Consider the following 57,671-nt stretch of genomic DNA (forward strand, 5'->3'; position numbering starts at 1 on the left):
CCCTGGTGTCTCGCGTCCCGGCGTTGGTGACTCGCGCTGCGCGCATGCGCTTCGATCGCCGGGACGCGAGACGGCCGCGAACGGTCGCTCGTAAGACTCGCTCCGTGCGGGGCCTGTCGAAGTGGTTCGTCACGTTCGGCTTTCCGGTCCACTTGGCCGATCGTTATCGAGACTTCCGCGCCGATTCCTCAGCCGCGCAGCGACGAATGCAGTTCCTGCAGGGACCGCACGCCGATGCCGCCGTTGATGCTGGCCTCGATGCCCTGCACGGCCGCGGCCGCGCCCTGCACCGTGGTGATGCACGGGATGTTCACGCCCACCGCGGCGGTGCGGATCTCGTACCCGTCCACGCGCGGACCCGAGTTGCCGTAGGGGGTGTTGAACACCATGTCGACTTCGCCGTCGCGGATCTGCTCCACGATGGTCGGCTCGTCGGCCTTGCCCTCCTCGGAGTGCTTGCGCACCTGCTCGCACGGAATACCGTTGCGGCGCAACATTTCCGCGGTGCCCTCGGTGGCCAGGATGCGGAAGCCCAGGTCGTGCAGCCGCTTCACCGGGAACACCATGGCGCGCTTGTCGCGGTTGGCGATCGAGACGAAGACCGTGCCCTCGGTGGGCAGCGAGCCGTATGCCGCGGACTGGCTCTTGGCGAAGGCCGTGCCGAAGTCGGCGTCGATGCCCATCACCTCGCCGGTCGACTTCATCTCCGGGGAGAGCAGCGAATCCACACCGCTGCCGTCGGCGCGCCGGAACCGGTGGAACGGCAGCACCGCTTCCTTCACCGCGACCGGAGCGTCCAGCGCGACGTGGCCGCCGTCGCCCTCGCTCGGCAGCATGCCCTCCTTGCGGAGTTCGGCGATGGTGGCGCCCAGCATGATTCGCGCGCAGGCCTTGGCCAGCGGCACCGCGGTGGCCTTGGAGACGAACGGAACCGTGCGGCTGGCCCTCGGGTTGGCTTCGAGCACGTAGAGCACGTCGTCCTTGAGCGCGTACTGCACGTTGAGCAGGCCCTTGACGCCGATGCCCTTGGCCAGCGCGATCGTCGAGCGGCGCACCGCCTCGATGTCGCTGCGGCCCAAGGTGATCGGGGGCAGCGCGCAGGCCGAGTCGCCGGAGTGGATACCGGCTTCCTCGATGTGCTCCATCACGCCGCCGAGGTAGACCTCCTCGCCGTCGCAGAGCGCGTCGACGTCGATCTCGATGGCGTCCTCGAGGAAACGGTCGACCAGCACCGGGTGCTCGGGGTTCAGCTCGGTGGCGCGGGAGATGTAGCCCTCGAGAGACTTCTCGTCGTAGACGATCTCCATGCCGCGCCCGCCGAGCACGTAGGAAGGCCGCACCAGCACCGGGTAGCCGATGCCCGCGGCGATCTTCTTCGCCTGCTCGACCGTGGTGGCGGTGCCGTACTTCGGCGCGGGCAACCCGGCCGCGACCAGCACCTCACCGAACTCGCCGCGGTCCTCGGCCAGGTCGATGGCGGCCGCGCTGGTGCCGACGACCGGAACGCCCGCGTCGGTCAGCCGCTGCGCGAGACCGAGCGGGGTCTGTCCGCCCAGCTGCACGATGACGCCCGCGACGGTGCCGGACTCGCTTTCCGCGTGATAGACCTCGAGCACGTCCTCGAAGGTGAGCGGCTCGAAGTAGAGCCGGTCGGCGGTGTCGTAGTCGGTGGAGACGGTCTCCGGGTTGCAGTTGACCATCACCGTCTCGTACCCGGCCTGCGACAGCGTCTGCGCCGCGTGCACGCACGAGTAGTCGAACTCGATGCCCTGACCGATGCGGTTCGGGCCGGAGCCGAGGATGATCACCTTCTCGCGCTCGCGCTGCGGCGCCACCTCGGACTCCGCGGCGGGATCGAGCTCGTAGGCCGAGTAGTGGTACGGGGTCTTGGCCTCGAACTCGGCGGCGCAGGTGTCGACGGTCTTGAACACCGGACGCACGCCGAGCCGGTGGCGCAGCGCGCGCACGCCGGTCTCCCCCGCCAGCTCCGGCCGCAGCGCGGCGAGCTGACAGTCGGACAAGCCGTAGTGCTTGGCGCGGCGCAGCAGCGGCTCGTCCAGCACGGGCGCGTCGAGGATCTCCTGGCGCAGCTCGACAAGCCCGGCGACCTCGGCGACGAACCACGGGTCGATGCCGGAGGCCGCGGCCACGTCCTCGATGCTCGCGCCGTAGCGCAGCGCCCGCTCGACCTGGTAGATGCGGCCCTCGGTGGGCGTGCGCAGATCCTCCAGGATCTGGTCGACAGCGGCCTGCACATCACCGTCGGCCGGGGCCCACTGGCCGTCGTCGATGGTCCAGAAGCCGGTCGCCTTGGTCTCCAGCGAGCGCAGCACCTTGCCGAGCGCCTCGGAGAAGTTGCGGCCGAGCGACATGGCCTCGCCCACCGACTTCATGGTGGTGGTCAGGGTCGGGTCGGCGCCGGGGAACTTCTCGAACGCGAACCGCGGCGCCTTGACCACGACGTAGTCCAGGGTCGGCTCGAAACAGGCCGGGGTTTCCTTGGTGATGTCGTTGACGATCTCGTCCAGCGTGTAGCCGATGGCCAGCTTGGCCGCGATCTTCGCGATCGGGAAGCCGGTGGCCTTGGAAGCCAGCGCCGAGGACCGCGAGACGCGCGGGTTCATCTCGATGACGATCAGGCGGCCGTCGCGCGGGTTCACCGCGAACTGGATGTTGCAGCCGCCGGTGTCGACGCCGACCTCGCGCAGGATGGCGATGCCGAGGTCGCGCAGCTTCTGGTACTCGCGGTCGGTGAGCGTCATGGCGGGCGCGACGGTGACCGAGTCGCCGGTGTGCACGCCCATCGGGTCCACGTTCTCGATCGAACAGACCACCACGACGTTGTCGCGGCCGTCGCGCATCAGCTCGAGCTCGTATTCCTTCCAGCCGAGGATGGACTCCTCGATCAGGACGTTGGCGGTCGGCGAGGCGGCCAGACCGCCGCCCGCGATGCGGTCGAGGTCGTCGTGGTTGTAGGCCATGCCGGAGCCGAGGCCGCCCATCGTGAACGAGGGCCGCACGACGACGGGGAAGCCGAGCTCGGCGACCGTCTCGCGCACCTCGTCCATGGTGAAGCAGACCCGCGAGCGGGCGCTCTCGCCGCCGACCTTGGCGACGATGTCCTTGAACTTCTGCCGGTCCTCGCCGCGCTGGATGGCGTCGAAGTCGGCGCCGATCAGCTCGACGTTGTACTTCTCCAGCACGCCGCGCTCGTGCAGCGCGACGGCGGTGTTCAGCGCGGTCTGCCCGCCGAGGGTGGCGAGGATGGCGTCGGGACGCTCCTTCGCGATGACCTTCTCGACGAACTCCGGCGTGATCGGCTCGACGTAGGTGGAGTCGGCGAACTCGGGGTCGGTCATGATCGTCGCCGGGTTGGAGTTCACCAGCGATACGCGCAGGCCCTCGGACCTGAGCACCCGGCACGCCTGGGTGCCGGAATAGTCGAACTCACAGGCCTGGCCGATGACGATCGGGCCCGAGCCGATCACCAGGATGTGGTGTAGATCCTCGCGGCGAGGCATCAGGCTCCTTCCATGAGACCGGCGAAACGGTCGAACAGGTATGCGGCGTCGTGGGGGCCTGCGGCGGCCTCCGGGTGGTACTGCACGGAGAACGCGCGACCGTCGAGCAGGCGCACGCCCTCGACGGTGCCGTCGTTCGCGCAGACGTGGCTGACCTCGGCCTTACCGAACGGGGTGTCGAACTGCTCACCCTGCTCGCCCTCCAGGGCGAAGCCGTGGTTCTGCGCGGTGATCGAGATCCGCCCGGTCTCGTGCTCGACGACCGGGATGTTGATGCCTCGGTGGCCGAACTTCATCTTGTAGGTCTTGCGGCCGAGCGCCCGGCCGAGGATCTGGTTGCCGAAGCAGATGCCGAACAGCGGCAGTCCCTGCTCCAGCACGCCCTGGGTGATCGCGACCGCGCCGTCCTGGGTGGCCGGGTCGCCCGGGCCGTTGGACAGGAAGACGCCGTCGGGCTTCAGCTCGCGGATCTGGTCCAGCGTGACGGTCGATGGCACCACGTGCACGCGCATGCCGCGCTCGGCGAACATGCGCGGGGTGTTGGTCTTGATGCCGAGGTCGACGGCGACGACGGTGAAGCGGCGCTCGCCGGTCGGCTCGATGGTGTAGACCGAGTCGGTGCTGACCTCCTCGGCCAGGTCGGCGCCGAGCATGGACGGCTGGCCGTTGACCCTGGCCAGCAGCGTGTCGGCGTCGGCGAGGGCGGGGCCGGAGAAGATGCCCGCCTTCATCGAGCCGCGGGTGCGCAGGTGGCGCACCAGCGCGCGGGTGTCGACGCCCGCGATGCCGACGATGTCCTGACGCTGCATCGCGTCGGGCAGCGTGGTGGTCGCGCGCCAGTTCGACGCCCGCCGCGCGGGGTCACGCACTACGTAGCCGGCCACCCAGATCTTCGCGGACTCGTCGTCCTCGTCGTTCCATCCGGTGTTGCCGATCTGGGGTGCCGCCGCAACCACGATCTGGCGGTGGTAGCTGGGGTCGGTCAGGGTCTCCTGGTATCCGGTCATCGCGGTGCAGAACACCGCCTCGCCGAGCGTCTCGCCCACCGCGCCGTAGGCGGTGCCGCGGAACACCCGGCCGTCCTCGAGCACCAGCGCAGCCGCTTCGTTCACGTTCTGTCATCTCCCGTCATCGTCCTGGCCCACGCCGGGTACACCGTCTTGTCGTCTCCTCGGAAACCGGTGTCTATCTCGGTTCCGGTCGGCAGCTTCCAGCGAATTACCAGCACACCATCTTCCGTCATCACTTTGCCCGCGTGGCCGCGTTCGGTGCGCACCGCCGTGATGGATTCCTGCGGAATCCAGATCACCGTCGCCCCGTCGCGCTCCAGCAGAATCCCCCGCTCGAACCGCGTGAGCTCCGCCGTGGCGCGGAAACCCAGATCGCCCACCGCGATCCGGTCCTGCCAGCTGGGCGCGACGGTGCTGCCGAGGTACAGCCCGGTGGTCGGTTCCAGCACCTGCGCGCCGAGCTCCGCGGGCACCGGCGGCAGTTCACCGATTCGCGCCTGCTGACGCGCCGCGCGGTTGCGCCAGCCCAGGTACATCAGCCAGATGCCGAGCGCGAACAGCGCGAACAGCCCGACCACCCACAGCATTCTCTCCACTAGGGACCTCCTGTGCCGAAGCCGACCGCCTTGCCGTCGCGGGCGGTCACCCGGCCGCGCAGCAACGTCGTCGTCACCTTGGCCGGGAAGGTCATCGCCTCGAACGGCGTGTTGTTCGAGATACTGGCCAGCTCTGCGGCGCGCACCGTCCAGGTGGCGTCGGGATCGACCAGGGTGAGGTTCGCGGGCTCGCCCACCTCCAGAGGACGGCCGTGGTCGTCGAGTCCGACGATCTGCGCGGGACGCTCGCTCATCACACGGGCCACGCCGCGCCAGTCCAGCAGCCCCGGACGCACCATCGTCTGCACGATGATCGACAGCGCGGTCTCCAGCCCGAGCATACCGGGACGGGCCGCGGCGAATTCGCAGCATTTGTCCTGTTCGGCGTGCGGGGCGTGGTCGGTGGCCACGCAGTCGATCACGCCATCGGCGAGCGCCTGCCGCAGCGCCGCGGCGTCGGAGGCCTCGCGCAGCGGCGGGTTGACCTTGTTGACCGCGTCGTAGGTCTCCAGCCGCGAGTCGTCCAGCAGCAGGTGGTGCGGCGTAACCTCGGCGGTGATCGAAATGCCCTGGGATTTCGCCCATTTCACCAGTTCGACGGTGCCTGCCGTGGACGCGTGGCAGATGTGCACGCGCGCGCCCGCGTCCCTGGCGAGCAGCGCGTCACGGGCCACGATCGATTCCTCGGCGGCGCGCGGCCAGCCCGCAAGCCCGAGACGGGCCGCGGTGGGGCCCTCGTGCGCGACCGCGCCCTTGGTCAGCCGCGGCTCCTCCGCGTGCTGGGCGATGAGCACGCCGAGCGAGTTCGAGTACTCCAGCGCGCGGCGCATGATCAGCGGGTCGTAGACGCAGTGTCCGTCGTCGGAGAACACGCGCACCGCGCCGACTCCGGCGGCCATGGTGCCCATCTCCGCGAGCTGCTTGCCCTCCAGGCCGACCGTCACCGCGCCCACCGGGAACACGTCGACGAGGCCGACCTCCTGACCGCGCCGCCAGACGTGGTCGGTGACGACCACCGAGTCGGCGACCGGGTTGGTGTTGGCCATGGCGAACACGGCGGTGTAGCCGCCGAGCGCGGCGGCGGCCGAGCCGGTTTCGATGGTCTCGGTGTCCTCGCGGCCCGGTTCGCGCAGGTGGGTGTGCAGGTCGACGAAGCCGGGCAGCAGGATCTGACCGTGCGCCTCGATGATCTCGGCGTCCACGATGCCGAGATCGGTGCTGATCTGCCGGATCTCGCCGTCGGCGACGAAAACGTCGACCGGCTCGCCCTCGCCGTAGATCAAGGCCCCCTTGATCAACAGCCCAGTCATCGCGTCACCTTCCGCTCGTCGTTGCCGTTCATGCCACCGCCTCCTGCGCGCCGACCAGCAGCCGGAAGAGCACTGCCATGCGCAGGTGCACGCCGTTGGTGACCTGCTGCAGGATCGCGGCCTTCGGCGAGTCCGCGACGGCGGAGGCGATTTCCATGCCGCGCAGCATCGGGCCGGGGTGCATGACCACCGCATGCTCGGGGAGCAGTGCGAGCCTGCGCTCGGACAGCCCGTAGCGCACCGAGTACTCGCGCGCCGAAGGGAAGAAACCGCCGTTCATGCGCTCGGCCTGCACGCGCAGCATGAGCACGGCGTCGGCGCCGGGCAGTTCGGCGTCCAGGTGGTGCGAGACCCGGGCGGGCCAGGCTTCGACGCCGATCGGCAGCAGCGTGCGCGGCGCGACCAGCACCACCTCGGCGCCAAGAGTGTTCAGCAGGAAGACGTTCGAGCGCGCCACCCGGCTGTGCAGGATGTCGCCGACGATCACGACCCGCTTGCCTTCGATGTCGCCGAGCCGCTGGCGCAGCGTCAGCGCGTCGAGCAGCGCTTGGGTCGGGTGTTCGTGCATGCCGTCGCCCGCGTTGACGATCGCGGGACCGTAGGCCCGGCCCTCGGCGCGGGCCCATCCGTCCATCCAGTGCGCGATCTGGTGCGCGGCGCCGGAGGCGGGGTGGCGCACGATGAGCGCGTCCGCGCCCGCGGCGTGCAGGGTCAGTGCCGTGTCGCGCAGCGATTCGCCCTTCGACACCGACGAGCTGCTCGCGCTGACGTTGATCACGTCGGCGCTCATCCACTTCCCGGCGACCTCGAAGGACACCCGGGTGCGGGTGGAGTTCTCGTAGAACACCGTCATGATGGTGCGGCCGCGCAGGGTAGGCAGCTTGTGCACCTCGCGACCGAGCAGCGCCTGCTCGAAGCGCTCGGCTTCGTCGAGCAACTCGGTCGCGGCGACGCGGTCCAGATCGGTGACGCTCAGCAGGTGTCTCACGCCTCGGCCTCCTGGTGCAGATAGACCCCGTCCCGGCCGTCGTGTTCGGTGAGCAGCACCGAGATGTCCTCCGCCCGCGAGGTGGGCACGTTCTTGCCGACGAAGTCGGCGCGGATCGGTAGTTCGCGGTGGCCCCGGTCGATCAGCACGGCCAGCTGCACCGCGCGCGGGCGGCCGAGGTCGCGCAGCCCGTCCAGCGCCGAGCGCACGGTGCGGCCGGAGAACAGCACGTCGTCGACGAGCACCACGAGCGCGTCCTCGATACCGCCGTCGGGCACCGAGGTCCGCTCCAGCGGGCGGTGCGGGCGACTGCGCAGGTCGTCGCGATAGAGGGTGATGTCGAGCGAGCCGAGAGCCGGGCGGACGCCGGAGAATTCCTCGATCTTGTCGGTCAGCCGCGCGGCCAGGGTGGTGCCGCGGGTCGGGATGCCGATCAGCACCACGCGCGGCGAGCCGGCCTCGTCGGAGTCCAGCGCGGTCTTCTCGATGATCTGGTGCGCGATGCGCGCGATGGTCCGGCCGACGTCGGAAGCCGACAACAGCTCCCGCCCCGCCGCCACCCATTCGGGTGTGTGCCGCTGAGATTGCGTCGTCTCGGCAGCGCCGGACTTGGCGGCCCGATCTCCGGGCACGGCCATGCCGACCTCCTTCCCCGCCTCACCGGACGGTCCGTTAAAGGATGTCTTTACGGCTAGCAGCGTAACAGCGCCTTCGACACCGCTTTCACCAGGCATATCGGCCTGTGAGCTGTCCCACGAACGAGCTGTGAGCGGTGCCACGCATCACCCGTTGTGATGCGGCGACGGGCCCCTTTGATCCCCCGCGGTTTCGAGGGCAGGGTACTGCGCACGCCGGTGTTTCATCGATCGAATACGGAGGCGGTGATCGAGAGCTCGCCGAAGAAGCCTGCTGCCCGGGGGTATCGAACGTCCGCTCGGCGTGGACTCGCTGGCGATTCCGCGGCCGTGATCGCGCGCGACATTTTCGGCCGCAGGTGTGTGCACATATGTTCGAATGGAGGTAGTGTCGGCCGGGTGACCGCTTGGCTGCAGGGTTCGCTGTTCGACGGGTTCGGGGATATGCGCCTCGGCTCGCTCGATGGCACGCAGCGCATGTCGCTGTCGGACGGCGCGTGGGTCGACGTCCGGCCCGGATGGCTCAGCGGAGCCGACGCACTGTTCGACCGGTTGGCGCGGGAGGTCCCGTGGCAGGCCGAGCGCAGGCCGATGTACGACCGCGTGGTCGACGTCCCCAGGCTTTTGCATTTCTACGACGAACAGGCGGAGCTGCCGGATCCCATCCTGGACGAGGCGCGCGACGCGCTGAGCCGCCATTACGCTGCCGAACTCGGCGAACCGTTCCGCACGGCGGGCCTGTGCTACTACCGCGACGGGCGCGACAGCGTCGCCTGGCACGGCGACACCTTCGGCCGCGGGGCGACGCACGACACCATGGTCGCGATCCTGTCTCTCGGCGCACCGCGCGCCCTGCTGCTGCGTCCGCGCCGGGGCGGGGCGAGCATCCGCCACCAGGCCGGTCACGGCGATCTGCTGGTCATGGGCGGCTCCTGCCAGCGCACCTGGGAGCACGCGGTGCCCAAGACGCGCAAGCCGGTCGGCCCTCGGATCAGCGTCCAGTTCCGGCCACGCAACGTGCGCTGAGCCCAGCCCGGCAACACGACGTGGCGTCCGATTCGAAAACGATTGGCGGCGAAGCGCATTCGTCATCCGCAGAAAACAACTGAGACCGATTCGCGCGCGAGAATCACTCCGGTCCATCAGATGAACAAGTGTCACAGGGCACTGCGCGCGGCCGATCGGCCCGATAGATTGGCGGTATGAGCAATCCTGGGGCGGGAGTCTTGGCCGTGATGCCGCTGCACACGATCAGCGAGGTCTACGGCGAGGCGGGACTGCGCGATCGACTGCTGCTCGAGATCGCGGAACTGCCGGACGGCGATCGCCTGACCGAGGCGCTGGATCTGGCCTCCGAATTGCACCGCGACGACCGCTACGGCCGCGAGCCCTATCTGAATCATCTACTGCGCGTGGCGATCCGGATCGTCAGCCACTACGAGGTGCGCGACACCGACGTGGTGGCGGCCGGCTTGCTGCACGATTCCGTGGAAGACCACCCGGCCGAGCTGGCCGGAACGCGCACGGGCTCCCGCACCGACGCCGCGCTCACCGAACTGTCCGAGCGCTTCGGCGGCCGGGTCGCCGAGCTCGTCGCCGCCGTCACCGTCCCCGAGCCCGACCCCGAGCGCGACAGCCACGAGCAGTACCGCGATCACGTCGCGACGACCCTGGATCGCGCACCGTGGGCGCGGGTCGTCAAGCTCTCCGATTTCACCGACAACGGCGTGGGCATCCTCTACGCCGACGGGCCGATCATGCGCAAGCTGGCCGTGAAGTACAGCCCCCTCACCGACGTGTACCGCGATTTGGTGAGCAGGCCGGACACGCCCCTCGCCGACCACGTCAAGCAGCACATCCTCGGCCAGCTCGATCGCGCCGACGAACGCTTCGAGGCCATCCTCGCGCGCGACTGACGAGCCGCCGCGTTACCCGGGCCCAGGCGCTCGCAGCACCGACGCGACCAGATCGCGCATCGCGGCGCGCAAGCGATCCGACTCCCCGGCGCGCACCATCCGGGACGCCAGCTCACCGCCCAACGGAGCGAGCAGCAGCGCGCCGACCGCTTCGGCGTCCAGGTCCGGACGCGCCTCCGCGAGCATCGCGGTGATGTGCGCGGCCCAGAACCTGTGGAACTCTTCGCGTCTCGGGTGCGGCGGCACCGCGTTGTAGGCCACGACCAGTTCGACGTTGTCGATCACCAGGTCCGTCATCGCCGCGAAGTAGGCCGACAGACGCTCGGCGGCGGGCGCGCCCGGCCCCAGTGGCGGCGGACCGCTGGAGACGGCCTCCATCAGGGCGACCGCGGGTTCGGCGACCAACTCGTGCAGCAGCCCGGCCCGGCTGCCGAAGCGATGGAAGATGGTGCCTTTGCCCACCCCTGCCGCGGCCGCAACGCGATCCATGGTGACGCCCTCGGCCCCGTACTCGGCGAGCAGTGTCCTGGTCGCGTCCAGGATCGCGCGCCGGTTGCGGGCGGCGTCGGCCCGTTCTCGCGTGCGCCCCTCGGACATGTCACCGCCTTCGGTCATTGACAAAGTTGACCGACGGTCCATATCGTCGTGGCGAGATATCTGGACCATCAGTCAACTTATGGAGTTCTCGATGCGGGCAATCGTAATGACAGGTGTAGGCGGGCCCGAGGTGCTGGTTGCGCGGGAGATGGCGCAGCCGAGTCCGGGGGCGGGCGAACTGGTCGTCCGGGCGGAGGCGATCCCGGTGCTCTATCCGGAGGTCGCGATCCGCGCGGGCAGTTTTCCGACGCCCGCCGAGCCGCCGCTTGTGTTCGGTTTTCAGGCCGCCGGTGTCGTCGCCGAGACCGGGGCCGGCGTCGATCCCGGTCTGGTCGGACGTCGAGTCGTGGTGGCCACCAACGGTTCCGGCGCCTACGCCGACTTCGCGGTCGCGGATGTCACGCAGGCGACGCCCATCCCGGACGGTGTGGACACCGCCGTCGCCGCCGCGGTCCTGATGGGAGGTTCGGTCGCCGCCGCCCTGATCGACACGGCAGCGCCCACCTCGGACGAGACCGTGCTGATCGAAGCGGCCGCGACCGGTGTCGGCGCTTACCTCACCCAGTACGCGACCCGTCGCGGTGCGCGCGTCGTCGCGACGGCGGGCGGTCCGGCCAAGGCCGCACGAGCTCGTGAGCTCGGGGCCACCGAGGTGATCGACCACAACGATCCGGAGTGGACCGACCGCCTCCGCGCCGTGCTCGACGGCGCCACGCTGGACGTCGTGTTCGACGCGATCGGCGGAGCCGCGACACCGAAGCTGCTCGACCTCATGACTCCGCTGCGCGGGCGCATGCTCGGTTATGGCTTCCTCTCCGGCGCTCCCGCGCCGATCACCGCGATCGACGTCATCACCCGCGGACTGACCTTGATCGGTTGCGCGGGCCCCGCGTGGCTCGGCAAGGTGGCGGGCTACCGCGCGGCGGTCCTCGCCGAAGTCGCAGCCGGAACGCTCGAACCTCTCCTCGATGTGACGCTGCCCCTCGACCAGGCAGCCCGTGCCCACGAACTGCTGGAGCAGCGCGCCGCGTTCGGCACGATCATCCTGCGTCCGGACCACGCCTGACTCGGCCTGCCCATACACCGGGAAACACACCGCCGGGAACGAACCGGATTCCCCTCCGCCCGTGGGCCGTTCGTCGACGCACTCAACCAGATCTTGCCGCGCAGCTCGAGGTACCACGCGGGTGGTACCCGGCGGGTAGGATCGGGTGGTGGCCTACGAGTGGTGGTACGGCATCTCGGCGGTCCTGGCGTTGGCCGGGATCGAGCGTCACGAGGTGATCGAGGTGCTCTACGCCGACCGTCGCTGGCCGCGCCGTGGCGTCGACCCGATCACCGGGGTATCGGCGCTGACGATCTGGGGCCGCACCGATGACGGGCGACCGTTGATCGTCACCCTGCGAGCGCTGGACGGCTCCGATCATCAGATCGTCGCGGCCCAGCCGATGACACCGGATCGACTCCAGGAATTCAGCAAGTGGGAGAAGACGCGATGAGCAGCACCGAATGGCCAGACACCCCCGAAGAGATGGCCGCTCTCGCCGCGCGTCTGGAATACAGCGACGCTGCGGTCGAACTGCCGCCGACCCCCGGCCCCGAGGGCATCATGGTGTCGCGGTCGCTCAAGATGCCGACCGAGCTGGACGCGCGGATCAAGGCCGCGGCCACCGATCGCGGTATCACCCAGTCCATGTTGATGCGCCAGCTGCTGGAGACCGGGCTCGCCGCGATCGAGCACGATCACCCGATCTCGCTGACCGACGCCATCCGCGTGCTGTCCGGTCTGGCCAAGCCCGCCTGACCCCTGCCGGTCGCGGCTATCGTGGCGACGTGGGGAGCACAGTCGACACGCGAACAGCTGCCGTCAACGATCTGACCGCGCGGTGGGTGGCCGCGGCGGGCGAGGACGATTTCGTCGTCTCCGGCGCCGGGCTCTGGCCGCTGCTCGCCTTGCTCGCCGGAGCCGCATCGGGACCAGCCCGGGACGAGCTGGAAGCCGCCATCGGACTGCCCGCCGAGGCGGCGCACGGTGCCGCGCTGGAGCTGACGCGGATCATGGCCGAGTCAAACGACGTGTCCGCGGTGCTCGGCACGTGGTTCGCCGAGACGCTTCCGCTGCGCCGCGAATGGACCGACACCATGCCGCCGGAGATGATCGGCCGGCTGACCGGGCAGGACGCGCTCGACGCCTGGGCCGCCCGCGGGACCGGCGGGCTGATCGAACGATTCCCCTTGCGCCTCACGCCCGACACCCTCGTGGTGCTGGCGACCGCACTGGTCGCCAAGACTCGGTGGCGCGAACCATTCGATGAAACCGTGCTGTGCCCCGAATCCGGGCCGTGGCAGGGCATCAAGGGGCGCGGCCTGGCACGATCGACCGGTGACCTCACCGCGGTCGCCCTCCTGGATGGCCCGGACCCCGTGACGCGGGTGGTGGTCACCGGAACCGCCGACCTGGACGTGCACCTTCTCCTCGGATCCTCCGAACCGGACGCGGTGCTCGCCACCGGCCTCGCGGCCCTCACCGGAAAGACGCCTGTCCGCAGCGTCCTGGACGCGCAAACCAGCGGACCCGGGCTGCGAGTCTCGCAATACCGCTCGCCGCGGCCCGGCGACCGGCTCGACATCCGCCTGCCGCCCTTCGAGATCCGCTCGTCGCACGACCTGTGCGCCACGCCCGAACTGTTCGGCCTCAGCACGGCCATGACCAGCGACCACGGCCACTTCCCGGCGATCTCGCCGGAGGAGCTGGCGATCGCCCAGGGCGCACAGGACGTGCTGGCGCGCTTCACCAGCGAGGGTTTCGAAGCCGCGGCCGTCACCGCCATATCCGCCAGGGCGGTGAGCATGCCGTTGCCGGGCGACCACCTGGTCACCGAGGTCGACGTCGTCTTCGATCGGCCGTTCGGCTTCCTGGCCGTGCATAGAGAGACCGGACTCGCCGTGGTCGCGGGCTGGGTCGCGCGGCTACCGATCCACCGCGACGACCCGGATTCGTTGCTCGTCTAGGCCCCGTCTCGAAGTCCGGCCGGATGCATCCGTGGCTCGGATCGTCGCCTGGCAAGGCGGAGGAGGAGCCTTCAGCGCGTCCGCCGCGCGAAATCCGGTGCGTGCTCGGGCAATACCCCGCGAGCGATCAGGAAGGCCGGAACGCCGCGCAACACCGGGACGCGCCGCAGCACCCGCAGTGGCCACGGCGCGTTCCCGGCGTGCGAGAGGTCCACCCGACCCGAGAGCGCGGGCCCGATGGCCCAGGCGTGCAGCGACCGCTGCATGCCCTGCGTGACGACGGTCGGTAACCAGCGGCGGCGCTGCACCCTGGCCAGGTCCCTGACCCGCACCCGTCCGGAAAGGAGCGGTGCGGCCAGGATTCTCGCGGCCGCCACGGCGTCCTGTACGGCGAGGTTGATGCCGACTCCACCGGCCGGGGACATGGCGTGCGCGGCGTCGCCGAGGCACAGCAGCCCGTCGATGTACCAGCGTTCCAGTCGGTCCAGCTGCACGTCGAGGAGCTTGACCTCGTCCCAGCCGCGCAGCGCGTCGACGCGGTCGGCCAGCCACGGTGCGGCCTCGGCCATGTCGCGCAGGATCGCCCCAACAGGTCCGCGCCTGGCCTCGGCGTCACTGCCTTTGGCGATGAGGGTTGCGCACTGCCAGTAGTCGCCGCGATCGAGCATGACGGCAGCGCGGCGGGGGGTGACGAGCGGAATCGCGCCCGCGGGATCGATCCCGGTGCGCGGCAGGCGAAACCACCACACGTCCATCGGCGTCGGCCAGCGGCGCGTGCGCAGCCCGGCGGCGGTCCTGAGCACCGAATCGCGTCCATCGCAGGCGACGGTGAGCGCGGCCTCGATCGCACCGGCGCCACCCTCGGTGGTCCGGTACCGCACACCCGCCACCCGGCCATCGGTGTGGACCAGGCCGGTGGCCTCGGTGTTCCTCCGCAGCCGGAAGCCCGGTTCGCGATCGGCGGCGCGGGCGAGCAGATCGAGCAGGTCCCACTGCGGCACCATCGCGATGTATTTGTGTTTGCCGGGAAGGGTGTTCAGCGTCGCCAGGGTCTGCAACGAGCCGCCGACCGGCAACTGCACCGATTCCAGCCGCCGCGCGGGCAGTTTCGCGAACTCCTCGCCGAGGCCGAGTTCGTCGAGCAGGTCCAGGGTGGTGGGGTGCACGGTGTCACCGCGGAAATCGCGCAGGAAGTCGCCGTGTTTCTCCAGCACGGTGACCTCGACACCGGCGCGGGCGAGCAGCAGGCCGAGCACCATGCCCGCGGGCCCACCACCGACCACCAGACAGGTCGTTCGTTCCATCGACGGTCTCCCCTCGCACGGCGATCGACCTCTCGGGCGACGAGTCCGATGGTATGCCGTGCGCGCGGCCTATCGGCGCAGGACGAAGAAGTACGGCTCGGTCATGCCGCGCAGATCCATCACCCCGAACAACGTGTGCGCGTCGACGCGGCGGAAGTGGTCGATGATCGGCAGGTGGTCGTAGGCCATCGCCGCGCTCACCTCGCCGCGGAATTCGACGTCGCGCAGCCGGGCGGTGTGGTCGCGGGCGCGCAGCACGGGACCGAGCACCGGCAGCATCGAGCGCAACATCCGCACACCGGACAGCGGCACCTTGCCCGCCAGACTCAGCGGCACCCGGCGCGGGTCGACGGGGAACACCACCCCGCCTGCGTCCGCGAACAGCAGCGGGTGCACGGTGTCGGGCCCGTCGAATTGCTTGCCATACCAGCCGGACGCGGCGAGCATGCCGTCGAACGGGTGACCGGTGTCCAGTTCCTCGCCGCGCCAGCGTCCGGTCGTCACCTCGGCGACCCGAATGCCCGGCAGACGGTCGAACAGCGCCCACGCCTGCTCGGTGGTGCACCCGCCGGTCTGCAGCGCGGCCAGTTCGGCGGTTCCTGTCATGGGCGTTTCGGCGGCCATCCATACTCCTCGTTGCGACGTTGCGAGAGGAACTCTAATGGTCTCTCATTTCGCGATTCGGCGACCCCAACAGCGGCGCGTCCACCGGGATCTGCTCGACCTCGGGCAGGTAGGGGTCCAGCTCGCCGGACTCGAAGCGGGTCATGCCGATGACGTGCCAGAACTGTCCGGCGATATTGCCCTCGAACTTGTAGCGCCCGTCCGGGGTGAGCGCGGCCCAGCCCTCGGGCAGGCCGAGCAGCATCGCGCGCACGGTGGGCGCGGTGTCGCGTCCGTTCGGGAGGGTCCACAGGATCGCGTTGCCGTCGTCACCGCCACTGGCCAGCCGCCTGCCCGCCGGGTCGAAGGCCAGCGACCATACTCGCCGCTTGTGCCCCTCCATGGTGTGCAGGTGTCGCCCGGTCGCCATGTCCCACAGGCGAATCACCAGGTCGTCGCCCGCCGTGGCCAGCGTGCCGGTGTGCGGGTCGATGGCCGAGGTCCACAGCCTGCCGGTGTGCCTGGTCAGCTCGTGCAGGCAGTCTCCTGATTCGACGTCCCAGATGCGCGCCGTGGCGTCCCAGGACGCGCTGGCCAGCCGGTCGCCGTGGAAGGCCACCGAGTAGACCCGGTCGCCGTGGCCGCGCAGCGCCCGCACGAATCGCCCGGACGACACCTCCCAGAGCCGCACCACCGAGTCGTCGCAGCCCGTCGCCATCAGGGTGCCGTCGGCATCGAACGCGATGGAGCGCACCCGCCCGCGGTGTTCGGCGCAGACCGCGTGGAGCGCGCCGGTGGATCGAACCCAGACGATCACGGTGTCGTCGTCGTTGGCGGTGGCCAGGAAATCACCGGTCGGATCGAAGGCGATCGCCCAGATCGGCGCAGCTTCCACGGTGATGTGCCGTTCGAAGCTGTCGGCGTCGAGATTGAACAGGCTCAGCCGCCCGTCGTTGCCGACGGTGGCGAGCTGGCGCGGGTGCGCCGAGCTGAACACCGCCGACTCGAAGGTGAGCAGCCGGTCGTCGCTGCCGACCAGACGGCGAACCATCCTGCCGGACAACGGGTCCCACAGTCGCACCAGGCCGTCGTTGCCGCAGGCAGCGAGCAGGTCGCCACCGCAGCTGAAGCTCACCGAGGTGACCTGGCGGCCGTGCCCGGTGAGGGTATGGCGGCACACGCCGGTCGCCGGATCCCACAGCCGAGTGGTGAACTGGTCGTCGGTGATGGCCAGCTGTGCACCGTCGGGCCGGAACGCGAACGGCCAGATCGAGCCGGTGTGCGCCGTGAGCCGGTGCCGCAACTGCGCCGACTCGCTCTCGCGCAGGCAGACCAGCCCCGCGCTGTCCCCGGAGGCGAGCACCGCGCCGCTCGGATCGAAGGCGAGCCAGTAGATGGCGGCGTTGTGCTCGGCGGGCGCGTGCCGTGCCTCTCCGGTCGCGACGTCCCAGGTGCGCAGTCCCCCGTCGGTGTCGCCGCTGGCCAGCAGCGGCAGGGTTGGATGAAAGGCCAGGGTGTAGACGCGGCCGGTGTGGCCTGCCAGCGTGCGGACCGGGCGGCAAGTGGCCAGGTCCCACAGCGTCAGCGCGCCGTCCACGCCGCCGACCGCGAGCAACGTCCCGGACGGATCGAACGCGATGCGGAACACCGAGCCGCCCGCACCCTCGAATTCGCCGCGCTGCCTACCGGTTTCGATATCCCAGAGCCGGACGACGCCGTCACGGTAGGCCGCGGCCAGCACCGTGTCGTGCATGGCCAGGCTGTAGATCAGCTCCCGCCCGCCCGACGCGGGCACGCATTCGTGGCGCAGCTCGCCGCCGGGCAGCGACCACAATCGCAGCACGCCCTCGGCGTCGCCGGTCACCAGCAGCTCCCCCGCCGGGCTCAGCAGCACCGGCCACGGCCAGTTCTGGTGGCCGGGCAGAATGCGGCGCAGCTCGCCGGTCATCGCGTCCCAGATGCCGACGGTGCGGTCGTGCGAGCCGGTGATGAGCACCGAGTCGGTGAACGCCACCGCGAAGGTGCGGGCGCGGTGGGTCTGCAGCGTGCGCAGCGGCCGACCGGTCTCGGTGTCGCAGATCAAGACGCCGCCGTCGTCGCTGCCGATCGCCAGGGTGCCGCCGTCGGGACTGTAGGCAACCGGCTGCGGCAGCCTGCCGTGCCTGGCGTGGAAACCGTGCCGTACGCCGATGGCCGCCGGGGCGAATTCGGTCTGCGCGGCGGTACCTGGCACCCACGCGGCGCCGCGCAGGTCGGTGCCGCTCGGTGCGCCGATCACCTCCAGCAGGGCGGCCCGCGCCCAGCGGCTGCCCGCTCCCCGCGCGCCGGTCAGGTCGGTGCGGGCCAGCCGCGCCCTGGTCAGATCGGCGTCGGTGAGATCGGCGCCGACCAGCACGGCCTCGTCGAGACGGGCACCGACCAGGCGCGCGCCGCGCAAGACCGCGCGCGTGAGATTCGCGCCCACCAGCCGGGCGCCGGTCAGGTCCGCGCCGCTGAGATCCACGCCTTGCAGGTCGCGGTAGGACAGGTCCTCGCCCGCCAGCGCCGCGCCGCGCAGATCGGCGGTCGGCGCGGTGCGCAGCCGGGTGGTGACCCGCAGCGCGTTGGTGCGCGAGTTGTCGTCGCAGGCCGCGTCGGCCAGCACCGCCTCAGCCCAGCCGCGCAGCGCTTGGGTGTCGGCAAGATCGCACAGGAAGTCGATGGACAGCTGCGACAGCTGCGCCTGTGCGAGCTGCGGCGGCGCGACCGCGCCGGACGCGAACTGCTCGGCGACGTGGTTGGCCACCAGCCATTCGGTCACCGAGGCGTGGATGAAGCCGAAGAGATTCTCCTCGGTACGCACCAGCAGGCTGCCCGAGCCGATGGCGTGCGTCGACTGCTGCACCGACATCCGGTGCGGGCCGCTCAGCTCGACGAGATCCCTTGCCACCTCGGTCAACTCGGCCAACCGCAGGTAGGGCTCGCCCTTGTCCCAGATGCGCAGCGCGAAGGCGGTGACCGCCAGCCACAGTTCGTCCAGGCGCAGCCCGGGAAGCGATCCGGCGACGGTGGCGGTGCGGTCGGCCTCGTAGGTCAGCCAGGAATCGAGGATCTCCCGGTACAGCCCGGCCGGACCGACCGCCTGCTTCGCGCCCGCGGCGGCGCGCAGGCGGCGCTCGTTCAGATCGGCGATGAAGCTGAGCATGCGCGGATTCTGGGCCAGGCCGAGCAGGTCTTCGATGCCGGTGATCAAGCGCATCCTGGCGTCGGCGCGGCGCGCGTCGCCGCCGTACCGGTTGGTGAGAAAGGCCCTGATCTGCGCGGGGGCGAAGTCCTCGATGCTCACGATGCGCCGGTCGTGCAGCAGACCCACCCGCTCGCCGAGTGCGGTCAGCACCTGGGCGCGCGACTCGAAATGCTGGGTGCGGCTGGCCACGATGATCTTCGCCTTGCCGACCGCCGCCTGCAGCAGCGTCTCCAGGTGGTCGGCGGCGAATTCGTAGCTGATGCGGGTGACGAGCTCGTCGAAGCCGTCGAACAGCAGCACCACCCGGCCCTCGCGCAGCATGTAGCGCAGCGCCTTCAGGTCGATGCGGTCCTCGCCGTGGTTCGCCAGGTGGGCCGCGACCAGCCCGTCCACCGAGTGGGTCTTGTCGAGGGTGCGCAGTTCGATGAGGATCGGCACCAGCGCGGGCTTGGTCTCGGTGATGCGGCGGGCCAGTTCCCGCAGCGCGAACGTCTTGCCGCGCCCGAAATCGCCGAGCAGCAGCACGAATCGGCCGTGATCGGCGCTCGCCATGCGGAGCAGTTCGCCGACCAGGTCGTCGCGGATCAGCTGATCGCCGTGCTCGAGCACCCGAAAACGTTGCGGCACATAGAGTTCGGGCGGATACCTGCGGTCCGAACGGAGCGCGGCGGCCTGTGCGGTGAGGTAGCCGTCCAGGTCGAGCAGGCCCTGGAACTCGGTGAAACTGCGCACCCGAAGACCGTGGCTCGCGGCTTCCTCGCGCAGCGAGCGCGGCGGCGCGACACCCCGGTAGACCAGCTCCGAACCGTATTCCGGATCATGGCCGAGGAAGTCCTCGATCACCTGCCTCGTCATATCGCCGACGTGCACGCCGACCCGCCACTGCGCCACCACCTCGTCGCGCTGGTGGGTGATGAACAGGTGCGGCGGATCCACCTCGACACGGCGGATCCGCGCGCCCGGATACCGCGTGTCGCACACCTCGGCGACGCGGTCGAGCAGCCTGCGGTGCGGGTCGACGATCGCGGGCGCGTCGGCGGCGGGCGCCAGCGCCTCCTGTTCCTCGACGGCCAGTTCCGCCGCCGCGGAGGTGGACAGCGCCGCGGCCGAGTGAATCCACGTGTGTTCCAGCCGCGCTCCCGGCTCGCCGGGCGTCGCGTCCTGAGCGCTGTAGCGCGCCAGGCCCTCGGCGGTGATGTGCACGATCTCGTCGCGGCCCGGCGCGGCGGCGGGCAGTACCGGAAGCACACCGCCGAGCCGATCCAGGTGCCGCCCGCCGGGGCCAGGGCCGTGCAGCAGCAGATGCAACCGGTTGCCGAGCAGCCGGGACAGCGTCTCGGCATCGCGCAGCAGCGCCGGATCGTGCGGGGCCGCCGCGGAGCCGGGCACCGGATCGTGCCGCAGCACGCCGACCCGCAGCCAGCCCAGTTCCTCGAAGGCGCGCAGTCGTTCGGCGAACCAGGCGGCCTGAGGTTCGCCGATGCTGCCGTGGTCGTCCTCGGCGCGGTGGGTCGCGGCCATGGTCGAGTTCAGACCCGCGACCACCACCCGCAGTTCGGGAATCGGGAACAGCGTCCACGGCTGCCCGACGTCGAACACCAGGTGGTCCAGCCCCTGGTACAGCTCGCCGAACAGGCGCGCGAACTGCTCGAGCTTGGGGAAGTACGGCGGCTGCGGTGTGCGTTCGCGCGCCTCGCAATTCAGGAAGTAGGCGTGACAAGCCACCTTCGACACGTCGTGGTTGCCGGGCACCACGATCAGCCGGTCGGGTTCCAAGCCGAGCAGCACCCGCAGCCCCGTGAGGAACGACAGCGCCTCGTCCACCTCGCGCGGCCGCCCGGATTCGGTCAGATCGCCGCTCACCACGATCAGGTCCGGTCGCGGCGCGCCGCGGTCGACGAGGTGCGTCACGTTCGCCCAGATCCTGGACTGGAGTTCCCGCGCGGTGGCCGGTTCGTCGCGACCGAACAGGCCGCGGCCGAAGCGCGGGCCCGCCACGTGCAGCACGCTGACGCCCTCGCGGTGTTCCTCCCGCGCACCACCGGGAAAGGGCGGGGCCGCAACGGGAGTCCGGCGGCCGAGCGCGGATTCGACCGTGCCGCCGTGCTCCTCGTCGGCGAACACGGGCAGTGCCGCGTGTCCGTCGTGCGGGAAACCGGGCTCGATTCGCGGCTTGGCCCGGCCCGCGAGCATTTCCGCCACCCGATCCAGCAGCGTCCGGCGCGCCTCCTCGGCCGTCCTGACGTTCAACAGGTCCAGGTAGGTGAGGGTGGCGAGCAGTCCCTCCAGCGCGCAGTCGGCGATGCGCACCGGCAGCAGCTTGCCGGGATCGGTGCGGAAGGCGGCCTGCCACTCCATGGTTCCGTAGCGCGAGTTCAGGTAGTTGTCCGACAGCACGGCGATGACCACCGTCGACTCGCGTACCCCGCGATCCATGAAGTCGATGAAGTTCGTCCCCGGCACGAAATCCCAGGCCTGGATCAGGGTTCGATAGCCGGCGGCCTCCAACTGCCAGGCCAGCCAGCTCGCCCACCGACCATCCGCAGGGGAGTAGCTGATGAAGAAGTCGCGTGCCCGCCCCTGCTCTGCCACGTCCCCAGTATGCCCGCCGTTCCCGGCACCGGGTGCCGAAAACAACTGGCACCGTGCACATCACGTCGTGAGCGTGGGCGCTTGGGTCGATCGGAGTACGGCGCGGATGGGGGTGCCGCGGCGCGCCGGATGCCATCATGAGTTACGTGCCCGATCACGTCGACTCCGCGCCGTGTCCCCCGTCGTCGCCCGATGCGGCGGCGCCGGACCGCCCGCGTAAGGGGCTCGGCTTCCGATCCGTCCGTCGAAGTCTCAGCGTGCTGGATTGGGTGCGGCTCGGCCTGTTGGCGGCCGGGCTGCTGTGCATGCTCACCGGTCTGCTGCCGCGGGACGAGGCGGCCGAGAACATGCGCCGCATCGGTCCGCTCCTGCTGTTCCTCGGCAGCGTCATCGTGCTGGCCGAATTGACGAGGCAGGCGAAGGTTTTCGATGTCATCGCGCACCGTCTGGCGATCCTGGGGCGCGGAAACTACGCGGCGCTGTTCGCGTTGTGCGTGCTGTTCGCCTCGGCGACGACCATCCTGCTCAATCTGGACACCACCGCGGTGCTGCTGACGCCGGTGATGCTGGCGCTGGCCGCACCCGCCCGCATCCCCCCGCTCCCGCTGGCGATGACCACGCTGTGGCTGGCCAACACCGCGAGCCTGCTGCTTCCGGTGTCGAACCTGACCAATCTGCTGGCCGCCGACCGGGTGGCACTGGACGCGACCGAATTCGCCGCCAGAATGTGGGCGCCGCAGCTCGTTTCGATCGCGGCCACGATGCTGTGCCTGTGGGCCTGGTTCTGGCGACGCGACCGGCGCGGCAGCGAGCGCTACGTTCCGCCGGAGCCGGTCCGCCCGCGCAACGCGAAGGAACGCGCGCTGCTCTACGCGACGGCCGGGGCGTGCCTGCTGTTCATCGTCGCCATCCCGGTCCTCGGCGAGAGCATCGGCATCGCGGCGGTGCTGGCCGCGGCGATCGCGGTCACCGCCTTCGCGCTGCTCGACCGTTCGGTGCTGCGCTTATCGCTGATTCCCTGGCAGCTCCTGGTTTTCGTGGTCGGGCTCTTCCTGGTGGTGCCGACGCTGAGCCGCCTCGGCCTCTCCGACGTGATGCACGCGCTGATCGGCGACGACGCGGGCGCGGCGGGCGCCTTCCGCGCCGCGGCGGCGGGGGCGGCGCTGTCCAACGTCGCCAACAACCTGCCCGCCTACACCGCCGGTGAGGCGGTGGTGCCGCCCGAGAACGGTGATCAGCTGCTCGCCTTGTTGATCGGCACCAACGCCGGTCCGGTCGTCACCCCGTGGGCGTCGCTGGCCACCCTGCTCTGCCTCGAGTTCTGCCGCACGCACGGCGTGCGCGTCCCGATGACTCGCTTCGTCCTGACCGGTCTCGGTCTCGCGCTGCTGGCCACCACGGGCGCGGTCGCCGCGCTGCTCGTCACCGGCTGATCGAAACCGCGGGCTAGCCGCCGAGACCGGTCACGGTGACATCGGCCGCCGACTTCACCAGAAGAGTCAGATCGGAGAGCATATCCGGCCGCGCGGCCAGGAAGCTGACTTCCTGGCCGACCGGATCGATCCGGTCGTCGAGCGGCGCGCCGTCGAAACCGGTGAGGGTGATGCCGGATTCCCGTGCGATGAGACTGCCCGCGGGCAGGTCGACCACCCCGGCGCGATAACCGACGAAGCCGTCGATATCACCGCGGCTCAGCATGATCCAGCACAGCAGCGGTGACCACAGCTGAATGAGCCGCCGTGCGCCGGATTCCAGGGTGAGGCGCAGCGCGCGGGCCGTCGGGTCGGTGCGGGCGACCGGATAACCCTGGAGCCAGGCCAACGTCGGCCCGGCGAGCGGCGGGGGTGTCCGCGGCCGGCGCAGCGGACCGTTCGGACCCGTTGCGCCGTGCCCGCGCCTGGCCGACCAGGTGCGCCCTGTGGTGGGCTCGTGGACGACGCCGAAGACCGGAACGCCGTAGTGGCACAGGGCGATTCCGATGGAGTACACCGGCAGGCCGACGGCGATGTTGTTGGTGCCGTCGAGCGGGTCGACCACCCAGCACCAGGCCTCGTCGGCGCCATCGAGCAGACCGGACTCCTCGGCCAGGATGCGGTGGTCCGGGAACGCGCGGCGCAGCCTGCCCACGATGATGGCCTCGGAGCGCAGATCGAGGGTGGTGACCAGATCGCCGGAGCCGCCCTTGGGACGCACCTCCAGCGCACCGCTCAGTCCGGCGCGGATCGCGAGCCCCGCCTCGGCGGCCGCGGCGATCGCGATGTCGGCGGCGAAGGCTACGACGGCGTCGTTCGGCGCCACGTTCATGGTGTTGCCGGGTCGCATCGCTCCTCCAGGTCTTCGGGCAGGGACTGGTCGCTCAATCGGTGCAGGACGGCACGGGCCAGCGCACCCGTCTCCGCCTCCGTGCACGTGACGCGGTGCACCCAGTGATCGTCGCCGCCGAGCGCGCCGAGCGACAGATCTGGTTCGCCGGGCCGGTACTCGCCGAGCACCAGGGTGGCCGCGGCGCCGGGCACATCGGACACGTGGAACACGCCGTGGCGCAATGTGTACACGTCGCCGTCGCGGAAGAACTCCCTGGACCGCACGCGGTAACCGGCCATCCGCGGCGTCGCGCGCACCAAATCGCCCTCGGCGCCGCTGTGCACCTCGAAGATCCGGTGGGTCGGCCGCGCGTCGGCGGTGACGTCGATGATCTCGTTGATCACCGTGCCGTACAGCACGCTGCTCACCAGATCCCAGCTGTGCGCGTGCATCGTCGACGTGGTCGGGTGCGGCCGCCCGCCCTCGCTCCAGACGTGCAGACACACCCCGAGCGTGCCGCCGCGCCAGACGGGAAAACACGCGAACCCCAACGGATGTCGCACCGCGGCCACCACCGTGCGGCCCGCGAGCAGAGCCGCGAGATAGTCGCGCGCCCAGCCGCGCACCGCGGTCCCCGCCCCGTCGGCGGCGATCAGGGAGCGGAGTTCGGCGAAGGCGTTCATCAGTACGGATTCCTCGGCTGCAGCGCGCGGCGCACGACATCGGCCACGTCGCGGTCGGTGTAGGAAGCGGGCAGGCTCAGGTCGAGCGCGTCGAACAGGGCGCGCGCCTGATCGACGGACGGCTCGTCGGCCAGCGGTAGTTCCTCGCTGCGGCTCAGCGGCACCTGGCGGGTCTGTTTGAAACTGGCGACCAATTCGCGGTTGAAGTCGCGGTAGTAGGGCTTGTCGCGTTCGAACATCAGCGCGGGGGTGTTCGGGTTGTCCTGTGTGACGATGACGCAGCTCGAGGACAGGTCCCAGCGGAAGGTGGTCATCACCGAGGAGAGCCCGACGTCGATGGTCAGGAACGTGAATCGTTGCCGGTACCAGCAGGCGGCCAGCACCGTCGCGAACGCCTCCTTGCGGGTACGGTCGGTAGTCCACTGCTCACCGGTGCGGTCGGCCTCGGGCGTGAGCGAGGAACGGAACTGCGCGTAGGTCTTGCACAACGGCTCGTTGGTCGGGTCGAGGATCTCCAATTGCATACGCAGTGGCCGTTGTTCGCGCCGGGCGTTCTCCACGCAGGCCCGTAGCGTGACGGCACGGATGTAGGTTCCGGTGCCGCCCTTGAAGATCCACTGTTCGGTGTCGCGGCGGGCCAGGGTGTGCGCGTGCCCGATCTCGGGGCCGTAGAGCAACCGCACCGACGTCGCGTCGCGCACCGCCTGCGCCGACAGGTGCCGATCGCGCAGCAACGTGGTCGCCAGCAGGCCGAGTACCAGCAGCACGACGCCGTTCACCTGGTCGATATCGATCAGATCGAGCACCGCGAGAACTCCGACGACCAACGCGAGCACCAGCGCGACCACGCCGTCGATGTTGGTCCGCAGCCAGCTCAGCAGCCGTGCCATGCACCGCCCTCCCCTGTGTTTCCACCAGGATAGGCGCATTCGGCAGGGTCCGAGCGTGGTTACCGGAGAAGTCCTGTGCGCCAACGATTCAGCTTGGGCTACCGGATTGCGCGAATGGGAAGCCCGGGGCCGATAGCATGATGCGCGTCCGGGCTCACTCGAGGAGTGCGGGGCTGTGCGGCGCCGAGACCGGTGCGCCAGTCGCGCAGGCGCGATCGGCGGTGACTCGCGCCGTACCGTATTGACCTCGAGCGCACTAGAGGTATCAGGATCACTGACGTGCCCGGCGCCGGGCCTCCGGGTCGACACCGGCGGTGGGCACAACCCGACCCGGGACACCGCAGACGTCCCGGCGGCTCCCGCCGGGCCCAGTACACCCACCGGCGGGAGCCGGATCGGGCGGCGCCGATCAGGCGGAGACGGTGATCTCCCACTCGTACACGGTGAGTTCCGAGGCGCCGGTGGTATGCACCGGGTCGGAAAAAGCGATCCCGCGGGCCGCCGCGAGGCTTTCGGCGCGGATCACGTAGGCCCCGCCGGTGCCGTCGGTGAAGCGGCCGCTCTCCACGAGCTGCCCGCGTTCGACCAACCCGTTCAGGAACGCCTTGTGCGGTTCGATGACCGCGGGGTCGAAGCGCGGCGTGCGCATGACCATGACCAGGTACTTGTTCACGCCTCGGGCTCCTGGCGCGGGGCGCGGGTCGCGGCCGCCGCGGCGCGCACCTGCGGGGCGACCAGCACGACCTGACCGAGCACGCCGTTGACGAACGACGGCGAGTCGTCGGTCGACAGTTCCTTGGCCAGCTCCACGGCCTCGTCGACGGCCACCACCGGCGGAACGTCGTTGGCGTGGAACAACTCCCACACGGCGATGCGCAGAATCGCGCGGTCCACCGCTGGCAAACGGGACAGCGTCCAGTCCTGCAGGTAGGACTCGATGGTGCCGTCCACGCGGTCCAGGTCGTCGGCGACGCCCTCGACCAGGGTCCTCGTGTAGGCGTGCACCGGGGCGACGCTCTGGTCCTTCGTGGCCAGGTCGACGCGTTCGTCGAGCAGCTCGGCGGCGTCGATGTCGCGGGCCTCCGCCTCGAACAGCAGGTCGACGGCGCGACGCCGGGCCTTGTGCCTGGCGCCCAGCTTCTTGAACGCGGATTTCTTGTCTGCGGGCTGTTCCGGCACGGTCACATCATCCCCGTCGTTGGCGTATCAGGGCGGCAGGAGCGCCTGCCACGGTGGTCCAGCCACCGGGCCTCGCGCTCCCGCCGCAAGCGACCGGTGATCAGGCGTTGACGCGGCCGAGGTAGCTGCCGTCGCGCGAGTCGATGCGCAGCTTGTCGCCGGTGTTGATGAACAGCGGCACCTGCACCTCGGCGCCGGTCTCCAGGGTGGCGGGCTTGGTGCCGCCGGTGGAACGGTCGCCCTGCAAGCCGATGTCGGTGTGCTGCACGACGAGCTCGATGGAGACCGGGAGCTCGACGAACAGCGGCTCGCCCTCGTGCACGGCCACCTGAACGCCCATGTTCTCCAGCAGGAAGCGGGCGCCGTCGCCGATGGTGGCCTCGGCGATCGAGATCTGGTCGTAGGTCTCGCCGTCCATGAAGATGTAGTCGGAGCCGTCGTGGTACAGGTAGGTCATGTCGCGACGGTCGACGGTCGCGGTCTCCACCTTGACACCCGCGTTGAAGGTCTTGTCGACCACCTTGCCGGACACGACGTTCTTCAGCTTGGTCCGCACGAAGGCGGGGCCCTTACCCGGCTTGACGTGCTGGAACTCGACGATCTGCTGGAGCTGACCGTCGATCTTCAGCACGAGGCCGTTCTTGAAGTCGCTGGTGTCCGCCACTGTCTTCGGATCTCCTGTTCTCAGGTAACCGGCGTCATTCGACGACGGTCAGGTCTTTGCTGGTGTGGGTGAGCAGCTCAGGGCCCCCTTCGCGCACCACGAGCGTGTCCTCGATTCGGACGCCGCCGCGGCCGGGAAAGTACACACCTGGTTCGACGGTCACCGCCACGCCGGATAGAAGTGTACCGGTTCCGTTTTTCATGATTCCCGGCGCTTCGTGGATACGCAGGCCGACGCCGTGCCCGAGACCGTGTACGAACAGCTTGCCGTGGCCCGCCGCCTCGATCACCGAGCGCGCCGCCGCGTCCACCTCACCAGCCTGCGCGCCGGGCCGCAGCGCCTTGCGGCCGGCCCGCTGTGACTCCACCACCAGGGAGTACACCTCGCGCTGCCAATCGGACGGGCGTCCGAGCACGAAGGTGCGGGTCATATCGGAGTGGTAGCCGCCGACCACCGCGCCGAAATCGATCTTCACGAAATCGCCCGCGGCCAGGACGGCGTCGGTCGGGCGGTGATGCGGTATCGCGGAATTGGCGCCCGCGGCGACGATGGTCTCGAAGGCGACCGCCTCGGCGCCGTGCTCGTACATCGCCCATTCCAGGTCACGAGCGACCTCGCGCTCCGTGCGTCCCGGGCGCAGTCCGCCGCGCTCGAGCAGCGTGGCCAGCCCGGCGTCGCCCGCGGCGCACGCCTTGCGCAGCTGTCCGACCTCGTACGCGTCCTTGACCATGCGCAACTGCTCGACCAGGCCGGGGGTTGCCACCAGCTCCAGCCCGGTCTTCTGCTCGACGAAACCGCGGTGCTGGTCGACGGTCACCACGTGGCTCTCGAAGCCGACCCGGCCGAGCTGCCACTCCCCCGCCAGCTCCACGATCCGCCGTGCGGTGGCGCGGGCGATCTCGGCGCGCAGATCGGGCGCCTGCTCGGTGACCTGGCTGCGGTAGCGGCCGTCGGTGCCGATCACGGTGCGCTCCTCCGCGTTGCGCATGTCCCAGGAGTACACGAGCAGCGTGGCGTTGGAGCCGGTGAACCCGGTCAGATACCTGATGTTCACCAGGTCGGTGACCAGCAGCGCGTCGACCTCGTTCTCCACAAGCAGACTGCGCAGCGCACCGCGGCGCGCCGCGTAGTCGGGCCCGGGGCCCGCGTGATCAGCTGACATGGGTCAAAGCTACCGCCGACACGCGGTGGTGCGGCACTCCAACACCCGAACCGTCACCTCGGCGGGCCCGGACGGAGGGCGGGCCGCGCGGGCGGGAACTCGAATTCGTGGGATCAGCCGCCGTATCGCCGACGGCGGGTAGAACGCGGTGCCCCGCGGCTGTCGAGCCGCGTCCGCCCTCGGCTTCTGCACGATTCCGATCCGATCGATATTCACATGCGCTGCGGTTATGCACATTTCGCATCGACCGCTACGAAATGCCCGGCGGATCAACGAGGGTGGATCGCATGCCATACATAGCGTTCGCGGTGCTCACGGGATGGTGTGCGGTGCTGAGCCTTTTCGATCTTCGGCAACGCAGACTGCCCAACGCGCTGACCGGATGGGGCGCCTTCGGCGTCTTCGGATACGCCCTGTTCACAACACAATTCACAGCCGCGACGGCCGGGGCGGCGCTCCTCGCCGCGCCCTATCTCGCGGTGCATCTCGCCGCGCCCGCCTGCCTCGGCGCCGGCGACGCGAAGCTGGCAGTGGGGCTCGGCGCGGCCGCCGGATTGGGTGGAGCGCAGGCGTGGGTCTGGGCGGCGATGGCCGCGCCGGTGTTCACGGCGTGCGCCGCCGTGGCGGTTCTGGTCCGCCATCGGATCGCCGCCGGTGCACGTGCGCGGCCGAGCATCGTTGCGCACGGCCCGTCCATGTGTCTAGCGACCTTGCTGGCTTTGGCGGTTCCGAGCGGGTGACCGTCGGCTGGTCTGGTCGGACGCCGGGCCGCGGCGAGCGAAGACGTGCGTCCCTGGGCCGGCTGGCGATATCCAATAGACAGGACTGGCACGCGAGATCGCGCCGATGACGTGCCGGTGATCACGGCGGACCGGATGCGGGTCCGACCGTGCCGACATGGAAGGATGGACAGCGTGCTGCGCTGGATAACTGCCGGAGAATCCCATGGTCCCGCCCTCGTCGCCCTCCTCGACGGGATGGTCGCGGGTGTCGAAGTGACGTCCGAGGACATCTCCGCTCAGCTCGCGCGCCGCAGGCTCGGGTACGGGCGCGGCGCCCGGATGAAGTTCGAGGCCGACAAGGTGACGATGATCGGCGGCGTGCGCCACGGGCGCACCATGGGCGGTCCGGTCGCCATCGAGGTGGCCAACTCCGAGTGGCCCAAGTGGACGACCGTCATGTCCGCGGACCCCGTCGATCCCGCCGAACTGGCCGATCTGGCCCGCAACGCTCCGCTGACCCGGCCCCGCCCCGGCCACGCCGACTACTCGGGCATGCTCAAGTACGACTTCGACGACGCGCGCAACGTGCTCGAGCGCGCGAGCGCGCGGGAGACGGCCGCCCGCGTCGCCGCGGGGACCGTGGCGCGCAACTTCCTGCGCCAGGCCTTCGGCGTCGAGGTGGTCTCGCACGTGGTCTCGATCGGCGGCGCCGCCAACACCACCGGCGTGACGCCCACCGCCGCGGATCTGGACGCCGTCGACGCCAGCCCGGTGCGCGCGTTCGACGCCGAGGCCGAGGCGGCGATGATCGCCGAGATCGAGGCGGCCAAGAAGGACGGCGACACCCTCGGCGGCGTCGTCGAGGTGATCGTGGAGGGTCTTCCGGTCGGGCTCGGCTCGTTCGTCAGCGGCGAGAACCGTCTCGATTCCCGGCTGGCGGCGGCGCTCATGGGCATTCAAGCCATCAAGGGCGTCGAGGTCGGCGACGGTTTCGAGACCGCGCGCAGGCGCGGCAGCCAGGCGCACGACGAGATGCGCCCCGGTCCCGACGGCGTACTGCGCTCCACCAACCGCGCGGGCGGCCTGGAAGGCGGCATGACCAACGGCGAACCGCTGCGGGTGCGCGCGGCCATGAAGCCGATCTCCACGGTTCCCCGCGCCCTGTCCACCGTCGACATGAGCACCGGCGAGGAGGCCGTGGCCATCCACCAGCGCTCGGACGTGTGCGCCGTGCCCGCCGCGGGCGTGGTGGCCGAGGCGATGGTGGCCCTGGTGGTCGCGCAGGCCGCGCTGGAGAAGTTCGGCGGCGACTCGGTGAACGAGACCGTCGAGAACATCACCAGCTACGTCAAGCGGATCGGCATCCGCCCGCACGTTCCGGCGGACAGTCGGCCGCAATGATCGTGCAGACCGACCCGCGCGCACCGCGCGTGGTGCTGGTCGGACCGCCGGGGGCGGGGAAATCGACGATCGGCCGCAAGCTCGCCAAGGAACTCGGCGTCGAGCTGTACGACACCGACGCGGGCATCGAGCGCGAAACCGGTCGCACCATCCCCGAGATCTTCGCCGACGACGGGGAACCGGAGTTCCGCCGGATCGAGGAGCGGGTGGTGCGCCGCGCCATTCTCGCCGAGCGCGGCGTGGTCTCGCTCGGCGGCGGCGCGGTGCTGTCCAAGGACACCAGGGCGCTGCTGCGCAACCGGACGGTGGTGTACCTGGAGATCAGCGTGGCCGAGGGACTGCGGCGCACCGGCGCGAGCAACCAGCGCCCGCTGCTCAACGGCGACGACCCCGGCACGAAGTACCGGGAGCTGATGCGCAAGCGCCGCCCGCTGTACCGCGAGGTGGCCACGGTGCGGGTGCGCACCGACGGGCGCAGCCCCGGCCGCGTGGTGCGGATGATCCTGGACAAGCTAGGGATCGAACCCGTCACGCCGAGCGCGGACCCCGAACCCGAAGCCGCCGCGGCGAATCGCGGCGCCGACCGGACGCCGGAAGACCAGGGCAGCAGCCGATCCCGAGCCCGCCGCCGGGCCAGGGCTCGTGCGGCTGCCCGCCGCGCAGCGGCCAAGGAAAACAGCGCCGCGGCCAAGAAGAACAGCGCGGCGGCCAAGGAAAACAGCGCGGCGCCCAAGGAAGACGGCGCGGCCGACAAGGCGAACGGGGAGATCACGCAGGCGGCGCCGGGCGCACGATCCGACGCCTCGACAACGGAATCCACCGCCTCCGAAGGCACGGCTTCCGGCAGACGCCGCCCGCGACGCAGGCGATCCTCGGCCCGCACGCCATCGGCCGAACCGAATCGCACCGCCTCCGCCGCGCCTGGTTCGGAGACCAGGTCTTGGCTCCCGCGGCTCGTCACCTCCGGCGCGCGACCCGACGAGACCGGCGCGACGCCTGCCTCGGGTCGAGCCCGCCGCCCCAGGGCGTGCCGCCCCGCCGGTGCGCCGAACCCCGGCGGTGCCGCCAAGGCAGCCGTTCCCCTTGCGGGACAAGCCGATTCGGCGGCTCCGACATCGAAGAACGCGGAGCCCGCGACGGACAAGTCGGCCATCGGGCGCGACCGGCCGGGGCGCCGCGCCGCGTCCCTCGCACCCACCGAGCCGAGCGCGCACCCGGCGGCGGCAGAATCAGCACCGAAGACCACTTCCAGCGGCCGCGCCCGGCGCGCCCGCGCTCGCCGCGCCCGCGGGCGAGCACTCGAGCAACCGGCACGAACAGAATCGGAGCAGTAGTGACAGAGCCGAGTCGTATCCAGGTCCGCACCGCCGACCCGTACCCGGTGATCATCGGTCGCGGCTTGCTCGGCGAGCTCGTCGAGTCGGTCACGGGTGCGACCAAGGGCGTGCGCACGGTCGCGATCTTTCACCAGCCGCCGCTGGCCGAGACCGCCGAGGCCGTCCGCAAGGCGCTGGCCGAGACCGGCCTGGACGCGCACCGCGTCGAGATTCCGGACGCCGAGGCGGGCAAGGACCTCGCCGTCGCCGGGTTCTGCTGGGAGGTACTCGGCCGCATCGGTTTGACCCGCAACGACGTCGTGGTGAGCCTGGGCGGCGGCGCGGCCACCGACCTGGCCGGTTTCGTCGCCGCCACCTGGATGCGCGGCGTGCAGGTGGTGCACGTGCCGACCACCCTGCTGGCCATGGTCGACGCGGCGGTCGGCGGCAAGACCGGCATCAACACCGAGGCGGGCAAGAACCTGGTCGGCTCCTTCCACGAGCCGTCGGCCGTGCTGGTCGACCTGGTGACGCTGGAGACCGTGCCGCGCAACGAGATCGTCGCCGGCATGGCCGAGATCATCAAGGCCGGTTTCATCGCCGACCCGGTGATCCTGGACCTGGTGGAGCGGGATCCGGAGGCGGCGATCGATCCCACCGGCGATGTGCTGCCCGAACTCGTGCGCCGCGCCATCCAGGTCAAGGCCGACGTGGTCGCCGCCGACCTGAAGGAATCCAGCCTGCGCGAGATCCTCAACTACGGCCACACGCTGGGCCACGCGATCGAGCGCAGGGAGCGCTACCGCTGGCGCCACGGCGCCGCGGTCTCCGTCGGCCTGGTCTTCGCCGCCGAGCTCGGCCGCCTCGCCGGACGCCTCGACGACGCCACCGCCGACCGCCATCGCGCCATCCTGGCCAGCGTCGGCCTGCCGACCGGCTACGACGCCGACGCGCTTCCGCAGCTGCTGGACGCCATGCAGACCGACAAGAAGACCCGCTCGGGCGTGCTCCGTTTCGTCGTCCTCGACGGTCTGGCCAAGCCGGGTCGCCTGGAGGGCCCTGATCCCAGCCTGCTCGCGGCGGCGTACTCCGCCATCGCTCGCGAGGAGAGCCCGAGCGGCGGCGCGATCCTGCTCTAGCGAGAACGTCGGGGCAGCGCCACGCTGGTCGCTCGGCCGGAGCGCTGTTCGCTGGCATCCCCTGCCGCGATCACTCGTGACGCATCCGAGCCCAGACGACAACAGCGCCGCACCCCTCACGGGTGCGGCGCTGTTGCGCGTTCCGGGGTCAGGCGCCCGCGGGGGCGGGGTTCTTGGTGAGCGAAGGCGTGCCATTGCCGCCTCGCCGCCCCGCGAGCATCCGGCCGATGCCCACCCCGATCAGTCCGGGGATGAAGATCAGCAGGATGATGAACGACGCGCCCGCCGTGAGCTCGAACAGCAGGCCGTTGTCGCCGAGGTCGAAGCGGGGCAGGAAATCCAGCGCCCAGGAGACCGCGCCGCTGCCGAGCCCGCCCGCCACGGCCGCCTTCAGCCACAGGATGGTCAGGTCCGAGCCGCGTTCCGGGTCGGGATGCGCCACGCGGTCCCTTCGCCCGTCCAGCATGCCCCACGCGACGATGACGACCAGCAGCGCGAGCAGGCTCAGCATCCGCATCCACGCGCCCTGCGTCGGCCACTGCACCATCGCGAATCCGAGCACGGTGCGCAGCGCCACCACCAGCGCGCCGAGCAGGACGGCCCGCACTACCCAAGCAATCATGGGGAACACCTTAACGCGCGGCCCTTCGGAACCGAACTAGAACCGGTGTCAGAAATTTCGCCGCGGTCACGCGTCCAGCGCGGCCGCCATGGCGGTGCGCGGCGCCGGACGCCCGGTGAACTGCTCGACCTGCCCGTACGCCTGGTTCAGCAGCATCTGCAGCCCGCTCACCACCGTGTGCCCGGCCCGTTCGACGGCCGCGGCGAGCGGGGTTGGCCACGGGTTGTAGATGGCATCGAGCACGACGGGCGCGCCCGCGACCGCCTCGGCGACAAGCGCACCCGCGTCGGCCGGGATCGTGCTGACCACGGCCCCCGCGCTCGCGCTGGCCTCGCGCACGGCGTCGCCCTCGAAACCGATCACCCGCGCCGCCATCCCGAGCTCGTCGGCCAGTTCCAGCGCGCCGCGGGCGCGTCCGGCATTCCTGGCAACCACGGTGACCGACCGCGCGCCGAGTTCGGAGAGCGCGAGCAGCGCAGGGCGGGCCGTGCCGCCCGCACCGAGCACGACCGCCTCCGCGACCTCCGTGACGCCTCCGCCGCGCAGCGCTCCGAGCACACCGTCCACGTCGGTACAGTCCGCGCGCCAGCCCTCGGCAGTGCGCACCAGCGTGTTCGCGGAGCCGACGAGCACGGCCCTTTCGGTGCGCTCGTCGGCGTAGGCGAGCGCCGCCTCTTTGCCTGGCATGGTGACCGAGAGGCCGACCCACTCCGGCCCGAGTCCGTCCACCAGACCCGGCAGCTCTTCGGCCGAGCACTCGATGCGCTCATAGGTCCAGTCCAGGCCCAGCGCGCGGTACGCGGCCATGTGCAGCTGGGGCGAGCGCGAATGCGCGATCGGCTTGCCGAGGACCGCCGCCTTGCGTTGTGTCGTCACCGCACCGGTCGATTCACCGTCCACTGTCGAGAATCCCACTCTGCCTTGCCTTTTCGATATTGCGCAGGTGCTCGGAGTAGCTCTCGGTGAACAGTGTGGTGCCCTTCTGGTCGATCGTCACGAAGTACAGCCAGTCGCCGGGTTCCGGATTCTCCATGGCGCGCAACGCGTTCAGCGAGGGCGCGGAGATCGGATTGGCGGGCAGGCCGGACATCGCGTAAGTGTTCCACGGGGTGCGGGTCGCCCGGTCGTCGTCGGTGGTGGCGACCTCGGTGCGGTCCAGCGAATAGTTCACCGTGGAGTCGAACTGCAGCGGCTGTTCGACCTCGAGCCGGTTCACGATCACCCGCGCGACCTTCGGCATGTCCTGCGGCAAGGCCTCCCGCTCCACCAGGGACGCCGCGATCAGCGTCTCGTACGGGCTGAGTCCGGTCTCCGCGCCGGATTTCAGCAGCCCGGTCGATTCGTAACTCGCCGCGCTCGCGGTGATCAGCTGACGCAGAATCTGCTGCGGTGTGCCGCTGGGGTCGAAATCCAAAGTACCCGCGGCGATCAGACCTTCGATCTGCCGCTTGCGGTCCGGCGCTTCGCGCACCGACTGCTCGGCCCAGGACGGGACGCCGAGCGCGGCCAGGTCGTTGCCGGAACCCGCGGCGTCGAGCTCCTCGTAGGTCACGCACTTCTGCTGTGCGCCGGTGCCGATGCAGCTGGCTGCGGCGATCTTGGTGTAGATCCCCTCCTTGCGCGCACCGGTGTTGACGTCGTGCTGGTCGTGCAGCAGACGTCCCTCCGAGATGACCAGGTTGCCGACCCGCGCGTTCTTGCCGAGCAACGCGGCGACCGCCTCGGCGGCGGGGCTGCGGCTGGGGATCTGGTAGTACCCGGGCTGCACCGAGCTCATGTTCGAATTGCGCACGGCCGCTTGGAAAAACGCGCCGCTGCTCGCGACGACGCCCTTCTCGACCATGGTCTCGGCGATCTGCGAGGAGGTGTCGCCGGCGTGCACCTGCACCACGACCAGCGGCCCGGCCGGGCCCGCGAAATCCTCCGGCGCGCCGAACCCCCCGGCCAGTTCCCTGACCGCGAACCCCACCGCGCCGACCAGCAGCACCACGAGCACGCCGCCGATCAGCCACATGTTGCGGCGTTTGCGCTTTCGCTCGGCCGCCTTGCGCGAGGCCGCCCGGGAGCGTTTGCGCGAACCGCGCGCCGGCCGCGCCTCCTTGCCCTTGGCGGCGAGCTTGCGAGCAGGCGACCGCTGCGGGCGCGGGGGCGGGGCCTGCGGCTCCGGCTCCAAGTCGTAGTCCAGGTCGTCGTAGCCGTCGTCCTCGTGCTGCGGCGCGCTGTCGTAGTCGAGCTCGTCGTCGTCGGTGTAACGCGGGATAACCGTGGTGTCGTCGTCGTAGTAGCCGTCCCAGTCGTCGTGCGGCCCGCCGGCCGCGCGTCCGCCCGCGTCTGTGCCGTCTCTGTCCCAGGCTCGGTCGTCCCTGCGGTAGCGCCGATCAGCCTCGCGCTGTCGATACCTCTCCTCGGCCCGTGCCCATCGATCAGTCATGCATCGTCTCCGGACGACGCGTCCCGCGCCGCTTCCTCGGCCGACTTCAACACCGCACTCCGTTCGTCCAACCATCCTTGCAGGATCGACACGGCCGCCGCCTGATCGATCACCTGCCGCTGGCCACGTGCGCGAACTCCACTGTCCCGCAATGCACGTGCAGCTGACACCGTAGTCAAACGTTCGTCGGAAAGCCTGATCGGCACGGGGGCAATTTCTGATCGCAAACGTTCGGCGAACGCGATGGCCAACCCTGCCGCAGTTCCCTTTTCCCCGCGCAATGTGCGCGGCAAGCCGACAATAACCTCGACGGCTTCGTATTCCCGCACAATTTCGGCAATTCTTGCGATATCGGTTGCCGCGCCCGCGCCGCGCACGTTTTTCTTCGCGCGCGGAACGGTTTCCACCGGGGTCGCGAGAATGCCGTCCGGGTCGCTCGATGCCACGCCGATGCGGACGCTACCGACGTCGATGCCGATGCGTCTGCCACGGCCGGGATCGGCCTCCGGATCGGGCCGGTCCGCTGCGTGCGACCGGCCCGTCGAATGCGAACTCTCGGAGTCGGGCATCACCCGGCGATTTCGGCCACCCGGGCACGCACCGCGGCCACACCCGCCGCGATCCCGGAGGGATCGGAACCGGCGCCCTGCGCCATCTCCGGCTTGCCGCCGCCGCGACCGGCGATGCTCGGGCCGAAGCTGCCGACGAGGTCGCCGGCCTTCACGCCGAGCTCCTGCGCGCCCTTGTTCACGGCCACCACGAACGGCACCTTGCCGTCGACGTTGCCGAGCAACACCACCACCGCGGGCTCGCTGCCGAAGCGGCCGCGGATGTCGGTGGCCAGGGTGCGCAGATCGTTCGCGGCGACGCCCTCCGGCGCGGCCGCGGCGACGAGCAGCAGGCCGCCGATGCGTTCGGCCTCGTCCACGAACTTCCCCGCTGAGGAGAGCACGGCGGCGACCTTGGTGCGCTCGAGCTCCTTCTCGGCCACCTTGAGCCGCTCCACCAGCTGCTCCACGCGCGCGGGCACCTCGTCCGACGGCACCTTCAGCGAGGCGGCGACGCCGGCGAGCAGCGCGCGCTCCTTGGCCAGGTACTTGTAGGAGTCCAGGCCGACGAACGCCTCCACGCGCCGCACGCCCGAACCGATCGACGACTCGCCGAGCAGCGTGATCGGGCCGATCTGCGAGGAGTGCTGCACGTGTGTGCCGCCGCACAGCTCCATCGAGAACGGGCCGCCGATCTCGACAACGCGAACCTCGTCGCCGTAGTTCTCGCCGAACAGCGCGAGCGCGCCCATCTGCTTGGCCTTGGGCAGGTCGGTGACGAACGTGTTGACCGGGAAGTCGGCGCCCACCGCGTCGTTGGACACCGCCTCGATGTCGGCCTTCTGCTGCTCGGTGAGCTGGCCCTGCCAGTTGAAGTCGAAGCGAAGGTAGCCGGGCTTGTTCAGCGAACCGGCCTGCACCGCGTTCGGGCCGAGCACCTGCCGCAGGGCGGCGTGCACCATGTGGGTGCCGGAGTGGCCCTGGGTCGCGCCGCTGCGCCAGGCCGGATCGGCCTGGGCGAGCACGACGTCTCCCTCGGTGATCTGCCCCTGCTCGACCGTGGTCTTGTGCACCCACAGCTTCTTGGCGATCTTCTGCACGTCGTTGACGCGCAGCTTCAGGCCCGCGGCGGTGATGCTGCCGCGGTCGGCGATCTGGCCGCCGGACTCCGCGTACAGCGGGCTGCGGTCCAGGATGACCTCGACGTCATGGCCCGCGGTCGCGGTCGGCACCCGGACGCCGTCCGCGATCAGCGCGAGCACGTGCGCCTCGGAGGTCAGCTCGTCGAAGCCGGTGAACTCGGTGGCGCCGCGGTCGACCAGTTCCTTGTAGATGCTCAGGTCGGCGTGCGCGTGCTTGCGGGCGGCGGCGTCCTCCTTGGCCCGCTGGCGCTGCTCGCTCATGAGCGTGCGGAAGCCTTCTTCGTCGACCGCGAGCCCGGCCTCGGCGGCCATCTCCAGGGTGAGGTCGATCGGGAAGCCGTAGGTGTCGTGCAGGGTGAAGGCGTCCGATCCGGCGATCTTGGTGCCGCCCTTGGCCTTCACCGCGGCCGCGGTGTTGTCGAACAGCGTCGAGCCGGTGTTCAGCGTCTTGAGGAACGCCGTCTCCTCGCCGACCGCCACGGTCTCGATGCGGCCGAAGTCGGTGGCCAGCTCCGGGTAGGACGGCGACATGAGGTCGCTGACCACCTTCATGAACTCGGCCATCACCGGCTTCTCGGCGCCGAGCAGGCGGGCCGAGCGCACGATGCGGCGCAGCAGGCGGCGCAGCACGTAGCCGCGGCCGTCGTTGCCGGGGTTGACGCCGTCGGAGATGAGCATCGCGGCGGTGCGGGCGTGATCGGCGATTACCCGGAAGCGCACGTCGTCGGCGTGCTCGACACCGTAGGAGCGACCGGTCAGCTCCTCGGCCTTGTCGATGATCGGCCGCAGCAGATCGGTCTCGTAGACGTTCTCCACGCCCTGCAACAGCATGGCGACGCGCTCGACGCCCATGCCGGTGTCGATGTTCTTCTTGGGCAGCGAGCCGACCGGCGGGTGGCCGAGCTTCGGGCTCAGCTCACCGCGGACGTCCTGCATGAAGACGAGGTTCCAGATCTCGAGGTAGCGGTCCTCGTCGGCGACCGGGCCGCCTTCCTTGCCGTAGGCGGGGCCGCGGTCGTAGTAGATCTCCGAGCACGGACCGCCGGGGCCCGGCACGCCCATGTCCCAGTAGTTGTCCTTGCCGTCGCGGAACTGGATCCGCTCCTTCGGGATGCCCGCGACCCGGTGCCAGATCTCGGCGGCCTCCGGATCGTCCTGGTAGGCGGTGACCCAGATGCGGTCGGTGTCGAAGCCGAAGCCGCCCTCCTCCTGGGGCTTGCTGATCAGCTCCCAGGCGAGGGTGATGGCCCCCTCCTTGAAGTAGTCACCGAAGGAGAAGTTGCCCGCCATCTGGAAGAAGGTGTTGTGCCGGGTGGTGACGCCGACCTCTTCGATGTCGCCGGTGCGCACGCATTTCTGGACGCTGGTCGCCCGCGGGAACGGCGGCGCCTCCTGGCCCAGGAAGTACGGCTTGAACTGGACCATGCCTGCGTTGACGAACAGCAGGTTGGGGTCGGCCAGGATCAGCGAGGCACTCGGCACCTCGGTGTGTCCGGCACGGACGAAATGGTCCAGGAAACGCCGTCTAATCTCATGGGTCTGCACAAATGTCCAGCCTACCGGTCGCTGTCCACGCGTTTTGCGCCGAGTCCGCACCGCTCACCGCTGTCGGCGACAATCGAGCGCACCGGCGCATCCGGCGAAATCCACGCCGATCGCTCAGGACGCCCCGTGGACTTCCGGCTGCGCTTCGGCTCCCCGACTCGGAGGTCACCGACGCGCTGAGCGGCCCCGACGAGGTGGCCGCGTTCGTAGGCGAATTCCGGCCCGGCCTGCGATTCACCATGGACGGAGGCGCGGCGAGCGGTTGTCCGGCCGCGTCACTTCCCGCGCACGATGCGGCGCAGCCGATCGACGCGGGGACCGACCTCACGCTCGTAACCGTGGTCGGTCGGGCGGTAGTAGTCGGAGCCGACGAGTTCGTCGGGCGGATATTGCTGGGCGAGCACGCCGTCGGGATCGTCGTGGGGGTATTTGTAGCCCTGCGCGTGGCCGAGCAACGCCGCGCCGGCGTAGTGCCCGTCGCGCAGGTGCGGCGGCACGGCGCCTGCCTTGCCCGCGGAGATGTCGGACATGGCGGCGCCCAGTGCGGCGGGGACCGCACCGGACTTCGGGGCGGTGGCCAGGTGGATGGTCGCGTGGGTCAGGGTGAGCTGCGCCTCGGGCATGCCGATCAGCTGGACGACGTGCGCGGCCGCCACCGCGATCTGCAATGCCATCGGGTCGGCCATGCCGATGTCCTCGCTGGCGGAGATGACCAGCCGCCGCGCGATGAAGCGCGGGTCCTCCCCCGCGCTCATCATGCGCGCCAGATAGTGCAGCGCCGCGTCGACGTCGGAGCCGCGGATCGACTTGATGAAGGCGCTGATCACGTCGTAGTGCTGGTCGCCCGCGCGGTCGTAGCGCACGGCGGCCTTGTCCACGCTCGCCTCGACGAGGGCGAGGTCCACCGTGCCGTCGAGCGATGACTCGGCGGAGGCCTCCAGTGCGGTCAGCGCCCGGCGCGCGTCGCCGCCCGCCACCCGCACGATGTGGTCGAGCGCCTCGTCGGTGACGGTGTAGGCGCCGCCGAACCCGCGCGGGTCGGTGAGCGCGCGTTCGAGCACGACGCGGATGTCGGCGTCGGTCAGCGACCGCAGTTGCAGCACCAGCGAGCGCGACAGCAGCGGGGAGACGACCGAGAACGAGGGATTCTCCGTCGTCGCACCGACCAGCAGCACGATCCGGTTCTCCACCGCGGCGAGCAGCGCATCCTGCTGCGTCTTGGAAAAGCGGTGCACCTCGTCGATGAACAGGACGGTGCGCTCGCCTGCCGTGAGCCGCCTGCGCGCCAGGTCGATGACCGCGCGCACCTCCTTCACTCCGGCGGAGAGCGCCGAGAGCGCCTCGAAACGGCGGCCGGTCGCCTGCGAGATGAGCGAGGCCAGCGTGGTCTTGCCGGTGCCAGGCGGGCCGAACAGCAGCACCGACGCCGCACCAGAGCCCTCGATCAACCGGCGGAGCGGCGAACCGGGGCCGAGCAGATGCTCCTGCCCCACGACCTCGTCCAAGGTGGCGGGTCGCATGCGCACGGCCAGCGGCGCTGCGCTGCCCGGCCCGCGGAAATCCACGCCCGCGCCGCCCAGCGCATCCGACTCCGGCGCTGTCTGGCCTGGCACGTCGAACAGCCCATCGCTCATGCCGACGCCTCGCTAGCGCTCGGCCCCGGCATCCGCGAAGCGGGCTGGCACACGATCCGCTCGCCACGCTCACTCATGCCCGCCCCTCGCTGACGCTCGGGTCCGGCATCCGCGAAGCGCGTTGACAACCGATCCGCTCGCTCATGTTTTCGACCGTACCGCCCGTCCCCGACACCATCGGCGCGGCCCGGGACCCGCTGGACGGAAGTGATCTGAAACGTGTCGATTTGCCAGTCCGGCCCGCATCGGCTGTGATCAACAGTCGTGGCTGAAAACGTCGTCGTTTCAGATATTGTCCAGACCGGTCCATTCGCCCGGCGCACCCTGTTGAAAGGCGGTGCGGCCGCCGCGGCGACCGCGGGCGCGCTGCTCACGCCGGCGCGGGCCCGCGCGTCGGGCCCCGCGTTCCGGCACGGCGTAGCCTCCGGCGACCCGCTCCCCACCGGCATCGTCCTCTGGACCCGGGTCACCGTCTCCGACGACGCCACGCCCGGCTCCGGCCTCGGCGCGCCCGTTACGGTCCGCTGGGAGATCGCCGACGACGCTGGCTTCGCCTCGATCGCCGCGTCCGGAACCGCAACGGCCACCGCCGATTCCGACCACACCGTCAAGATCGACGCGACCGGGCTCACCCCCGGCCGCGAGTACTGGTACCGATTCACCGCGCTCGGCGAGACATCGCCGGTCGGACGCACCCGCACCGCGCCCGCCCCTTCCGACACGCCCGACCGGCTGCGTTTCGGCGTGGTCTCCTGCTCGAACTGGGAGGCGGGCTGGTTCGGCGCCTACCGGCATCTGGCCGCCCGCTCCGACCTCGACGCGATCATCCACCTCGGCGACTACCTGTACGAATACGGTCGCGGCGCGTACGGCGGCCGCCACGGCGCGGTGCGGCCGCACGACCCGGCACACGAGATCGTCACGCTGACCGACTACCGCATCCGCCACGCCCAGTACAAGACCGATCCCGACCTGATCGCGCTGCACGCCCTGCTGCCGTTCATCTGCACCTGGGACGACCACGAGTCCGCGGACAACTCCTGGGCGGGCGGCGCCAACCACCACGATCCCGCCGTGCAGGGCAGCTGGCAGGACCGCCGCGCCGCCTCGGCGCGCGCCTATTTGGAGTGGATGCCGGTGCGCGCCACGGGTTCCGGCGCGAACGTGCAGATCTACCGGCGGCTGCGTTTCGGCACCCTCGCCGAACTGTCCATGCTCGACCTGCGCAGCTACCGGGATCGGCAGCCCTCGCCCGGGCCTGGCTGGCGCGAGGTCGACAACCCCGCGCGCACCCTCACCGGCAAGGCCCAGATGGATTGGCTCACCGCCGGTTTGGTCTCGGCGCCGGTCCGCTGGAAGCTGGTCGGCAACTCGGTGATGATCGCGCCGCTGGTCGTCCCGCCGCTGGAGCCCGCCACCACCGCGGCCATCACCGGTGCGCTCGGCGTGCCGCAGTCCGGCGTGCCCGCCAATGCCGACCAGTGGGACGGCTACACCGCCGACCGGCAGCGCCTGTTCCGCGCGATCACCGAGCAGCAGGTCGGTGACGTCGTCTTCCTGACCGGCGACATCCACTCGTCCTGGGCCTCGGACCTGCCGATCGACGCCGCGAACTATCCCGGCGGACAGACGGCGGGCGCGGAGTTCGTCGTCCCGTCGGTCACCTCGTCGAGCATCGGCGAGGTGCTGAAGGCTGCCCCGCGCACGGTCGCGGTGCCGATCGAGGATTCGATCAAGAATTTCAACCACCACATGCGCTACGTCGAACTGGAGTCGCACGGGTACGGCGTCCTCGACGTGACGGAAGAGCGCTCCCAGATGGACTGGTTCTATCTGGCCGACGTCACCGACCCGACGACAGGTGTGCGACACGGGGCGAGCTTCGCCGTACCCAGTGGCGGCCGCGTCGAGCCGCGCCCCACGCCCGTGATCTGATCTCCACCGTCGAATCGACGATCACCGCATGCCGGACATCACTGGCATGCGGTGATCAGCCGCTGACGCGACACACGCGGTCCGTACCGCTACGACTACTCCGACCAGCGCTCTTCCAACATCGCGGACACCTCGTCCGCGAAATCGCCGATCACGTCGTCGCCGGTGCAGCGCGCGTCCTCGGCGAGCGCGGCCCAGCGGTTGATCAGCGCCGCCGAGCGCGGCACCGACAGCCCGTGCTCGCGCGCGGCCGCGATGCGGGTGTGGTCGGCGGGCAGGAACCAGTAAGTGGTGAGCCACACCCAGATGAGCCTGGCCTCCAGGATGCGCTCGGCGAGCACGTCGTCGTCGGCGAGCGCCGGGAACACCCCGACGATCTCCGAACGCCAAGCCTCCACCATCTGCCTGGCGCGCTCCCTGGACAGCTCGAAATCGCACAGGCAGCCGGGGAAGGAGACCAGCGCGTAGGCGATGTCGAGAGTGGCGTCGCGGAAGCCGCCCCACTCGTAGTCGAGGAACCTGGCGCCCTCCTGGTTCAGGATGACGTTGTCCGGGCACAGGTCCGACGGACTGAACGCACGGAACCGCCCGGCCGAGAACAACCGGTTGCCGCGCACGATGCGCTCGGCGATCTCACCGGGCACCTCGATGCCCAGCTCGCGCTGCAGCAATCCCGGCACCTCGGAGATCGCGGCCTCGGCCTGCTGGGCGATCCCGTCGACCCGGTGCACCACCTCCACGCGGCGCAGCAGCGCGACGAAATCGGCCTCGCGCCCCACGGTCGCCGCGTGCATCCGGCCCAGCGCCTGGGCGAAGGCCATCAGCGCGTTGCGGGTGGCGGGCTCGGCGCCGGACTGCAGCACCGCGGTCATCCTGGCGTTCTCGCCGAGATCGGACAGGATCAGCAGGCGGTCGGGCAGGCTGTGCGCGATCAAATACGCGCCGGGCCGCTGCTCGCGGCTGAGCGCGGTGGTGAACTGGTAGGAGACGGCTTCCCGGAGGAATGCCGAATCGATGCTGGCGACGCCGGGTGCCAAGCCTCCGGTGCGGCGGTCCCTGGCGGCACCGCGCACCTGCTTGACGATCAGCGTCCTGGGCAGCGAGAACGAATTCTCGGCAACACGCACACGTAGGACTGTCGTCCTACCACTACCGCTGAGTTCCATCGGATCGCTCAGCTTCACCGGAGCACCCATTCGCTTTGTGAGCAACTGTTGTGCTGCGGACACGACTTCGGCGGCGCGTTCGGCCAATAGTGCGGTCATCGCCTCTCAAGCTACTCGCATGGGGTCACTTCTAGCGAGCGGTTGCGCAACCTTTCCGCTTCGCTCGGCGTGTCTCGTGTCGTGGTCGCCGGCCGCGTCGCGCTCGCTTGACACCGTGGCACGCGTCCGGTTTTCTCATCGTGAACTGCTGTGCGCCACATCGCAAACCAGTTGCGTCGAAAGGTCTCCGACATTGACCGACACACCGTCCTCCGCACCGAAAGACCCCGCAGGCGGTACACCTCAGCGGGGCGGTGGAGGCGAACAGTTCGCGGCCCAGCCGGGGCAACACGAGAGCGGTGACCCGTACGCGCCACCGCACGGGGTAGGTCACGCGCGCCACGAAATGCCTGGTGGAGCCGGATATCCGCAGTTCGAGGGCCCGGGAGCGGCCCAGTACGGCACCGAGCCGATGGAGCCGCCGCCCGCGGTGGCCGACCGGCAGCCCTCGTACGGACCCGCGGGCAGCGGGCCTGGGATACCACAGCAGTACGGCGCACCGCAACAATACGGCGCACCCGAATACGGTGTGCCGCAGCAACCGGGAACGATGCCGCCCGGCGCCGCAGCGGGCCAGCCGACCTATGGCTATCAGGTCGGGACGCCCGGACGTCTCGACGTCGGCCATGCGCTCAGCTACGGCCTGGAAAAGTTCCGGACGAATCTTGCTCCGTGGCTAGGAATTACGGCGCTTGGCGTCGTCATCTACTTGGTCTTCGTGTTGTTCGTCCAGATATTCGAACCGAACTCGTTCTTGCCGCTGGTCTTGCTCTTCCTCGCGGTGATGGCGGCGCTGTGGTTGTTGCAGGCCGCGATGGTGCGCGGGGCGCTATACGAAACCGACGGCGCCAAACCGGTTTTCGGTTCGTACTTCAAGTTCGTGAACGCGGGGAATGTCTTGCTGACCGCCCTGCTGGCGTTCCTCGGCACCTGGATCGGTCTGGCGCTGTGCGTGATTCCCGGACTCGTCGTCGGCATGCTGTGTATGTTCGCGCTGCACTTCGTGGTCGATCAGGATCTTGGCCCGTTCGACGCGATCAGGTCCAGCGCCATCCTGGTGATCAACAACATCTGGCCGGTCCTGCTGCTGGCGCTGTCCGTCGCGGTGATCACCTTCCTCGGCCTGCTGCTGTGCGGCATCGGACTGCTCGCCGCCGGCCCGGTCTCGATCCTCGCGGTGACCTACGCCTACCGCACCCTCACCGGCGGACGCGTCGCCCAGGTCTGAACGAGGCGCGGTCGCCCCGGCACACCCCGCTGCCGCGGCAGCAGGGCCCCGCGGTCCGGGCCGATGACCGAGGACCGGCACACCCTGCAACGCGACGCGCCGTCCGCCCCGGAGCCGACATACGACCCCGGAACGGACGGCGCGTTCAGCGACCGTCAGCCTTGGTCTACTCGGTGACCTCGACCTTTTCCTGCTCCGGCTTGACGTCCAGGCCCGCCTCCTTGCGCTGCTGCGCGGTGATCGGCGCGGGCGCGTCGGTCAGCGGGTCGACACCGCCGCCGGTCTTCGGGAAGGCGATGACCTCGCGGATGGAGTCCAGGCCCGCCAGCAGCGCGGTGATCCGGTCCCAGCCGAAGGCGATGCCGCCGTGCGGCGGGGCGCCGTAGGCGAAGGCGTCGAGCAGGAAGCCGAACTTCTCCTGTGCCTCGTCGTGGCTGATGCCCATCACCTGGAAGACGCGTTCCTGAACGTCGCGGCGGTGGATACGGATCGAACCGCCACCGATCTCGTTGCCGTTGCAGACGATGTCGTAGGCGTAGGCCAGCGCCGAGTCGGGGTCGGTGTCGAAGGTGTCCAGCGACTCCGGCTTCGGCGAGGTGAACGCGTGGTGCACCGCGGTCCACGCCGAATGACCAAGCGCCACATCGCCGCTCGCGGTCGCGTCGGCGGTGGACTCGAACAGCGGCGCGTCCACGATCCACACGAACGACCAGGCGTTCTCGTCGATCAACCCGACCTTGCGGGCGATCTCGCCGCGCGCCGCGCCGAGCAACGCGCGCTGGGCCTTTGCCGCGCCCGCCGCGAAGAAGACGCAGTCGCCCGGCTCCGCGCCGACGTGCTTGGCCAGCCCTTCGCGCTCGGCCTCGCTGAGGTTCTTGGCGACCGGGCCGCCGAGCGTGCCGTCCTCGTTCACCAGGACGTACGCCAGGCCCTTGGCCCCGCGCTGCTTGGCCCACTCCTGCCAGGTGTCGAGCTGACGCCGCGGCTGGCTCGCGCCGCCCGGCATCACGACCGCGCCGACGTAGGGCGCCTGGAACACCCGGAACGGGGTGTCCTGGAAGTACTCGGTGCACTCGGTGATCTCGACGCCGAAGCGCAGGTCGGGCTTGTCCGAGCCGAACCGGCGCATGGCCTCGGCGTAGGTCATGTGCGGGATCGGCGTCGGGATCTCGTGGCCGATCAGCTTCCACAGCGCGACCAGGATCTCCTCGGACAGCAGGATCACGTCCTCCTGGCGCACGAAGCTCATCTCGATGTCGAGCTGGGTGAACTCGGGCTGCCGGTCGGCGCGGAAGTCCTCGTCGCGGTAGCAGCGCGCGATCTGGTAGTAGCGCTCGATGCCGCCGACCATGAGCAGCTGCTTGAACAGCTGCGGGCTCTGCGGCAGCGCGTAGAAGTTGCCCGGCTGCAGCCGCGCGGGCACCAGGAAGTCGCGAGCGCCCTCCGGGGTGGACCGGGTCATCGTCGGGGTCTCGACCTCGACGAACTCGTGGTGCGCCAGCACAGCGCGCGCCGCGGCGTTGACCTTCGAGCGCAGCCGGATGGCGTGCCCGGGGCCCTCGCGGCGCAGGTCCAGGTACCGGTACTTCAGCCTGGCCTCGTCACCGGGCTGCTCGTCGAGCTGGAACGGCAGCGGAGCGCTCTCGTTGAGCACCTCCAGCTTGCTGACGTTCACCTCGATCTGCCCGGTCGGCAGCTCGGGGTTCTCGTTGCCGTCCGGCCGCAGCTCGACCACGCCGGTGATCAGCACGCAGTATTCGGCGCGCAGCCGGTGCGCCTGCTCGGCGGCCTCGCCTTCGCGGAACACCACCTGCGCCACACCCGACGCATCGCGCAGATCGATGAAGATCACGCCACCGTGGTCGCGCCGCCGGGCCACCCATCCGGTGAGGGTGACGGTCTGACCGGCATGCTCGCTTCGCAGCGAACCAGCCAAGTGGGTGCGCAGCACGGGATTCCTTTCGACGACTCCGGCACCGGCGGGGCGTCGCCGGGTGCGGTTGCCATCGTAGTTAGACACGTTCGTCAAGTGGAAACCGATATCTGCGCGGCCGTGTCAAGCTGTAGCCGCACGGTCGCCCGACCACCGTACAAATGCCACTAAGGACGATGATGACGTTCAACGAAGGGCTCCAGATCGATCCGGACCGGGCCTCTTCCGGTGGCGGGCCCGGCATGGGCGGCAAACTCGCACTCGGTGGTGGTGCGGGTGGTCTGATTCTGCTGGTCATCACGCTGCTGCTCGGCGGTGACCCCGGTTCGGTCCTCGGCCAGTTCACCGGCGCCGAGGACACTCAGCAGACGCAGCCGGGCTCGGCGGGCACCCCGGAACACTGCAAGACCGGCGCGGACGCCAACAAGTACGTCGACTGCCGGGTCGTGCTCACCGCGCAGAGCCTGGACGCGGTGTGGTCGAACGAACTGCCCGGGCAGACCGGCAAGCGGTACATGCAGCCCGAGCTGGTGCTGTTCTCCGGTGCGGTCGCCACCGGCTGCGGCAACGCCACCAGCGCGGTCGGCCCCTTCTACTGCCCGGCCGACCGGACCGCCTACTTCGACGTCAGCTTCTTCCAGGAGCTGACCGATCGCTTCGGCTCCAGCGGCGGCCCGCTCGCCCAGGAGTACGTGGTCGCGCACGAGATCGGCCATCACATCCAGAACCAGCTCGGCGACATCGGCCGCGCCCAGCGCGATCCGCGCGGACCGGAGTCCGGCGCGGTGCGCACCGAGCTGCAGGCCGACTGCTATGCGGGCATCTGGGCCCACTACGCGGACAAGACGCCGGCGCCGGGCAGCAACCAGCCGTTCCTGCGGCGGTTGTCCGACACCGACATCGACGACGCACTCTCGGCGGCCTCCGCGGTCGGCGATGACCGGATCCAGCGCGCCGCGCAGGGCCGGGTCAATCCGGAGGCGTGGACGCACGGCTCGTCCGACCAGCGTCAGAAATGGTTCCTCACCGGCTACCGCACCGGGCAGGTCAGGGCCTGCGACACCTACTCCGCGCAGGATCTGAACAACCCGCCCGCCTTGCGCTGACCCGCGCGCAACGCCCACGCACGATCGATCTGTCCGTCGATCGCACCGGCTGATCAGGCCGGATGCCTGGCGGGAGCCTTGTTCACGCACTCGTCAACGAACTACCGTGGACGAGTGATCAGCTGCGGCGACCGGCAGCGTGACGTCACGCACCGCCGGTACGGCGAGCCCGCCAGAAGGCGATCGCCGTATCCGATCGGACGGCGATTCCACCATCGCCTGCCCGGGGGTGACGCAGGGTCGATTCGAGCGCGTTCCAGAACGGTCACTCGGTCGCGCACGGGTCGCGACGGCGCCGAGCCCGGCTCCACGGGTATGCGGGCGACCAGGAATACGCCAGGTATCGCGGGCGCCGCGCCCGCACGGGCGAAGCAGTCGCCGCGTCGCGCACGCACGGCCTCCGGGTCACGCCGCCGTTCGGCGGGTGGTCCCGAGTGGTGGCCTGCCCACCGGCGCGCGGTGCAGGAAGAACCACCTCGAAGGGCATGATCATGCGTTTTCTCGTACTCGGTTACGGTGCCGTGAGCTATCTGGCGTTTCTCGCCGCTTTCCTCTACGCGATCGGCTTCGTCGGCAATTTCTGGGTTCCGCGCAGCGTCGACGCTGGCGTGGAGGCCTCGACCGGTGAGGCCATCGTGGTCAATGCGCTGCTGCTCGGCGTGTTCGCCGTCCAGCACAGTGTGATGGCCCGCCCCGCGTTCAAACGGTGGTGGACGCGGGTGGTGCCCGCGTCCATCGAGCGCAGTACCTATGTGCTGCTGGCCAGCCTGGCGCTGTTCCTGCTGTATTGGCAGTGGCGAACGATGCCCGCCATCGTGTGGGACGTCGACGCGACCGCGGGCCGGGTCGTCCTGTGGACGCTGTTCTGGATCGGCTGGGCGACCGTGCTGCTCTCCACATTCATGATCAACCACTTCGACTTGTTCGGGTTGCGTCAGGTGTACCTGGCCTGGCGTGGCGAGCCCTACCGCGACCTGCCGTTTCGCACCAACCTCTTCTATCGCGTGATCCGGCATCCGCTCATGCTCGGCTTCCTCATCGCGTTCTGGGCGACGCCGACGATGACGGCCGGTCATCTGTTCTTCTCGGCCGCGACGACGGGCTACATCCTGATCGCCCTGCAGATCGAGGAGCACGATCTGGTGGGCGTGTTCGGCGATCAATACCGCGACTACCAGCATCGCGTCCCGATGTTGTTGCCGTGGCCACGGCACCACGACACGCCTGCGCCGACCGTCCAGCATCGACCGGCCTAGGGGTTACCCGGACTTCCCGCTCCTCCGGTGCGTCACTCCACACTCGGAGTGCAGGCGACATAACTGACCGCCGCGGGCAGGGGAACGACGCTGGCGCCGACCGCGTTGGACAACCTCAGCGCGTTCTGAATGGCCTCTTCACGATTCGGGCCCTCGGCCCACTGGTAGTCCACCCCGCGCGTAGCGGCCGCGACGCACGCGTTGCTCCAGGTGACCAGATCGCAGACCGCGTCCGGGTTGCCCGACTCCGAGCCGCTCAGGCGTCCCCCGGAGCAATGTCCGAAGGTTGACCTCCGCCAAGCGAATCGGATGTGATGAACGTGAATCGGCGGGAGGCGTAGGGAGCCTGTGCCATATGGGGGAAGGATGTCGGTCTTGACCGGTGGCGTGAAGAGGATCGGAATCCTGTTGTTTCCCCGCGTCGAGGAGCTCGACGCGGTCGGGCCGTGGGAGATTCTGTCGTGCTGGACGAAGTACTTTCCCGGCGACGGTTTCGAGGTCTTCACCTTCTCCGCTGACGGCGAACCGGTCGAGTGCGCGAAGGGCATGACGATCAGCCCGCAGCACGATTTCGGTGCTGCGCCCGGCCGGGATGTGCTGGTCTACCCCGGCGGACGCGGCACCCGCGCGTTGGCTCAGGATCCCGGCCATCTCGCGTGGGTGCGAGAGCAACGCGGAACGACGCCGCTGATCACCAGTGTGTGTACTGGTTCCCTGGTGCTCGCTGCAGCTGGCTTGCTCGCCGGGCGGCCCGCGACCACGCATTGGCGTTCCGTGGACCGGCTCGCGGCGTTGGACCCGACGATCGAGGTCCGTCCGGGTGATCGCTATGTCGATGACGGTGACATCATCACCGCCGCAGGGGTTTCCGCTGGCATCGACATGTCTCTGCATCTCGTCCAGCGGCTGGCCGGGACGCAACGGGCACGGGAGGTCCGGCGGATCGTCCAATACGACCCCGAACCGCCCGCCGACACGGAATGAGCAGCCACCCCTCCACCACATCGGCTCGCGCCCCGGAACGACACCCGCGGCCGCACGCGCCCCGGCGCGCCAACGGCGCTACGCTCTACGGCACCCTGAGCCGCCGCGCCGGAAAGAACTCGCTTCCCGGATGTGGCGGACGGTCGACGCTATCGAGATGGGAAGTCCATGCGACGAACGATATCGGCCCTGCTCGTCCTCGCGATGACGTTCACCGCCGGATGGGGCGTTGCCGCCGCCGATCCGGCCGAGCCCGCACCGCAGCCTCCGGCTGTCGAAACCCCCGCGCCCGCAACGGAGAACCCGCCCGCGCTCGCCGCTCATCCGCCCTTGCCCCTGCCCGCGCCAGTGCCCGCCCGTGCGGCCGTCGCGCTCCTCACGCTCACGACGATGCCCGCGGGCTGGCAGGACCGGATCGATCTGCGCCCCGTGCTCGAGGTCTACGCCGACGGCCGTGCCGTCCGCAAACCGGATGCCGTTGCGCCGGAACGCGATCGGAACACCCCGCCGCGCGAGGTGGACGGCGCGGTCCGCCGGGAGGTCATCGATGCCGCCCTCGCCGAGCTCACGGCGCTGTCCACCGCCGATCTCGGCGTACCCGCCTCGGGTGACGGCGGCAGCCAGATCGTCGACGTGATGCCCGAACCGCCGGGCCAGGCCCTGCACGTGATCGTGTACGCGCCCGACTCGACCGACGGCTTGACCGCCGAACAGCAGAATGCGCGCAAGCGCTTCGCCGACGTCTACCGCAGCCTGCTCGACGCCTTCGTCGCCGACCGCTGACCGCTGGGCCGGGGCGAGCGGTGTAACCGGAGTTCGCAGTCGCCTGCGACGTTCCCTCGCCCCAGCCAACTACCGTGCGCTGTCGGATTCGATTCGGGGAGCGGCGGATTCGATGATGACGGCCGGGCTGCGGTCCCAATCCTCGGGGCGGATGTGGCGTCGGTCGCGGCGAACGCTGCGGGTGCCGCCGGGCCAGGTGAGGGTGTTGACGCCGGTGGCGCTGACGAAGTAGCTCGTGCAACCCCCGATGGTCCAGACGCGATCGGCTAGTACACGGCGGCACTGCGCTACGAAACGACGCTGGGCCGCTTCGGTGGGCGTGTAGCGAGTGAGGGCGCGATCGCGCATGTGGGCGATGGTCCTGGCGATGAGGCGAGTGGTGGGTTCGATGGCCTGGAACTGGGAGGTGTGCGGGAGCGCGGTATTCGGACCGGTGACGCAGAACAGGTTCGGCAGGCCGGCGAAAGCGATGCCGCGATAGGCGGTGAAACCGTTGCGCCCGTAGCTTTCTCGCAGCGAGAACGCGGGCGTGCGGAAATCGGGAAACCGCGGGATCGAGTCCTGGACGTGGTAGCCGGTGGCCCACACGATCGCGTCGACCTCGTGGACGACACCGTCGGCGGTGCGCACACCGGCCGCGGTGAGGTCGACGATCTTCTCCGTCACCAGCTCGACGTCGTCGCGGGCGAATGCCGCGTAGTACTCGTCGGACACCATCGGCCGCTTGCACCCGAAGCGGTAGTCCGGCCGCAGCGCCTCTCGCGTGCGCGGATCGGGCACCTGTTTGCGCAGCGCACGCAAGCAGACCTGCTCGAAAACCGGAAGCAAGCGGGGATGGAACTCGGCCAGGTGCACCGACTCCAGCAGCGAGAACACCATGCCGCGCAGCGCGAGTCGCGCGGGCGGGAACTTGCGCAGCACCGTCCGCACCGGTCCTGGGATCGCGCGGTCTCCGCGTGGCAGCACCCATGCCGGACTGCGCTGGAACGACACCACGTGCGCGCCCTCGCGCGCCAGCGCGGGCACGATCTGCACGGCGCTCGCACCCGATCCGACGACGGCGATCCGCTTCCCTTGCGGATCGAAGCCTAGATCCCAAGAACTGGAATGCATTTGGACGCCGGAGAACACGTCCCGGCCCGGGACGTCAGGGACGAACGGCACGTGCAACGAGAAGTACCCCATGACGACGGCGCGCGCGCTGATCACGCGCCCATCGGCCAGCCGCACCGACCACCGGTGTGTGCTCTCGTCGAATTCGCCCCCGACGACCTCACTGTTCAGCCGCACGTGGCGTCGTAGCTCGAAAGCGTCGACCACTGATTCGGTGTAGGCGCGCAACTCGGGTTGGGTCGCGAAGAGCCGCGACCAGTCGCCGGGGAAGAACGAGTACGAGTACAGCACCGACGGCACGTCGACGGCGCATCCCGGATACACGTTGTCGCGCCACGTGCCGCCGACCGCGTCCGCACGTTCCAGAACGACGAAATCCTCGATGCCGGAACGCTTCAGCTCGATCGCGACGCCCAGCCCGCTGAAGCCGGAGCCGATCACCGCGACTTCACAGTGCTCGGTTGTCTCGGACATCACCTCTCCTCGCGCAGACCTGTGATCGCCACTGCCATCGGTCATCTCGCGGTATCCGAGTCGGACTCGAGGCGTGTCCTCGCTTCGATGCGCATGGGCAGGCTTTCGGGATGGACCAGCGCGCCGATGACGGTCTCGCGCGCCGTGAACCCGGGCTCCAGCCGCAGCCGCCAGCGCCCGCACAGCGTGGCGATCTGCAACGCCACCTGGGTCAGCGCGAACACATTGCCTGGGCACTGCCGCGCACCCATGCCGAACGGGATGTGCGCGCCGCGCGACATTCCCTCCGTCGCCTCGGGCAGCCAGCGATCGGGGTCGAACCGGTCGGGGTCGGCGTGCACCCGCGGGTCGCGATGCACCGCGATCGGGCAGACGAACAGCATCGCCCCCTCGGGCAGTGCGTGCCCGCCCAGCTCGTAGCCTGCGGGCACGTGTCGCACGGTGAGCCACGGCGAGTAGCGGCGCAGCGTCTCCAGCACGAGCCGCTTGGTCAGGTCCAGCCGCGGCAGGTCGGTGAATTCGGCGGGCCGCCCGCCGAGCACCTCGTCCAGTTCGGCGTGCAGGGCGCGCTCCACCTCCGGGTTGCGCGCCAGCTCGTAGAGCAGCCAGGTGGCGGTCATGCCGATGGCCTCGGTGCCGCCGACCAGGAAGTTGACCAGTTCGTCGTGCACGTGCTTGTCGGTCAGCGGCGCGCCGTCCTCGTCGCGGGCCCGGATCAACGTGTCGAGCAGGTCGCCGTGGTCCAGCGCCGGGTCGGCGGCCAGGTCGGCGCGGTAGGCCGCGATGATGTCGGCGGTGGCGGCCTTGAGCTGGTCGACCAGTTCGAGGAAGCGGCGATTGCCCCGGGTGGGCAGCCGGTCCAGCCATGCGGGACGGGTGACGCGGCGCGCGAGCAGCGTCATGACCTCGGGCAACAGCCGGTGCACGCGCCGCGCGGTGACCTCGCCGAGTTCACCGGAGAACAGCGCGCCCGCGACGGTGCGCAGTGCGAGGTCGTGCATCTCCTCGTTGACCGCGAGCGTCGCGCCGTCGCGCCATTGGCCGGCCCGCGCCTGTCCCATCGCCGTCATCACGGTGGCGTACTGCGCGATGCGCGCCTTCGCGAACGCGGGTGCGATGAGCCTGCGGGACCGCCGGTGCGTCGCGCCGGAGACGACGGTGACGCCGGCGCCGAGCAGCAGTTCGGCGCGCTCGATCATCGAGCCCTGATCCGACAGCCCGGTGAAAGCCTCCCTGATCAGTTCCGGTTCGGTGACGACATAGGTTTCGTAGCCGGGGATTCCGATGCGCACCACGGGTCCGTGCGCCGCGAGGGTGGACAGGAACCGGTGCGGCCTGCGACCGAACCGGTGCCAGTGCCCCAAGAACGGCAGCGCACCCGGCGCGGTGGGCACCGTGGACTCGACGCCGGTGCGGCGCACGGTGGACAGCAGTGAAGTCACGAGACAACCTCCGATTCGGCGCGATTCGTTCAGCCGCGGGCCAGCACGGCGTCGACGCCGCCCACCGAGCGCACCCACTCGACATAGCGCGCCAAGCCCTCCGCGCGGGAGACCGTCGGGTTGTAGTCGAAATCCTTACGGGCGGCGGAGGTGTCGTAGGTACTGGAGACGGTGAGCGCCGCCGTCGTCCAGCTCGACAGCGGGGGCGCCCACCGTTCCTTGACGGCCGGGATGCGCCAGATGGTGTCGAAAACGGCGATCGCCGCGTCCAGCACGGGGCCCGGCACGGTACGGGTTGGCGGGGTCAAGTCGAGCGCGACAGCCAGGTCGCGCACGAACTCCCACAGGTCGATGTCCTCGGGATCGGCCAGGAAGTACGCCTTCCCGGCGACCTCGGGGGAACGGGCGGCCTGCAAACAGGCGGCCGCCGCGTGCTCGCAATAGGTGATCGACGCCATGACCCGGCGGCCACCCGAAAGGTCAGGTAGCCGACCGCTTTTCAGCTTGCCCAGCAGCAGGCTCATCCACCCGGCCGAGCGGGGGCCCCAAATCATCCTCGGACGCAGCGCGCACGTGGTGAAGCCGGGCGAGTCGGCCGAGAGGACGTACTGCTCGGCCACCACCTTCGTCGCGACATAGAGGCTCTTGGGCGCGTCGACATAGGGTTCGGACTCGTCGATGCCGAAGCGGTCCGTCTCGTAGGACGTGGCGACCGACGGGCTGCTGACATACACGAACCGCGACACGCCCGCTTCGCGAGCGGCTGCGATCAGGTTGCGGGTGCCCTCCACATTCGCTCGCCAGAACTGTTCCCGGGCACCGACTTCCGACACCAGACCCGCGCTGTGATAGACGACGTCGACGTCGCGACAGGCCGCCCGTAGCGAGTCCACGTCGCCGAGATCGCCGACGGCGGTGTCGAGTCCGGGCACGCCGGACAGGTAGCCGAGGTCGCTGCCCGCGCGGACCAGCGCCCGCACCTCGTCGCCCGCGCCGGTGGCGGCATCGACGATGTGGCTGCCGAGAAATCCGGTCGCACCGGTGACGAGAACCTTCATCGGTCCGTTCCTTCCTTCGTTCGCGGGAAACCGAGCCGATCGGCGGCCCATCGCGCCAGCCGCTCCCGCCCGATCTTCGCGTTGTGCCGGATGTCGACGGGAAAGTCGCTGTGCGGCAAAAAGGTCCGGATGCGCTTTGTCGCCGCCCTGCTCTGCGCGAGGGTCCATAGTTCGCGCCGCACCCTGGTGAGCTCGGCGGGCGCGAGGTCCGCGGCGGGCTCGAAGCACAGCACCGGGATCTGTTCGCCCGGCGCGCCGACGCCGACCAGTGCGCTCCTGGCGACGTCCGGGTGGGTGTTGAAGATCTGCTCGCACTGCACCGTATACATGTCCCCGTCGGCGGTCCGCACACGCTGGGAGAGCCGACCGCAGAACCACAGGCGGCCCGATTCGTCCACGCGCGCCAGATCGCCCGTGCGGTGCCAGCGCCGGACGCTGCCGTCGGGCAGCCGCTCGTCGATCTTGTGCCGCGCGTCGGCGACCGCATTGCGGTGGTAGGCGCGGCTGACCTGCGGTCCGCTCGCGACGATCTCGCCGATCCGCCCGGCGGGCAGCACCAACTCCTCGCTCCAGTCGGCGATGGGATCGTCGGTGACGCCGATGATCCGGACGAGGGTCGCGCCACTGCTCTCCGGCAGCGGGCGCCCGACGCACACGCCGCCGCCCTCGGCGGTCGCGGCGCGCGTCTCGACCAGCTCGGACCATTCCAAGGTGGTCAGCGGCAGCGCCTCGGTGGCGCCGTAGGTGGTGAACACCCGCGCGTCGTCGCGGAGCGCACCCCGGATGCGCTCCAGCGCAGTCAGATTCGCTGGCGCGCCCATGGAGATGACCCGCGCGATATCGGGCAACGTCTCGCCGGTTTCGGCGACATGCTCGCCGAGCCTGGCCAGCAGGGCGGGCGAGGCGGTGAGGTCGGTGGCGCCGAAGGACCGCGCCACCTCGGTGAGCAGCGCGGGATTCGCCTTCGACACCCGCACCGGGTCCACCGGACCGAGCACCACGTGCGCACCTTGCAGCAGATCGAAGAGACCGAACAGGGGCACCGAGGTGAGCGAGACGAAACCAGTTGGGCGACCGTGCAGTTCGGCGACGACGTCGAGTGCGGCGGCGAAGCCCGACCTGGTGAACTCGACGCCCTTGGCCGGTCCGGTGCTCCCGGTGGTGAACGCGATCATGAACAGGTCGTCCGGATCGTGTTCGGCCGCCGCGATTTCCGGCTCGTCGCGCAGATCGGCAAGGCTGTGGCCACCCCAGTACGACCGCCCAGCCGTGACGTGCACGCTGATCGAGCCGAAGGTGCGTCGGGCGGCCAGCCGCACCAGGTGCGCTTCGGGTAGTCCGATGAACGCCTCCGCGCCGACGCTGTGGAAGCAGTGCAGCATGCGGCGCACACCCATGCCCGGATCCACCACCACCGGCACCGCGCCGACCCGGAACAGCGCGAACAACACCGCGAACAGGTCCGGATCGGGGCGCACCAGCACGATCGTCTTGACGCCCTTGGTGATACCGATCGTGGCGAAGCCCGCCGCGTACGAGCGGACGCGACGGCCCAGCTCGGCGTAGGTCATGTCCGTGAACCGCAGGTCGGCGCCGCGCTCGGCCTTCGCCGCGTCCGAGCGGGTCGGGTAGCTGATGGCGGGCCCGTCAGGCCCTTCGGCGATCCGGCGCTCGAGCAGAGCGCTCGGGTCCTCGTATCCGAGGGCGCGCGTCACCCGGCACCGCCGACAGGCACCCGGTAGCCGACACAGCCCGCCGTCGGCCCCGAACCTCCCGCGACGAGCAGCAGCCGGTCGCCATGCCCGACGACGCCGGAGCGGATCAGCTGGTGGTAGGCGATGATGAGACCGGAGCTCCCGGCGTTCCGCGCCCCGGTGTCGGCCTGGTGGTGACGCGCGAAGCCGAAGTCGGCGGCCAGCGTCGCCGCGAAGTCCGACGCGGGATCGTTGGTGACCAGCACCGTCGAATCCGGCTGCATATCAGCGTGGTTCGCGAGATAGTTCCGCACCGCCGTGCGCGCGACATCGGTGACCCGCTCGGCGAAGTCGTCGGCGACCTCGACGGTGATCGTGCGCGCGCCGTCGCGGCCCATCGCCTTCAGGTCGAGATACCCAGCCACGCCGGGATGCGCGCCGTCCGGACGCGGAGCGGGCTGCAGGTGCACCGCGTCGAGCCCGCTCGCGTCGTCGATGCCTTTCGTCACCAGGAACGCACCGCCCACGGTGGCGTAGGGGAAGTCGACCGCGTCCGCCAGGCCGCCGGGGTGGGCATCGCTGCCGACGACGAGGACACGTTCGGCGGTGCCATTGGCCAGCAACGCATTCGCCGCCTGGAGCGCGTTCAGCACGCCGCAGGCGCCGTTGCGCAGGTCGAGGGAGAAACCGGGCCGTGAGGAGCCTGGT

Annotated in this window: 46 protein-coding genes and 1 pseudogene (1 of these 47 running past the window's edge); 17 read left to right on the forward strand and 30 right to left on the reverse strand. The window is 70.1% G+C overall.

The genetic code is table 11. The features are described from left to right. Positions 1 to 188 precede the first annotated feature (188 nt). The 6 genes from carB to pyrR are packed head-to-tail and all read right to left on the reverse strand — an operon-like array spanning position 189 to position 8,063. Positions 189 to 3,521 carry a carbamoyl-phosphate synthase large subunit gene (carB, locus tag AB0H50_RS00005; RefSeq protein ID WP_357444219.1) on the reverse strand — a complete coding sequence of 1,111 codons (3,333 nt, stop codon included), beginning with the start codon at positions 3,519 to 3,521 and terminating at the stop codon, positions 189 to 191. Then, on the reverse strand, positions 3,521 to 4,633 hold the full coding sequence (carA, locus tag AB0H50_RS00010; protein ID WP_357444222.1) for a glutamine-hydrolyzing carbamoyl-phosphate synthase small subunit: 1,113 nt from the start codon (positions 4,631 to 4,633) through the stop codon (positions 3,521 to 3,523). The genes carB and carA overlap by 1 nt, the downstream gene beginning before the upstream one ends. Beyond that, a complete protein-coding gene (locus AB0H50_RS00015; protein WP_357444225.1) occupies positions 4,630 to 5,127 on the reverse strand; it encodes a transporter in 498 nt (165 codons plus the stop codon). Before AB0H50_RS00015 ends, carA begins: the two co-directional genes overlap by 4 nt. Continuing rightward, a complete protein-coding gene (locus AB0H50_RS00020) occupies positions 5,127 to 6,437 on the reverse strand; it encodes a dihydroorotase (protein ID WP_357444228.1) in 1,311 nt (436 codons plus the stop codon). The genes AB0H50_RS00015 and AB0H50_RS00020 overlap by 1 nt, the downstream gene beginning before the upstream one ends. Before the next feature lie 28 nt (positions 6,438 to 6,465). Then, positions 6,466 to 7,425, reverse strand: coding sequence for an aspartate carbamoyltransferase catalytic subunit (locus AB0H50_RS00025; protein ID WP_357444230.1), 960 nt, complete (start codon positions 7,423 to 7,425; stop codon positions 6,466 to 6,468). After that, the gene (pyrR, locus tag AB0H50_RS00030) at positions 7,422 to 8,063 is read right to left on the reverse strand and encodes a bifunctional pyr operon transcriptional regulator/uracil phosphoribosyltransferase PyrR (protein ID WP_357444233.1); all 642 of its coding nucleotides are present in this window, start codon (positions 8,061 to 8,063) and stop codon (positions 7,422 to 7,424) included. The genes AB0H50_RS00025 and pyrR overlap by 4 nt, the downstream gene beginning before the upstream one ends. 441 nt (positions 8,064 to 8,504) lie before the next feature. On the opposite strand from pyrR, the gene AB0H50_RS00035 reads away from it, so the two are divergent. Then, positions 8,505 to 9,086, forward strand: a complete 582-nt coding sequence (locus AB0H50_RS00035; protein ID WP_357447098.1) for an alpha-ketoglutarate-dependent dioxygenase AlkB — start codon at positions 8,505 to 8,507, stop codon at positions 9,084 to 9,086. Between the two features lie 176 nt (positions 9,087 to 9,262). Beyond that, a complete protein-coding gene (locus AB0H50_RS00040; protein WP_357444236.1) occupies positions 9,263 to 9,976 on the forward strand; it encodes an HD domain-containing protein in 714 nt (237 codons plus the stop codon). A gap of 12 nt (positions 9,977 to 9,988) precedes the next feature. Here AB0H50_RS00040 and AB0H50_RS00045 read toward each other — a convergent pair whose 3' ends face one another. Beyond that, entirely contained in the window at positions 9,989 to 10,573 is a 585-nt protein-coding gene (locus AB0H50_RS00045; RefSeq protein WP_357447101.1) for a helix-turn-helix domain-containing protein, read from the reverse strand. A 91-nt stretch (positions 10,574 to 10,664) separates the two neighbouring features. Between AB0H50_RS00045 and AB0H50_RS00050 the strand changes: the two genes are divergently transcribed. The 4 genes from AB0H50_RS00050 to AB0H50_RS00065 all read left to right on the forward strand — a co-directional run bounded on the left by AB0H50_RS00050 (position 10,665) and on the right by AB0H50_RS00065 (position 13,585). Then, positions 10,665 to 11,639, forward strand: a complete 975-nt coding sequence (locus AB0H50_RS00050) for a zinc-binding dehydrogenase (protein ID WP_357444239.1) — start codon at positions 10,665 to 10,667, stop codon at positions 11,637 to 11,639. A gap of 148 nt (positions 11,640 to 11,787) precedes the next feature. Further along, entirely contained in the window at positions 11,788 to 12,072 is a 285-nt protein-coding gene (locus AB0H50_RS00055; RefSeq protein WP_357444242.1) for a hypothetical protein, read from the forward strand. Next, positions 12,069 to 12,377: a CopG family transcriptional regulator gene (locus AB0H50_RS00060; protein ID WP_357444245.1), complete on the forward strand. Its 309-nt coding sequence runs from the start codon at positions 12,069 to 12,071 to the stop codon at positions 12,375 to 12,377. Before AB0H50_RS00055 ends, AB0H50_RS00060 begins: the two co-directional genes overlap by 4 nt. Before the next feature lie 29 nt (positions 12,378 to 12,406). Next, entirely contained in the window at positions 12,407 to 13,585 is a 1,179-nt protein-coding gene (locus AB0H50_RS00065; RefSeq protein WP_357444248.1) for a serpin family protein, read from the forward strand. 71 nt (positions 13,586 to 13,656) lie between these two features. Here the strand turns inward: AB0H50_RS00065 and AB0H50_RS00070 are convergent, their stop codons facing one another. The 3 genes from AB0H50_RS00070 to AB0H50_RS00080 form a co-directional block, all read right to left on the reverse strand. Beyond that, complete coding sequence (locus tag AB0H50_RS00070; RefSeq protein ID WP_357444251.1) at positions 13,657 to 14,889, reverse strand: FAD-dependent oxidoreductase; 1,233 nt, start codon at positions 14,887 to 14,889, stop codon at positions 13,657 to 13,659. A 69-nt stretch (positions 14,890 to 14,958) separates the two neighbouring features. Next, a complete protein-coding gene (locus AB0H50_RS00075) occupies positions 14,959 to 15,495 on the reverse strand; it encodes a DUF4334 domain-containing protein (protein WP_357447104.1) in 537 nt (178 codons plus the stop codon). A gap of 52 nt (positions 15,496 to 15,547) precedes the next feature. Then, positions 15,548 to 21,310, reverse strand: coding sequence for a TIR domain-containing protein (locus AB0H50_RS00080; protein ID WP_357444254.1), 5,763 nt, complete (start codon positions 21,308 to 21,310; stop codon positions 15,548 to 15,550). Between the two features lie 137 nt (positions 21,311 to 21,447). Between AB0H50_RS00080 and AB0H50_RS00085 the strand changes: the two genes are divergently transcribed. After that, positions 21,448 to 22,743 (forward strand): SLC13 family permease, encoded by a 1,296-nt coding sequence (locus AB0H50_RS00085; protein ID WP_357444257.1) that lies wholly within the window; start codon positions 21,448 to 21,450, stop codon positions 22,741 to 22,743. Positions 22,744 to 22,756: 13 nt separating this feature from the next. Here AB0H50_RS00085 and AB0H50_RS00090 read toward each other — a convergent pair whose 3' ends face one another. The 7 genes from AB0H50_RS00090 to AB0H50_RS00120 all read right to left on the reverse strand — a co-directional run bounded on the left by AB0H50_RS00090 (position 22,757) and on the right by AB0H50_RS00120 (position 28,192). Beyond that, positions 22,757 to 23,632 carry an inositol monophosphatase gene (locus AB0H50_RS00090; RefSeq protein WP_357444260.1) on the reverse strand — a complete coding sequence of 292 codons (876 nt, stop codon included), beginning with the start codon at positions 23,630 to 23,632 and terminating at the stop codon, positions 22,757 to 22,759. Then, entirely contained in the window at positions 23,611 to 24,297 is a 687-nt protein-coding gene (locus AB0H50_RS00095) for a hypothetical protein (protein WP_357444262.1), read from the reverse strand. Before AB0H50_RS00095 ends, AB0H50_RS00090 begins: the two co-directional genes overlap by 22 nt. Continuing rightward, on the reverse strand, positions 24,297 to 25,187 hold the full coding sequence (locus AB0H50_RS00100) for a hypothetical protein (protein ID WP_357444265.1): 891 nt from the start codon (positions 25,185 to 25,187) through the stop codon (positions 24,297 to 24,299). Before AB0H50_RS00100 ends, AB0H50_RS00095 begins: the two co-directional genes overlap by 1 nt. Positions 25,188 to 25,596: 409 nt before the next feature. Next, the gene (locus AB0H50_RS00105) at positions 25,597 to 25,860 is read right to left on the reverse strand and encodes a YciI family protein (protein ID WP_357444268.1); all 264 of its coding nucleotides are present in this window, start codon (positions 25,858 to 25,860) and stop codon (positions 25,597 to 25,599) included. After that, positions 25,857 to 26,366 (reverse strand): transcription antitermination factor NusB, encoded by a 510-nt coding sequence (nusB, locus tag AB0H50_RS00110; RefSeq protein WP_357447107.1) that lies wholly within the window; start codon positions 26,364 to 26,366, stop codon positions 25,857 to 25,859. Before nusB ends, AB0H50_RS00105 begins: the two co-directional genes overlap by 4 nt. A gap of 100 nt (positions 26,367 to 26,466) precedes the next feature. Next, positions 26,467 to 27,030 (reverse strand): elongation factor P, encoded by a 564-nt coding sequence (gene efp, locus AB0H50_RS00115; protein WP_357444271.1) that lies wholly within the window; start codon positions 27,028 to 27,030, stop codon positions 26,467 to 26,469. Positions 27,031 to 27,064: 34 nt separating this feature from the next. Next, a complete protein-coding gene (locus tag AB0H50_RS00120) occupies positions 27,065 to 28,192 on the reverse strand; it encodes a Xaa-Pro peptidase family protein (protein ID WP_357444274.1) in 1,128 nt (375 codons plus the stop codon). Between the two features lie 287 nt (positions 28,193 to 28,479). On the opposite strand from AB0H50_RS00120, the gene AB0H50_RS00125 reads away from it, so the two are divergent. The 4 genes and pseudogenes from AB0H50_RS00125 to aroB all read left to right on the forward strand — a co-directional run bounded on the left by AB0H50_RS00125 (position 28,480) and on the right by aroB (position 32,770). Further along, positions 28,480 to 28,932, forward strand: a complete 453-nt coding sequence (locus tag AB0H50_RS00125; protein WP_357444277.1) for a prepilin peptidase — start codon at positions 28,480 to 28,482, stop codon at positions 28,930 to 28,932. 165 nt (positions 28,933 to 29,097) lie between these two features. Next, positions 29,098 to 30,315 (forward strand): chorismate synthase, encoded by a 1,218-nt coding sequence (aroC, locus tag AB0H50_RS00130; RefSeq protein ID WP_357444280.1) that lies wholly within the window; start codon positions 29,098 to 29,100, stop codon positions 30,313 to 30,315. Continuing rightward, positions 30,312 to 30,839 (forward strand): annotated as a pseudogene (locus tag AB0H50_RS00135) (shikimate kinase); the annotation flags it as partial. The gene aroC and the pseudogene AB0H50_RS00135, both read left to right, overlap by 4 nt. Positions 30,840 to 31,648: 809 nt before the next feature. Further along, positions 31,649 to 32,770 (forward strand): 3-dehydroquinate synthase, encoded by a 1,122-nt coding sequence (aroB, locus tag AB0H50_RS00140; RefSeq protein ID WP_357444283.1) that lies wholly within the window; start codon positions 31,649 to 31,651, stop codon positions 32,768 to 32,770. 148 nt (positions 32,771 to 32,918) lie between these two features. Here aroB and AB0H50_RS00145 read toward each other — a convergent pair whose 3' ends face one another. The 6 genes from AB0H50_RS00145 to AB0H50_RS00170 form a co-directional block, all read right to left on the reverse strand. Then, positions 32,919 to 33,392, reverse strand: coding sequence for a B-4DMT family transporter (locus tag AB0H50_RS00145; RefSeq protein ID WP_357444286.1), 474 nt, complete (start codon positions 33,390 to 33,392; stop codon positions 32,919 to 32,921). A 66-nt stretch (positions 33,393 to 33,458) separates the two neighbouring features. Beyond that, positions 33,459 to 34,268, reverse strand: coding sequence for a shikimate dehydrogenase (locus AB0H50_RS00150; RefSeq protein WP_357447110.1), 810 nt, complete (start codon positions 34,266 to 34,268; stop codon positions 33,459 to 33,461). Between the two features lie 13 nt (positions 34,269 to 34,281). Next, positions 34,282 to 35,823, reverse strand: a complete 1,542-nt coding sequence (gene mltG / locus AB0H50_RS00155; protein WP_357444289.1) for an endolytic transglycosylase MltG — start codon at positions 35,821 to 35,823, stop codon at positions 34,282 to 34,284. Continuing rightward, positions 35,820 to 36,392, reverse strand: a complete 573-nt coding sequence (ruvX, locus tag AB0H50_RS00160; protein WP_357444292.1) for a Holliday junction resolvase RuvX — start codon at positions 36,390 to 36,392, stop codon at positions 35,820 to 35,822. Before ruvX ends, mltG begins: the two co-directional genes overlap by 4 nt. After that, a complete protein-coding gene (gene alaS / locus AB0H50_RS00165; RefSeq protein ID WP_357444295.1) occupies positions 36,392 to 39,058 on the reverse strand; it encodes an alanine--tRNA ligase in 2,667 nt (888 codons plus the stop codon). Before alaS ends, ruvX begins: the two co-directional genes overlap by 1 nt. 275 nt (positions 39,059 to 39,333) lie before the next feature. Beyond that, positions 39,334 to 40,692 carry a replication-associated recombination protein A gene (locus tag AB0H50_RS00170; protein ID WP_357444298.1) on the reverse strand — a complete coding sequence of 453 codons (1,359 nt, stop codon included), beginning with the start codon at positions 40,690 to 40,692 and terminating at the stop codon, positions 39,334 to 39,336. Between the two features lie 264 nt (positions 40,693 to 40,956). Between AB0H50_RS00170 and AB0H50_RS00175 the strand changes: the two genes are divergently transcribed. Beyond that, the gene (locus AB0H50_RS00175) at positions 40,957 to 42,627 is read left to right on the forward strand and encodes an alkaline phosphatase D family protein (protein ID WP_357444301.1); all 1,671 of its coding nucleotides are present in this window, start codon (positions 40,957 to 40,959) and stop codon (positions 42,625 to 42,627) included. A gap of 95 nt (positions 42,628 to 42,722) precedes the next feature. Here AB0H50_RS00175 and AB0H50_RS00180 read toward each other — a convergent pair whose 3' ends face one another. Then, entirely contained in the window at positions 42,723 to 43,892 is a 1,170-nt protein-coding gene (locus AB0H50_RS00180) for a kinase (protein ID WP_357444304.1), read from the reverse strand. 193 nt (positions 43,893 to 44,085) lie between these two features. Here AB0H50_RS00180 and AB0H50_RS00185 point away from each other — a divergent pair, with 193 nt between their 5' ends. Beyond that, positions 44,086 to 45,120 carry a hypothetical protein gene (locus AB0H50_RS00185; RefSeq protein WP_357444307.1) on the forward strand — a complete coding sequence of 345 codons (1,035 nt, stop codon included), beginning with the start codon at positions 44,086 to 44,088 and terminating at the stop codon, positions 45,118 to 45,120. Between the two features lie 166 nt (positions 45,121 to 45,286). On the opposite strand, the gene aspS is transcribed toward AB0H50_RS00185, so the two are convergent. Beyond that, entirely contained in the window at positions 45,287 to 47,071 is a 1,785-nt protein-coding gene (aspS, locus tag AB0H50_RS00190; protein WP_357447113.1) for an aspartate--tRNA ligase, read from the reverse strand. Between the two features lie 161 nt (positions 47,072 to 47,232). Between aspS and AB0H50_RS00195 the strand changes: the two genes are divergently transcribed. From AB0H50_RS00195 to AB0H50_RS00210, 4 genes are all read left to right on the forward strand, one after another. Continuing rightward, positions 47,233 to 48,159, forward strand: coding sequence for a neutral zinc metallopeptidase (locus AB0H50_RS00195; protein ID WP_357444310.1), 927 nt, complete (start codon positions 47,233 to 47,235; stop codon positions 48,157 to 48,159). 488 nt (positions 48,160 to 48,647) lie between these two features. Beyond that, the gene (gene mddA, locus AB0H50_RS00200; protein ID WP_357447116.1) at positions 48,648 to 49,415 is read left to right on the forward strand and encodes a methanethiol S-methyltransferase; all 768 of its coding nucleotides are present in this window, start codon (positions 48,648 to 48,650) and stop codon (positions 49,413 to 49,415) included. A 366-nt stretch (positions 49,416 to 49,781) separates the two neighbouring features. Further along, positions 49,782 to 50,399, forward strand: coding sequence for a DJ-1/PfpI family protein (locus AB0H50_RS00205; protein WP_357444313.1), 618 nt, complete (start codon positions 49,782 to 49,784; stop codon positions 50,397 to 50,399). A 168-nt stretch (positions 50,400 to 50,567) separates the two neighbouring features. After that, positions 50,568 to 51,182, forward strand: a complete 615-nt coding sequence (locus AB0H50_RS00210; RefSeq protein ID WP_357444316.1) for a hypothetical protein — start codon at positions 50,568 to 50,570, stop codon at positions 51,180 to 51,182. A gap of 69 nt (positions 51,183 to 51,251) precedes the next feature. On the opposite strand, the gene AB0H50_RS00215 is transcribed toward AB0H50_RS00210, so the two are convergent. The 5 genes in view from AB0H50_RS00215 to AB0H50_RS00235 are tightly spaced (at most 41 nt apart) and all read right to left on the reverse strand, a layout consistent with a single transcriptional unit that may run on beyond the window. Further along, positions 51,252 to 52,769, reverse strand: coding sequence for an NAD(P)/FAD-dependent oxidoreductase (locus AB0H50_RS00215; protein WP_357444319.1), 1,518 nt, complete (start codon positions 52,767 to 52,769; stop codon positions 51,252 to 51,254). 41 nt (positions 52,770 to 52,810) lie between these two features. Next, a complete protein-coding gene (locus AB0H50_RS00220; protein WP_357444322.1) occupies positions 52,811 to 54,211 on the reverse strand; it encodes a cytochrome P450 in 1,401 nt (466 codons plus the stop codon). Positions 54,212 to 54,240: 29 nt separating this feature from the next. Continuing rightward, on the reverse strand, positions 54,241 to 55,269 hold the full coding sequence (locus tag AB0H50_RS00225; protein ID WP_357444325.1) for an NAD-dependent epimerase/dehydratase family protein: 1,029 nt from the start codon (positions 55,267 to 55,269) through the stop codon (positions 54,241 to 54,243). Then, positions 55,266 to 56,984, reverse strand: coding sequence for a fatty acid CoA ligase family protein (locus AB0H50_RS00230; protein WP_357444328.1), 1,719 nt, complete (start codon positions 56,982 to 56,984; stop codon positions 55,266 to 55,268). The genes AB0H50_RS00225 and AB0H50_RS00230 overlap by 4 nt, the downstream gene beginning before the upstream one ends. After that, on the reverse strand, positions 56,981 to 57,671 hold the 3' portion of the coding sequence (locus AB0H50_RS00235) for a hypothetical protein (protein WP_357444331.1). 194 nt of this gene lie beyond the right edge of the window; 691 of the gene's 885 nt are visible here — the last part of the coding sequence; its start codon lies beyond the right edge, outside the window; the stop codon is at positions 56,981 to 56,983. The genes AB0H50_RS00230 and AB0H50_RS00235 overlap by 4 nt, the downstream gene beginning before the upstream one ends.

It is taken from the genome of Nocardia sp. NPDC050793 (assembly GCF_040654065.1).
In the GTDB taxonomy this organism is placed as follows: domain Bacteria; phylum Actinomycetota; class Actinomycetes; order Mycobacteriales; family Mycobacteriaceae; genus Nocardia.

What these genes read in the sequence shown, in the direction of transcription:
- AB0H50_RS00045 (WP_357447101.1), bottom strand. Translation starts at nt 10,573, where the DNA reads ATGTCCGAGGGGCGCACGCGAGAACGGGCCGACGCCGCCCGCAACCGG.
- AB0H50_RS00075 (WP_357447104.1), bottom strand. Translation starts at nt 15,495, where the DNA reads ATGACAGGAACCGCCGAACTGGCCGCGCTGCAGACCGGCGGGTGCACC.
- AB0H50_RS00050 (WP_357444239.1), top strand. Translation starts at nt 10,665, where the DNA reads ATGCGGGCAATCGTAATGACAGGTGTAGGCGGGCCCGAGGTGCTGGTT.
- AB0H50_RS00070 (WP_357444251.1), bottom strand. Translation starts at nt 14,889, where the DNA reads ATGGAACGAACGACCTGTCTGGTGGTCGGTGGTGGGCCCGCGGGCATG.
- AB0H50_RS00145 (WP_357444286.1), bottom strand. Translation starts at nt 33,392, where the DNA reads ATGATTGCTTGGGTAGTGCGGGCCGTCCTGCTCGGCGCGCTGGTGGTG.
- AB0H50_RS00060 (WP_357444245.1), top strand. Translation starts at nt 12,069, where the DNA reads ATGAGCAGCACCGAATGGCCAGACACCCCCGAAGAGATGGCCGCTCTC.
- AB0H50_RS00195 (WP_357444310.1), top strand. Translation starts at nt 47,233, where the DNA reads ATGACGTTCAACGAAGGGCTCCAGATCGATCCGGACCGGGCCTCTTCC.
- AB0H50_RS00180 (WP_357444304.1), bottom strand. Translation starts at nt 43,892, where the DNA reads ATGACCGCACTATTGGCCGAACGCGCCGCCGAAGTCGTGTCCGCAGCA.
- AB0H50_RS00125 (WP_357444277.1), top strand. Translation starts at nt 28,480, where the DNA reads ATGCCATACATAGCGTTCGCGGTGCTCACGGGATGGTGTGCGGTGCTG.
- AB0H50_RS00035 (WP_357447098.1), top strand. Translation starts at nt 8,505, where the DNA reads ATGCGCCTCGGCTCGCTCGATGGCACGCAGCGCATGTCGCTGTCGGAC.
- ruvX (WP_357444292.1), bottom strand. Translation starts at nt 36,392, where the DNA reads ATGCCCGACTCCGAGAGTTCGCATTCGACGGGCCGGTCGCACGCAGCG.
- mltG (WP_357444289.1), bottom strand. Translation starts at nt 35,823, where the DNA reads ATGACTGATCGATGGGCACGGGCCGAGGAGAGGTATCGACAGCGCGAG.
- carB (WP_357444219.1), bottom strand. Translation starts at nt 3,521, where the DNA reads ATGCCTCGCCGCGAGGATCTACACCACATCCTGGTGATCGGCTCGGGC.
- AB0H50_RS00090 (WP_357444260.1), bottom strand. Translation starts at nt 23,632, where the DNA reads ATGCGACCCGGCAACACCATGAACGTGGCGCCGAACGACGCCGTCGTA.
- AB0H50_RS00040 (WP_357444236.1), top strand. Translation starts at nt 9,263, where the DNA reads ATGAGCAATCCTGGGGCGGGAGTCTTGGCCGTGATGCCGCTGCACACG.
- AB0H50_RS00210 (WP_357444316.1), top strand. Translation starts at nt 50,568, where the DNA reads ATGCGACGAACGATATCGGCCCTGCTCGTCCTCGCGATGACGTTCACC.
- pyrR (WP_357444233.1), bottom strand. Translation starts at nt 8,063, where the DNA reads ATGGCCGTGCCCGGAGATCGGGCCGCCAAGTCCGGCGCTGCCGAGACG.
- aroC (WP_357444280.1), top strand. Translation starts at nt 29,098, where the DNA reads ATGGACAGCGTGCTGCGCTGGATAACTGCCGGAGAATCCCATGGTCCC.
- AB0H50_RS00120 (WP_357444274.1), bottom strand. Translation starts at nt 28,192, where the DNA reads ATGTCAGCTGATCACGCGGGCCCCGGGCCCGACTACGCGGCGCGCCGC.
- AB0H50_RS00225 (WP_357444325.1), bottom strand. Translation starts at nt 55,269, where the DNA reads ATGAAGGTTCTCGTCACCGGTGCGACCGGATTTCTCGGCAGCCACATC.
- AB0H50_RS00215 (WP_357444319.1), bottom strand. Translation starts at nt 52,769, where the DNA reads ATGTCCGAGACAACCGAGCACTGTGAAGTCGCGGTGATCGGCTCCGGC.
- AB0H50_RS00170 (WP_357444298.1), bottom strand. Translation starts at nt 40,692, where the DNA reads ATGAGCGATGGGCTGTTCGACGTGCCAGGCCAGACAGCGCCGGAGTCG.
- AB0H50_RS00205 (WP_357444313.1), top strand. Translation starts at nt 49,782, where the DNA reads ATGTCGGTCTTGACCGGTGGCGTGAAGAGGATCGGAATCCTGTTGTTT.
- AB0H50_RS00095 (WP_357444262.1), bottom strand. Translation starts at nt 24,297, where the DNA reads ATGAACGCCTTCGCCGAACTCCGCTCCCTGATCGCCGCCGACGGGGCG.
- AB0H50_RS00100 (WP_357444265.1), bottom strand. Translation starts at nt 25,187, where the DNA reads ATGGCACGGCTGCTGAGCTGGCTGCGGACCAACATCGACGGCGTGGTC.
- AB0H50_RS00085 (WP_357444257.1), top strand. Translation starts at nt 21,448, where the DNA reads ATGAGTTACGTGCCCGATCACGTCGACTCCGCGCCGTGTCCCCCGTCG.
- AB0H50_RS00020 (WP_357444228.1), bottom strand. Translation starts at nt 6,437, where the DNA reads ATGACTGGGCTGTTGATCAAGGGGGCCTTGATCTACGGCGAGGGCGAG.